Raw genomic sequence first — 57,671 nt, 5'->3', positions numbered from 1 at the left:
GAACATCGTGGAGTCAAGTTGAAAAACTAAGAACAGAAGATGATTTACGTAAGCGTGCAGCAGAAGCGTTCAATGATTGGGGTATTCCAACGAAGGATTGTATCGTTTCTGTTAGGTCCCATTTACCGGAAACACCAATCGTATCAAGTGGTGGGATGAAAACAGGAGTAGATGCAGCAAAAGCAATTGCAATCGGTGCCGATGTGATTGGTTATGCTCGTGCTCTATTGAAAGCAGCGACACAATCTGTTGAGAAAGTATTAGAAGTAATGGATCAAATTGAATTTGAATTAAAAATGACCATGTTTGGTATTGGTGTATCAACGATTGAGGAATTAAAAAATACAAAACGTATGAAGATAAATGGACAGTCATTATTAGATTGATTTGTACAACGTTTTGTTTGTTTGATGAGGTGGGAAAGTGAAAGTAGAAATATGGTCTGACTTTGTTTGTCCGTATTGCTATATTGGACAAAAGGCATTCCAACGAGCGTTAGAGAACTTTGAACATAGGGAATATGTGACGATTCAATACAGATGCTTTCAATTGGATCCAGATGCAGAAGTACATAATGAAAGATCAGTAATTGAATTGTTAATGGATAAATTACAACTTCCAAAAGAAAGAACATTATCAAAAATGGCTGCCATTGCTGAAATGGGTAGCAAGTATGATGTACAGATCCACTTGGACAAAATCAATCATACGAATACTTTTGAAGCACACCGACTTGTGAAATTAGCAGAAACATATGGGAAAGATTCGAAAGTAGTGGAACAATTATTTGAAACATATTTTTCTCAATTAGAAAATATCGGTTTGGAAGAAGTATTAATTAATATTGCAGAAGCATCTGCAATTGAGAATGAACATGTTGTTCGTTTATTGAATTGTCGTAAATATACGAATGCAGTAAAGGAAGACCAGTTAGTAGCGGAAGAGATGGGAGTGGAAGGTGTTCCATTCTTCGTCTTTAATGAAGTCCATGCTGTGGCAGGGGCACAAAGTGAAGAAGTGTTTCTTAAAGTCCTACAACAAATATGGGATGAAGAAAATGCCGAAAAAGTAAAACTTGATAAAAATGCTCCCGTATGTGCCACGACTTACTGTGATGGTGATACATGCTACGGGAAGGAATAGTAAAGGCGCTTGGGACATAACAAGTCTTTACTTACCAAAAAACGATCATGTTTATGATGGAAATATAAACTTGATCGTTTTTGTGCGTGTTTTTTTAGCTAACATGAAATGTATATATCGACAAAGAAACTGAATAGAATGCGGTGAAATATTAAATAGGGAAGATGAAATGAAAGAAGATACAGTTCTTTCTCAGTAACATTTATGTAATTTCAAACGAGCATGGCAAAATAAATATCACCCGATACATCAATGTTTAACAGCATTAGGGCCTGATGGATGGTGCATTTTATCACTGCCTTATAAAAAGACATGCGAAAAATGGTGATAATGTATTGCGCCACTTTTTTATTTGTGCTATACTTTATTCGACAACCTAATTGATAATGAATCTCATTCTTATTTAGAACAATACTTAAATTAGAATGATGATAAATAGAGAGAGATAAGATAAAAATGAAACTACGTTATTTAGTTATTCCATTGGTAATATTGTCATTTATATCGATTTTTATCGGTGTATCGGACGTCACACCATTAGATATTTTTAAATTAACAGAAGAACAAGCCGAAGTTTTACTCGTAAGCCGGTTGCCGAGACTTGTCAGTATTTTAATTGCAGGAGCAAGTATGAGTATTGCCGGTCTTATCATGCAACAACTAAGTAAAAATAAGTTTGTATCCCCGACAACGGCAGGTACAATGGATGCCGCTCGTTTCGGAGTACTCGTATCATTAATGTGGTTTACCGCAGCAAGTCCTTTACTAAAGATGTCTATATCTTTTGGATTTGCATTAATTGGTACGTTTGTTTTTATGAAAATTTTAGAGAAAATTAAATTTAAAGATCCCGTGTTTATTCCATTAGTCGGGCTCATGTTCGGTAGTATTATCGATTCAATGGCCACTTTCTTTGCATATAAAAATGATCTTATTCAAAATATGACCTCATGGATGCAAGGTGACTTCTCTATGATTATGAGTGGGAACTATGAACTTTTATATATTAGTATTCCGACACTCATTATCGCATATGTATATGCAAATAAGTTTACGATAGCTGGAATGGGAGAAGAGTTTTCCAAAAATTTAGGTTTAAATTATCGGCAAATTGTAAATATCGGTTTAATCATATCGGCATTTGTTACAGCATCTGTCGTGCTATCTGTTGGTGTTATCCCGTTTCTCGGGCTAATCGTGCCAAATATTGTGACGATTTACCAAGGAGACCATTTAAAAAACAACTTAATACATACGGCTTTGCTAGGGGCATTGTTTGTGCTCGTATGTGATATTATTGGTAGAGTGATTATTTATCCATATGAAGTTCCGATCAATTTAACAGTAGGTGTTATTGGAAGTGGTATTTTCATCTACCTACTATTAAGGAGAAGGAAATATGGGTTATAAAAAAAAGACAATCATTCTTGCTATTATTGCATTATCCCTAGCGCTACTATATATTTTTTATGACCTAACAGGTAATATAGATTACGTATTACCGAGAAGGGTTATGAAAGTTGTCGCCATCATTTTAACTGGTGGAGCAATCGCATTTTCGACAACTATTTTCATGACGATAACAAATAACAGAATTTTAACGCCTAGTATTATGGGAATTGATTCCCTATATTTACTAACGCAAACATTCATCATTTTTATTTTTGGCTCTCGTTCATTAGTCATGATGAACAGCCAACTGAATTATCTAATATCAATAGGTGTCATGGTGTTATTTTCTCTATTATTTTACCGATTATTATTTAAAGGAGAAAATGCAAATATATATTTTCTTTTATTAATCGGGATGATTTTAGGAACATTCTTTAGTAGTTTTACATCTTTCATGCAAGTGCTCATTGATCCAAATGAGTTCATGGTTGCGCAGGATAAGATGTTTGCAAGTATAAACAATGTAAATACGAGCCTCGTTTATCTATCTATTATCTTGATGATAGGGGTTGTCATTTACTTTAGTCGATACTATAAATACTTAGACGTATTAGCTTTAGGAAAGGACCACGCAACAAACTTAGGTGTTCCCTATGACTTTGTTGTAAAACGACTATTAATCGTCGTTGCGATTTTAATCTCTATTGCAACAGCTTTGATTGGTCCAATTACATTTTTAGGCTTACTCGTCGTAAACATTGCTTACGAGTTTATGAAGACTTACAGGCATTTATACATTATCTTAGGCTCTGTATTAATTAGCATTATCGCATTAATAGGTGGTCAATTTATTGTTGAAAAGATCTTTACGTTTGAAACGACATTAAGTGTTATTATAAATTTCGTTGGTGGAATTTACTTCATCTATTTAATTCTAAAGGAGAATAAATCATGGTAGATATAAAAAGTGTATTTAAAACGTATAACAACAAAAAAGTTATTGATGATGTGTCATTAACAATTCCAAAAGGGAAAATAACATCGTTTATTGGACCGAATGGAGCAGGTAAAAGTACGTTAATCTCTATGGTTAGTAGGCTCATTGCAAAAGACGAAGGGATCATCACGATTGATGGAGAAGATATAAGCAAGTCAAAAGATAGTGAACTTGCGCGTAAAATCTCAATTTTAAAACAATCGAACTCGATGAATGTAAAGTTAACTGTAAGAGAGCTTATTTCCTTTGGGCGTTTTCCATATTCAAAAGGAAACTTGAAGCGTGAGGATTGGAAAAAGGTAGATGAAGCAATTGCATACATGGAATTAGCAGATATTCAGCATAAATTTCTAGATGAATTAAGTGGTGGACAACGCCAGCGCGCATTTATCGCAATGGTACTTGCTCAAGATACAGAATATATTTTACTGGATGAACCATTAAATAACTTAGATATGCGACACGCCGTACAAATTATGAAGACATTACGTAGACTTTGTGATGAGTTAGGCAAAACAATTGTTATTGTCATCCATGATATTAACTTCGCTTCATGTTATTCAGATGAAATTGTCGCTTTAAAAGATGGAAGAATCGTTAAGCAAGGCCATACTTGTGATGTCATTGATTCATGTGTGTTAAAAGAAATTTATGATATGGATATTGAAATTAAAGAAATTGAAGACCAAAGAATTTGTGTCTATTTCTAAAAAATATGTGAGGTATATAATTCAATGAAAAAAATATATGTAAGTTTATTATTGGTAGTTGTCATGGTAATTGCAGCAGCTTGTGGTTCAAATAATAGTGGAAACAACGGAAATGATAATACGTCTAACAATAACGAAGCATCGGAAACGATGACAATCGAACACGAGTTAGGAACGTCTGAAATCGAAAAAAACCCAGAAAAAGTTGTAGTGTTTGATTTTGGTGTGTTAGATACATTCAAAAAATTAGGTTTAGAAGATAAAGTAGTTGGTGTTGCACAAGCAGGTGTGATTCCAAGTTATATTGATGAATTCGCATCAGAAGACTATGCAAATATTGGTTCATTAAAAGAGCCCGACTTTGAAAAAATCGCAGAACTTGATCCAGATTTAATCCTTATCTCTGGGCGTCAATCAGAAGTATATGATCAATTACAAGAAATTGCGGAGACTGTTTTCATAGGAGTAGATACGGAAAATTATATGGACTCATTTACTGAGAACGTAACTACTATTGGAGAAATGTTTGGAAAAGAATCAGAAGTTGAAGATGCATTAGCTGAAATTGATGATACCATTGCTTCTGTAAATGAAAAAGCAGAAGAGGCTGATAAAAACGCATTAATTATTTTAGCGAATGATGATAAGATTAGTGCATATGGCCCTAGCTCACGTTTCGGAATTATCCATGACGTATTCGGTGTACCAGCTGTAGATGAAGGAATTGAAGTATCTACACACGGAAGTAACGTATCATTTGAATACGTGACAGAACAAGACCCTGATTTATTATATGTAATCGATCGTGGTGCTGTTGTTGGTGGAGAATCTTCGGCGAAACAAGTAGTTGAAAATAAATTAATGGAACGTACAAAAGCATTCCAAAATGATGACATTTATTATTTAGATCCTGAATTCTGGTACTTATCAGGTGGAGGATTAATTTCGGTTCAAGAAATGGCGAACCAAATTGAAGAAAGTTTAGTAAAATAAGATAGCAGTTAAAATCGAAAAGGACTATGGTAAAGATTCATTTGCCATAGTCCTTTTTTGATGATAATTATAGAGATCATCGTGTAAAGGAATAACCGCATATACTATTTTCTGAATTTACATTCTCTTTACATTGCTTTCATATTCTCTTTACATTCACCCCTTATACTGAAAGTGAATCAAAAAACGAGGATGAAAAAGAGGAGAGAAGAATATGAGGAAGAATCACATGTGGAAAGCCATTTTATTAGGAGCTTTCGTGCTAATTTTAGTAGCATGCCAAGGAAAAGCAGAAGACAGTAATGCGAACAATGGTACAAACAGCGATGCAAATGGAAATAATGAAGGAACAGAACAATTAGAAGGTAGTGTAGTAATCGATGGATCTGGAACAGTTTATCCTCTAATGGCGAAGTTAGCGGAAGAATATATGGTGAATGAACAAGAAAATGTATCAGTAGAAGTAAGCCGTGCGGGTACGAGTGCAGGTTTTGAAAAGTTTTTAGTAGAAAATGGAACAGATTTTAATGACGCTTCACGTGAAATTAAAGAGGAAGAAGCAGCCAAAGCAGAAGAGTTAGGGATTGACGTACAAGAATTAAAAGTAGCATTAGACGGTTTAACATTCGTGGTCAATAAAGAGAATGATTGGGCAACAGAAATGACAGCAGAGGATCTAAAGAAAATTTTCTTAGCAGATGAAGACGTAACGAATTGGTCAGATATTAATCCAGATTGGCCGGATGAAAAAATAAATACGTACGGTCCAAACGAAAATCATGGAACATATGAATTCTTTTTTGAAAATGTTTTAGAAGAAAAAGATTTAGTAACAGATATTGATTTACAACAAGAATATTCAACGTTAGTAAATTTAATTGAAGATGACAAAAATGGTATTGCATTTTTCGGGTTTGGTTATTACGTAAACAACCAAGATAAATTACAAGCAGTATCTGTAGATTTCGGTGACGGTGCGGTAGAGCCTTCTCTAGATACGATTGCAGAAGATGGAGATTACGCAGACTTTACTCGACCAGTATTCACTTACTTAAATGTAAACAATGCAAAGGAAAAGCCACAAGTATTAGACTTTGCAGAGTATGTCTTAAACAATATGAACGAATTTGCAGGTGAAACAGGGTTCGCACCTATTCCAGATGAGGAAGTAAATGAAAACTTGTCTATCATCGATTCACTGAAGTAAGTAGTAGGAGGGAATCATCTTGTCAGATAAACAATGGAACGTTCGAGAATTGATGAAACAAGAAACGGCCATACAAAGGTGGAAAGTGAAGGGGGAAAAGATGATTCCTACACTTCTTTTCCTCTTTACTAGTATTTCAATTTTAACGACAATCGGGATTATTTATATACTCTTTTCTGAATCGGTACATTTCTTTCGAGAAGTACCGATTTGGGAGTTTTTTACTTCAACGAATTTAAAACCATTGAGTGAAAATCCATCATTTGGTGTTTTACCATTATTAGTCGGTACATTTACTGCGACGATCATTGCGCTAATTGTAGCCATTCCAATTGGTTTAATGTCTGCTATCTATTTAAGTGAATATGCACCTAAAAAATTACGGAAAGTGTTAAAGCCTGCATTAGAAATTTTAGCAGGTATTCCGACTATTGTGTATGGATTTTTTGCATTTACTTTTGTCACGCCAATGTTAAAGCATATTATTCCAGGATTGGAATCTACCAATATATTAAGTCCAGGAATTGTCATGGGTATTATGATTATACCAATGATTGCTTCTTTATCAGAAGATGCAATGAATGCTGTTCCGACAGCTGTAAAAGACGGAGCTCTTGCAATGGGCGCAACTAGACTAGAAGTTGTTACGAAAATTGTTATTCCTGGTGCCCTATCGGGAATTGTTGCTTCTATTGTTCTTGCGACTTCACGTGCGATTGGTGAGACGATGATCGTGACGATAGCAAGTGGTAGTACGAAAAATTTTACATTCGATATTACACAATCGATGCAGACGATGACGGCTTATATTGTAGAAGTGACGGGGGGAGATGCACCTGCCGGTTCTACAATTTATTACAGTTTATATGCAGTCGCATTAACATTATTCGTCTTTACATTATTGATGAACATTTTGGCGAATTATATTTCGAAAAAATGGAAAGCACAATATGAATAAGGTGTGTGAAAGATGAGACAATTAAATCCTGTTTTAGTAGAAAAAAGAACGAATAAAAAAATTATAATCAATCATATAGCGAAAGGTTTATTTTTAAGTGCGACATTATTTGCGTTAATTGTTTTAGCTATTTTATTGTATCGTGTATGTGCAGACGGTATCGCTTTTTTAAATATGGATTTTGTTACTGGGAAATTATCGACAGATCCAGAAAAAGCTGGAATTTTCGGAGCAATAATTGGAACACTTTGGTTAATGCTAGTCGTGGCACCAGTGACGATGATATTAGGGGTTGCGACAGCTATTTATTTAGAATTGTACGCGAAGCAAGGGAAAGTACGTGATTTTATTCAAATGAATATCGGCAACTTAGCTGGTGTCCCATCTATCGTATACGGAATTTTAGGAATGACGATTTTCGTCCGTACATTACAATTAGGAAATATCGTCTTAGCTGGTGGATTAACGATGGCATTATTAATTTTGCCAATTACGATTGTTGCAAGTCAAGAGGCTTTACGTACAGTGCCTAATTATATGACAGAAGGATCATATGGGCTTGGTGCGACCAAATGGCAAACCATTCAAAACGTTATTTTGCCAATTGCGTTACCTGGAATTTTAACTGGTGCTATTTTATCTTTATCTCGCGCAATAGGGGAAACAGCTCCGCTCGTTGTCATAGGAATTCCGGCATTACTTATACCGATTCCTGGAAGTATTTTCGATAAATTTACAGTGCTACCAGTCCAAATTTATTATTGGACATTAGATTCGACGATGGTGCGCGAATATGCGAATTTAGCAGCGGCAACGATTATCGTATTACTAATTGTCCTATTTCTACTAAACGCAACCGCTATTTTTATTCGAAATAAATTTGAAAAAACATTTGATTGAAAGACTGTTGCATTATATTTGTATGTTGTGAAGCATCATGCGAATGAAGAGAAAATAAATACGGATAGAAGTATATTTTATGATTACTAGGAGGAGATTGTATGTCTGTTGTAACAATGGAAAGACAGGAAACACGACCACATATTCAATTGTTAGAAAAAGAAGCAATCGAACGTGAAACAGTATATAAATCAGAAGGATTAAACTTATGGTATGGAGATACACATGCATTAAAAGATATTAATATGGCAATTCGTAACAAAGAAGTGACAGCAATTATCGGACCGTCTGGGTGTGGGAAATCAACATATTTAAAAACATTAAACCGTATGGTGGAACAAGCAACAAACGTAAAAGTGAAAGGAAAAGTTTGGTATCGTGACACGAATATTTTTGATCCAACTTTGAAAGTAGAACATTTGCGTACAGATGTAGGGATGGTCTTTCAAAAGGCGAATCCTTTTCCAAAATCAATCTATGAAAATATTGCATATGGACCTCGTATTCACGGGATCCGCAAAAAAGCCATTTTAGATGAAATTGTGGAAACGAGTTTGAGAAAAGCTTTTATTTGGGACGAAGTAAAGGATCGTTTACATGATAATGCATATCGCTTATCAGGTGGACAACAGCAACGGCTATGTATTGCAAGATGTTTAGCAATCGAACCAGAAGTGATCTTAATGGACGAACCGACATCTGCCTTAGATCCAAAATCAACATTGAAAATCGAAGAGCTTATTACAACGTTAAAAGATGATTATGCGATTATTATTGTGACACATAATATGCAACAAGCAGCGAGGATTTCAGATCAAACAGCCTTCTTTTATGAAGGTGAAATTGTCGAATATGGAGAAACAAAACAAATATTCGAAGACCCACAAGATAAGCGCACATATGCATATATTAATGGTCAATTTGGTTAACGTAGAAACTATCTATATTTATGGATAGTTTTTTCTTTTACGTCGATATAGGTATAAATATTCATTTAATTATGTAATGGAGTGAATATTAAGTCGCTAAACACAGGAAAATGTATAGGTAATATGATATGATTAGAGAAATTCCAGTTTTATCGGAAAAAAATGAGTCGAAAGAAGGAAGGTAAAGATGAAGTTTACACAGGCGATTAGTTTTAAATTGGTAGTTTTATTTGTTTCCTTATTGTTGATAGCGATTACAATTGTAGGAGTTGTTTCGTATCAAAAAACAAAGGCATTGGAGTATTCCATTATGCAAAAGAAGCATTTAGAAGAAATCTCCCCTAAATTTACTGAAATTTTTCAAATGTATGAGACGAAAGTACAAGAACTGTTAACAGAAGATGAAATGGCGTTTCAAACATATACATATACAAATTCACCGAAAGAGGTCTCCAATATGCCGAATGTCAATAACCCGGTGAAAACAGCGTTTTACGAAACATATTTAACAGAGGTAATGGAAGACTATACATATACATTAAACACATTTTTCGCTACGGACGAAGGTGAATTTTACTTAAGTAATCTACCGCCTGATGAAGTCAATTTAAATGAATACGATCCAAAAGAGACAGACTGGTATGATTTAGCGGTTAATAATCCGGCAGAAGTTGTTTGGACAGAACCTTATTTAGATACGGGATCAGGAAAGCCGACGATTACACTTGCACGTACAATCGAAGATGATCACGGAGAAGTAATAGGTGTATTTGGACTCGATTTTGATATGCACGGACTTGCTTTAATTTTACGAAAAGATGTATTGCAAACGACAGTGATTGTTTCTGCGGTGACACTTATTATCGGCATTGCTATCGTCTATTATTTTGCAAGAAGACTCCGAAAAGGGTTAGGGATTATCCGCCACCGACTAAGTGAGATTGCAGATGGAGAATTATTCCATGCACCAATCCATGTACAAACGAAAGATGAAATAAATGAATTAGCAATGACGATGAATATGATGCAAGCAAATTTACAATCGATTATGCAAGATGTGGGACGTGCTTCCACAGAACTATCAGAACATAGCAAAACATTATCGTTGTCAGCAGAAGATGTAAATAAAGGTGCTGACCAAGTCGCAATGACGATGCAAGAGTTAGCAACAGGTTCAGAAACACAGGCAGGAAGTGTGTACGATTTATCGACATCCATGGGACAGTTTACGGAGGACGTAATAGCAGTAAATGAATACGGAGAAAAAATTGGTGCCACGACTGAAAATGTTCGTCATTTAACGACAGAAGGGGTCACATTAATGGCTCAATCAAAAGAGCAAATGGAAGTTATAGACCGAATCGTCCAACATGCTGTCGAACAAGTACAGCAGTTAGATGAACAATCAAAAGAAATTACAGAATTAGTGGCGGTCATCCGTGCTATTTCGGAACAGACAAATTTACTTGCATTAAATGCAGCGATTGAAGCAGCAAGGGCAGGGGAGAGTGGAAAAGGATTTGCGGTAGTAGCAGATGAGGTACGAAAATTGTCAGAAGAAGTTGCGCATTCTGTCAGCAATATTACAAATATTGTGACGACCATCCAACGAGATACGAAAGAAGTAACTACCTCTCTTCAAGAAGGATATGAAGAAGTGAAACGTGGTACTGCTCAAATGGACGGAACGAACGATAAATTTGCAGGTATTAATGAGGCGATTAATAGCATGGTAAGTAGTGTAGAACATACTTCTTCGAGACTTGAAGGAATTATGGGTAATAGTACACAGATGAATGATATGATTCAAGATATTGCTGCTGTAGCTGAACAGTTTGCTGCAGGTGTAGAAGAAACGTCTGCAACATCTGAGGAAACGAATGCGGCAATGGAAGAGGTTGCAGAGAGTTCTAATGAGTTATCACAACTATCACAAAATTTACATGAAATTGTAAGCAAATTTAAATTATAATTAATTTTTCCTTTTTGTCATATTTAAAAGAAGAGCAACATGTAAAAATGTAGTATAATAAAGGATGGCATATAATAGTTGCGTTCATTCATTTTCATATGTTTGAATGGATGTAGACGTAAAATAAAGGAGTTTTTTCATGAAGAAAGGGTTAATAGTTTTCTTATCTGCCATTCTTGTATTTATTTTAGCTGCCTGTGGTGGGGATAAGAAGGAAAATGCAGAGGAGACGACACAGTTTGAAGTACCTGAAGAGGAACGTGTCGGAGAAGATGAGGTTGTTGCAGTTGTTAATGGAGAAGAAGTAAAAGGTGCAGTATATAATTTAGTATATACACAGTTAGCATTACACGCACATCAAATGCAAAAAGAAACAGAGAACGATGAATTAAAAGAAGCTGCATTAACATCTGTTATTGATCGCCAAATTGTTTTACAAGAGGCGAAAAAAGAAGATATTGAAGTGACAGATAAAGAAGCGGAAGAACATTTAAAGAAATTAAAAGATGAAAGTGGCGACGAATTAGAAACACTTTTACAACAATACCAAATTTCAGAAAGTGAATTCAAAGATCAGCTTATTTTTGAATTAACTTTAAATGATTATATGGTTAAAACGGTTGATGTAGATGTAACAGAAGATGAAATTAAAGAGTATTATGAAAAAGCGAAGGAAGGAACGGAAGATATTCCTCCTTATGAAGAAATAAAATTACAATTAGAAAAACAATTGTTGAATGATAAAACATTAGAGACGTTTCAAAGTCATATCGATTCTATAAAAGAAAAATCTGATATCGAAACAAAAATTTAAAGTAGTTTTGCCGTTTAGCAGTAGTAAGGTGTGGACAAAATGAATAAAAAATTAACCTTTACATCGCATTTGGCGATAGGGTTTATGTTATTTGCTTTATTTTTTGGAGCTGGGAATTTAATATTTCCAGCTCAATTAGGTCAAGAGGCTGGTTCTAATGTATGGCCAGCTGTCTTTGGCTTTTTAACGACGGGTGTAACCTTGCCGTTTATTGGAATTTTAGCCATCGGGTTTTCAGGTAGTAATAATTTACAAGAATTAGCTAGTAGAGTACATCCGATGTATGGAGTGCTTTTTACTGCCATTCTTTATTTATCCATTGGGCCTTTTTTTGCTGCGCCAAGAACTGCAACTGTAGCATATGAGGTCGGAATTACTCCATTTATTCAACATAGTAATGATCAAATTGGTTTATTCGTGTTTTCGATTATATTTTTCCTTATCGCTTTATATTTTTCCTTACGTCCTGGGAAAATTGTCGAAAGTATCGGGAAAATTTTAGCACCTTTATTAGTAACTTTACTCGTTATTTTACTCGTCATCGCATTTATTAATCCTATGGGTGCCTTTCAAGATGCTACTGGAAATTATGTGCATCAAGCATATGTGACAGGATTTCTGGAAGGGTATCATACGATGGACGCACTCGCATCATTAGTATTTGGAATTATTATAATTACGATTATTCGCTCACATGGTGTGACATCGAAGTGGAAAATATTTATTGAAGCAGGTAAGTCTGGAATTATTGCGACTTTTTTATTGGCGTTTATTTATGTCGGAATCGCCCTTTTAGGTGCGAGTAGTGTGGAATCCATCGGAATGCAAGAAACAGGTGGGGCTGTTCTTAGTGGTACTGCAAACCATTATTTCGGTATATTTGGAAACACGATGTTGGCCATTGTAATGATGCTAGCTTGTTTAACGACAGCGATCGGTTTAATCATCGCAAATGCGGAATATTTCCAAACATTATTTCCGAGATTTTCATACAAACAATTCGTATACTTTTTCACGATTTTAACATTCGGATTTGCGAATTTTGGTTTAGCGAACATTATTACTTATTCCGTTCCAGTGTTAATGGTGTTATATCCATTAGCAATCGGCATTATGATGTTAAGTTTTTTATCGCCACTATTTATGCATAAACAGTTCGTTTACATAGGTTCTGTCATACTTATATTTGCAGTTTCATTATTTGATGGATGTAAAGCACTGGCAGAGTCATTAGGCGTAGAATCATTCACATGGACAAAATCTTTCGTTTCATTTTATGAAAAAATATTGCCATTGTATGGAGAAGGATTAGGTTGGTTTGCACCAGCATTCTTGTTCATTCTACTAATGATTATCTTTTTCCAAATAAAACGGCTATTTGGCAAGCGTGTTTCAGCATCCTAATGAGGAATCGCTCTTGTACCTATTCTTTTTACGTTATAATATGTAGAAAGGATAGGTTTTTTTATTGGAGGGAATAGTATGCAACGTATCTTTATTATTGAAGATGATAAAAAAATAGCACAATATTTACAAGAAGAAGTACAAAAGTATGGATATGAGGTTCAAGTTGCGACAGATTTTACAAAGATAATGGACCAATTCAATACATTTGCACCTGATATCGTTTTGTTAGATATAAATTTACCGAGTTATGATGGATTTTATTGGTGTCGTCAAATCCGTCTCGTATCTACTTGTCCAGTCATTTTCATTTCTGCTCGTGTCGGGGATATGGATCAAGTGATGGCATTGGAAAATGGCGGAGATGATTTTATTACGAAACCATTCTCTCCTGAAATTGTATTAGCAAAAATTCGTAGTCATTTACGTCGCGCATACGGAGAGTATGCGGTGCAAACGAAAGAAAGAGTCGTCGAACAAGAGGGACTACAATTGTTTGTTGAGCGTTTAGAATTGCATTTTAACGGGGAAGTTGTGTCTTTGACGAAGAAAGAATCAGATATTATAGAAATGTTATTGGAACGTTTTCCGCGTGTGGCAGGAAGAGAAGCATTATTAGAAAAACTATGGGATGACCAAATGTTCGTGGATGAAAATACATTGAATGTGAATGTGACACGAGTCCGCAAAAAATTCCAAGAAGTAGGAATTGAAAATGCGGTCGAAACTGTACGTGGGGTAGGGTATCGTTTGCACATCACATGGTGAAGGAGCATGTGTTATGAAGTTATTTATTCGTGAACATCTTTTATTAATAATCGTCCAATGTATTCAAATGGGTGCATTTATGGGCATATTACTACTCGCACGGTTTGATGATATTGCTATTATCGCCTATTGTATTTTCATTAGTTTTTTTATTTTACTTTTGTATTTAATATATATGTATTGGACGAGAAAGCATTTTTATAAAAAGATGAGCAATTCGATTGCAACATTAGATATATCTTTAGAAAAACTTGATATGGCACCAATTTCAAAGCATTTACAAAAAGTATTGAAAACACAGTACAATGCGTATGAATCAAATCGGTTAGCTTTAGAAAAGAAGCAGGAACAATATTTTATGTTTTTAGATCGCTGGATTCATCAAATGAAAACACCTGTATCTGTACTTAATTTGATGGCAAAAGATTTGGATGAACCGGAAGCATCTAATTTTCAGGAGGAAATCGATCGGTTACAAAAAGGATTAAATATGGTGTTATATATGTCTAGAGTACGTACGATGGAACATGATTTTCGTATTCAACGATTAGATTTATTGCTTATGGTACAAGATGTAATGAAAGAACATAAACGATTGTTTATCCGCAATAAAGTGTATCCGAAAATACATATTGCAGAAAATATGATGATAGAAACAGATGAGAAGTGGTTTCATTTTATATGGACACAACTAGTCGAAAACGCTGTGAAATATTCAACTGGTAAGAGCAATCGAATTGATATTTTTTATACGGAAACAAATAAAAGGAAAGTGCTATCGATAGCAGATGAAGGAGTAGGAATTCCAGAAGAAGATATTCGACGTATTTTTGATCCGTTTTATACAGGAGCAAATGGACGGGTCTTTCGTGAGTCAACCGGTATAGGGCTCTATTTAGTACAAGAAGTATGCACATACTTAGGACATCATATTGAAGTGGAATCAACGGTCCATAAAGGCACCACGTTTCATCTTGTTTTTTAAATAAAGATGGCAGTTGTAAATGGTAGTTGGTGAATTACGAAGCATTGGATAGAAGAGTGTGAAACAAAGAAAGGTAGGACATACATGCATGATACTTTAGAAAGGACAATCTATTTCTGGGGTGATCATGTTCTTATTCATTGTCCGTATTTCTAACCTTTGTTTTTCACTCTTCATTTTTTAGAAGAAAATGAGAAAGTCTTAACCTTACACCAATGTAAGATAGGTGAAAGATAGTTCGATTTTTAAACATGTACATCTGTTATAAGCTATATATAGATTGAAAGAGAGGGGAATTCAAATGTTAGAAGTGAAAAACTTAAGTAAAGTGTATGAAGGGAAAGTACCTCACCGTGCTTTAACAGATATAAATTTGTCGATTGAAAAAGGGGAATTTGTTGGGATCATGGGACCTTCTGGAAGCGGGAAAACAACATTATTAAACATGATTGCAACGATTGACGAACCGACGACAGGAGAAATTTTAATTAATGGAAAAAATCCACATACATTAGGGAAAAATGATTTAGCGAAATTCCGTCGCCGTGAAATGGGTTTCGTTTTCCAAGATTTTAATTTATTAAACACATTAACATTAGAAGAAAACATCGTTTTACCACTAACATTAGATAATACAAAAGTGAAAGAAATGGAAGAAAAGGCATATGCGATTGCACAAAAGCTAGGTATCGCAGAAATATTAAATAAACGAACATTTGAAATTTCAGGTGGTCAAGCACAGCGAGTAGCCATTGCACGTGCGATGATTCACGAACCATCCCTTGTTTTAGCGGATGAACCGACAGGGAACTTAGATTCAAAGGCATCTAAAGATGTGATGGAAATGTTATCTCGTTTAAATAAAGAAGAAGAGGCAACAATGATGCTCGTGACACATGAAGCACAAGCAGCAAGCTATTGTGATCGTGTCATCTTTATACGAGATGGAAAGCAATATGCTGAAATTCATCGAGGAGATAGCCAAAAAGTATTCTTCCAGAAAATCATTGATACATTATCTTTGTTAGGAGGGAATGACAATGACTTTTCGGAAGTTCGCATTTAATAACGTTATCAGAAATAAGCGGTTGTATGCAGCATACTTCATTAGTAGTATGTTTACCGTAATGGTATTTTTCACGTTCTTAAATTTTGCATTTCACCCGCTATTTTCGGAATCAGATATCAATAAGGCTGTATTTACAGGAATGTCTGTTGCAGGTGGAATTATTTACGTGTTTTCGTTCTTTTTTATTTTATATTCGATGAGTTCATTTTTACAGTCACGTAAAAGAGAATTCGGAATTTTAATGATTCAAGGAATGTCGACACAACAAATTCGCAAAATGGTCTTTTTAGAAAACATGTTAATTGGATTTTTAGCAACGATGCTCGGAATTTTATTTGGTGTCGTCTTTTCAAAAGGAATTTTACTCATTGCAGAAAATCTCTTAGTAATGGATGAGGCATTGAATTTTTATTTTCCTACAAAGGCAATTATTGTAACGTTTATTTCGTTCATCTTATTGTTTTTATTTATTTCAATCTTCGTGACATTTATTTTAAATACGAATAAAGTCATTACGTTAATTAAAGGAGATAAAATCGGAAAAAGTGAGCCGAAAACGAATGTCTTTCTAACCTTGATAGCGGTAGCTTTATTAGGAGCAGGTTATTTTATTGCGGTAACTGTAAAGGGTGCATCTGTTGCAGTTGCATTGCTTCCAGTAGTGACCCTTGTCACAATTGGAACATATTTATTGTTTAGTCAATTAAATGTTTACGTTATTCGTATGTTGAAGAACCGTAAAGGGCTTTTTTGGAAAAAGACGAATATGTTATTGTTTTCTGATTTAGCTTTTCGGATGAAAGATAATGCGCGTGTATTTTTTATGGTCACCATTATTTCGACGGTCGCATTTAGTGCAATTGGTACATTGGTTGGCTTCAGTTCATTGATCACAGATGGAATGAAAGACGTGAATGAATTTACGTATTCCTATACACAAGACGAAAAGGATGAAGAGGAAATTGTGACCGTTAATCGTATTTTAGATGATTATGGTTTAGATTACGAGGAGCGTGAAATAGCAGCTTATTCCGCAATGATTGATGATCGTTATGTGACAATAGTTACGCCCGAAATGTACAATGAATTTGCTTCCTTAATTGATCAAGAACCAGTTACTCTTGCAAAGGATGAAGCAATCATTGTGGAGCCAGATAGTAAGCGAGAAATGATTCCTATGAATATGGTACCTTTACCAAGTGCGATTACGCTAAAGGATGGTTCGACGGTAGAAGCAGTAAAAACAGAAGAAAAAGTGAATCCGAATGTGTTGTTAACGATGGGAGCTTTTTATGTTGTCGGTGAAAGTATTTTTGAACAATTACCTGAGCCTGAAAACATAGAATATATGTATGCATGGGAAGTAACGAAAGGTTCTGAAGATGACATTATCAATGCCGGAAGAGATATTTCACAAGAAATATTAGGATTCACAGCGGTTGATTATGTCGTTTACGATATTAATAAAGTTTGGAGTCCTGTGTTATTTGTCGGTTTATTTATCGGTATTGTATTTTTCGTTTCCGCTGGTAGTTTCTTATACTTCCGATTGTATACGGATTTAGATAGCGATAGAGAAAAATTCGCCGCAATAAGTAAAATTGGTTTAACAGAAAAAGAGATGAACAAAGTGATTAGCAAGCAAATTGGCTTACTTTTCTTTATTCCAATGAGTGTGGCAGTCATTCATGGTGCAGTTGCATTAACAGCATTATCACATATGTTCGGCCATAATTTAGTGAGAGAATCTGTGATGGTTTTAGGTAGCTTTTTCATTATCCAAGTACTCTATTTTATCGTCGTACGCTATTTTTATACAAAACAAATTCGCCGTGCTATGTAATGGTGCACACAAAAAGGTTGGGAAAACGAGGAAGAAATCCTTGTCTTTCCCAACCTTTTTAAATAAGCGTGAAATTTATTGGTCGATGATTCGTTGTATTGCCTCTAATAGGGTCGTCATTTCCTCATCTGTTCCAATTGTGATACGTACATATTGTTGGATGAAAGTAGTTCCAAAATAACGGATTAAAATATTTTCCTCACGTAATGTTTCATAAAGTATTTTCGCATCGACATTTGGATGTGTTACAAACACAAAATTTGCACTAGACGGGAGTACATGAAACCCTAAAGATTGTAGCTCCTCCGTTGTTTTTTTACGTGTTGCAATAATTTGCTTCGTCGTTTGTTCAAAATATGCCTTATCCTCAATCGCCGCAATAGCCCCTGCCATTGCGAGGCGATCAACTGGATAGGAGTTAAATGAATCTTTCATACGAATTAAAGCTTCAATTAATTTTTCATGTCCGATAGCAAAGCCGACACGTAGTCCTGCAAGGGAACGTGATTTTGACATCGTTTGGATGACGAGTATATTATCATATTTTTTCGTTAAAGAAATAGCGGAAGCTTCCGCGAAATCTACATATGCTTCATCAACGATAACAACACTGTTTGGATTATGTTGCGCAATATTCTCTATTTGCTCTAATGGCAAATAAATACTTGTCGGTGCGTTCGGATTTGGAAAAATCACGCCACCGTCAGAATGGAAAAATTTTTCGACATCGATCGTAAAATCATCAAGCAATGGCACCTCTTCATAGTCAATATTATATATATTCGCATAAACAGGATAAAAGCTATACGAAATATTAGGGAAAAGAATCTTTTTACCAGGTTCAAAAAATGCCATGAAAGAAAATGCTAACACTTCATCTGAACCATTTCCGATAAAAACATTTTCCTTTTTAACGTCATAATACTGACCAAGGCTCTCTCGTAATGTATCCATCGTTGGAGAAGGGTATAGTCGTAAGTTGCTTCCAATTTCCGCTTTTATTGCTTCAATGACCTTTGGAGAGGGACCATATGGATTTTCGTTCGTATTTAATTTAATAATATTTGTTTTATTTATTTGTTCACCTGGAATATAAGGTTTGGCACGTTTCGCCATAGAACTCCAATATTTACTCATGTCACTCTTCCTTTTTTGCAAGATGTCTTTCATATAATACGTTTTTAATATCTGTTATGGTGACGTCCGTCATATTCATTAAAACGAGCGTATGGTAAACGAGATCAGCTATTTCCCACTTAATTTCTTCTTTATCATTATTTTTTGCGCCGATAATGACTTCTGCAGCTTCTTCGCCTACTTTCTTCAACACTTTATCGATACCTTCGTTAAATAAATATGTTGTATATGCACCTTCTACAGGCTGTTGTTTTCGCTGTTCAATCGTATCGACAATTGTATGGATGACTGCACGTGTAGAAGTGTCGCCGTCAACATGATGGAAAAAGCAAGTACATTCTCCCGTATGGCACGCAGGCCCGTTCGGGGTTACTTGAATGAGTAAACTATCTGAATCACAATCTAGTTTTATTTGCTCGACTTTTTGTGTGTTGCCAGATGTTTCCCCTTTATGCCACAATGCCTGCCGGGAACGACTATAAAACCACGTTTCTTTCGTCTCAATTGTTTTTTGTAAAGATGTCTCATTCATATATGCGAGCATGAGGACATCACCTGTTTTCGCATCTTGAATGATTGCTGGGATAAGGCCATTTTCATCAAATTTTATATTGTTTAACATATTTCTAGCTCCTCTTGGAAAATTAAGCATTATTTAAAAAGCTTTTTAAGTCTGGAATGGCAATTTCGCCGTAATGGAAAACAGAAGCGGCTAAAGCTGCTTGCACGTTTTCTTCCGCTAATACAGAAGAAAAGTCCTCCATCTTTCCAGCACCACCACTTGCAATAACTGGAATGTTAATAGCGTTTGCGACCGCCTTGTTTAACGGAAGGTCATATCCTTGTTTTACACCATCTGCATCAATAGAGTTTAATAAAATCTCGGAAGCACCGAGTGCCTCACCACGTTTTGCCCACGCAATCACATCTAATCCACTATCGACTCTTCCACCGCTCGTAAAAGCATGCCATTTGTTGTCGTTAATTTTTTTGGCATCGATAGATAAAATGATTTTATCGTTACCGAATGCATATGCAGACTGTTCGATTATTGCTGGATCTTCAATCGCCGCACTTGTGATAGACACTTTGGTTGCGCCAGCTTGTAATGCTTTTGCGACATCTTCGACAGAGCGAATTCCTCCACCGACATATAATGGAAAGGAAGTAGCTACTCGAATTTCACGAACAATTTGTAAAAATGTTCGGCGATCTTTTCCGTCAATATCTAATAAAAATAATGTATCGGCATGTTCTGATTCATATCGTTTTGCTAATTGAACAGGATCAGCAACATCTGCTACATTTTTAAATTTTTGTCCCTTTACTACACGGCCATTTCGAATATCTAAACAAGGTATTATTTTATTACGCATATTATCCCTCCAATAATTGTTTTAGTGTAATTTTTCCATCATATAAAGCTTTCCCTACAATGGCACCATACATAGTGAGTTGACGTAAATTTTGTACGTCTTCCTTTGTTGTTACGCCACCAGATGCGATAACATCCATCGTCGTTGCCTCATGAATAGTTTGTTGTTCTTCTAAGTTAGGTCCTTGGAGCATGCCGTCTTTTGCGATATCTGTATAGACGATCGTTTGTACGCCGATTTTTTCTAATTTTTTCACAAGATCAAGTGCTTTTACTTCACTCGTATCAGTCCAACCATCTGTTGCAACATAGCCATTGCGTGCATCAATCGATACTGCGATTTTATCTTGGAACTTTTCTACTGCTTCTAATAAAAACGCTGGATTAGATATTGCAGCCGTTCCAATAATGACGCGGGCTACACCTATTTCTACATACTGTTCAATTACATCGATAGAACGGATTCCACCACCGACTTGAATTGGAATAGTAACCGATTTTGCTATTTCTTCGATGATAGGCTTATTTACAGAATCTCCTGTTTTAGCACCATTTAAGTCTACGATGTGAATATATGATGCCCCTTGTTTTTCCCAACTTTTTGCCACTTCTACTGGTGAATCACTATATACACGTTCTTTATTATAATCACCTTGGATCAGTCGAACACATTTACCATCTAAAATATCGATTGCTGGAAATATAATCATCTCGCTACTCCTTTATCTCTTTTATAGAACCCCTTTAGTCGATGGGATTCCTTTTACTCGTGGGTTTAATAAACTAGCCTGATCTAATGCTCTTGCAAAAGCTTTAAAAATGGCCTCGATCATATGGTGTGTATTCGTACCATATTCCACAATAATATGTAATGTCACACCTGCATGGTTCGTAAATGCTTGAAAAAACTCCTGCACTAATTCCGTATCAAATGTACCGACTTTATCTTTTAACCCTTCGACACGATAAACGAAATGTGGTCTACCACTAATATCTAAGTGGACCGTTGCTAATGCTTCGTCCATTGGGATAGAGACAGAAGCATATCGAGTAATACCTTCCTTATTGCCAATCGCTTCACGGAATGCTTGCCCTAAAGCAATCCCAATATCTTCTGTCGTATGGTGGTCATCTACTTCGGTATCTCCATTGCAATATACATCTAAATCGAATAATCCGTGTCCTTTCAATAAAACGAGCATATGATCTAAAAAACCAACACCTGTTTCAATTTTTCCTTTACCATCACCATCTACATTTAAAGCTAACGAAATTTTCGTTTCTTCTGTATCTCTAGAAATTGCATGAGTTCTCAATGAAATATCCTCCCTCTATTTATTGCTTTCGAATCGAAATCGATGCCGCGTGTGCAGTTAATCCTTCTGTTTGTGCGATTGTTTCAATAAATGTCGCTTCTTTCATGAATGCTTCTTTTGAATAACGAATAATACTAGATTTCTTTTGGAAGTCATACACTCCTAATGGGGAAGCAAATGTTGCAGTCCCACTCGTCGGTAATGTATGGTTTGGTCCTGCCATATAATCTCCTAACGGTTCGGGAGAATAATCTCCGAGAAAAATGGCTCCGGCGTGTTTGACGTCTTGTATATAATCTGTCGCATTTTCAATCATTAATTGTAAATGTTCTGGTGCGATATCATTGACGATTGCAAATGCTTCGTTCATAGTTTGTGCGATAATTATTTTTCCATTTTGTTCGATTGATTGCTTTGCAATGTCATAACGGTCAAGTGTTTGTAATTGTTTTTCCACTTCGATTTTCACTTGTTCGGCAAATGCTTCACTTGTCGTCACACAAATGGATGTGGCAGCTTCGTCATGTTCTGCTTGTGATAGAAGATCGGCTGCAACATATGCTGCATTGGCATTCTCGTCCGCAACGACACAAATTTCGCTCGGGCCAGCAATCATGTCGATCGCCACATCACCATATACCCATTTTTTCGCACGGGCGACATAGTCATTACCAGGTCCGACAATTTTATCTACTTGTTTCACTGTTTCGGTTCCATAGGCAAAAGCTGCGACTGCTTGTGCACCGCCCATTTTATAAACCGTTTGAATACCAACGATATTCGCAGCGGCTAATACGTATCGATTAATAGATCCATCCTTTTGCGGTGGTGTCGCAATGGCGATATTGTCGACCCCTGCAATGGTTGCTGGAATAGCATTCATTAAAACAGTAGAAGGGTATGCAGCTTTTCCACCAGGGATGTAAATACCGACTCTATCTAAAGGTGTGACTTGTTGGCCGAGCATTACTCCTTCACGTTCATGTAAGAGCCAAGACTTTTCCTTTTGTGCTTCATGGAATGCTTGAATATTTTTTTTTGCAACCGTCATTGCTTCGATAAATGAGCCCTCAACTTCCTCTATAGCCGTTTGGATTTCTCCTTCAGAAACAGTTAATTGATCTAAGTTTGCTCTGTCAAATTGTGCTGCATAATCAAGTAAGGCGGCATCCCCTTTTTGACGAACGGTTTGAATAATTTGTAAAACAGCTTCATCAATTTTTTCATTTCGTTCGACTTCAGTCCGCTTTTCTTCACCAAAATAATTTGCGGCATGTATCATTTTCATATTTATCACTCCACTACAACTTTTAGTTTCTCAATGAATCGTTGAATTTCATCTGTTTTTGTTGCAAAGCTTGCTTTATTGACGACAACTCTTGTACTTATATGTTCTATATCTTCGATGATTGTTAAGCCGTTTTCGCGTATTGTACTTCCGGTTTCAACGATATCAACAATACAATCTGACATGCCAATTAATGGTGCAAGCTCTACAGATCCATTTAATTTAATAGCTTCAATAGTCATTCCTTTTTTGGCGAAAAATTGTTTTGCGATATTTGGATATTTTGTCGCAACTTTTATTGTTTTTCCTTTTTGTAATGCTATATCGTGTAAGCTCGCTACAGAAAAACGACATTGCCCAATTTTTAAATCGAGAAATTCATATAAATCAGCTTCTTGTTCCAATATATTGTCACGACCAACGATACCGATATGTGCGGCACCTTGTTCTACATATGTTGTTACATCGACAGACTTAACGTATAACATTTTAATCGTTTTATCTGCACTGTAAAAAATTAGTTTGCGTGAATCCCCATTAAAATCAGGGAATGTAATGTTCGCTTTTTCGAGAAGTTTGATCGCATCTTTTGCTGTGCGACCTTTTCCGATTGCTAAAGTTATTTGTTCCAATTATGTTCGCTCCTTTAGACGATGGATAATACCCTGAACGGTTTGAAATGGGATTTTATCCCCGTCTAACAAAATATAATTTTTCTCTTTTTCTATGAAAATTTGAACGGCATGTTCGCGTATTCGTTGCAAATCAATTCCTTTATCATATGTGACCGTCTTGATCTGTTTCTCTCTTAATTGTTTTGCTAACTGTAACGCTTGTTTTATTTCCGATGCTTCATATAAAACTACGATATTTACTTCCTCTTTTTCTTTCGTGTCGATACCATCGAGGAGTAATTCGACATTTGCCGCAAATCCGATTGCCGGAATGTTTGCCTGGAAATAGTTTCCTAATGTATTGTAACGCCCACCCATTAGTACGGGGCGACCGATATTTGGTATAAACCCTTGGAAAATAACGCCTGAATAGTAATCCATCTGGTTGATTAAGCTAAAATCAATCGTTAAATATCGTTCTAATTCATATGCACATAAAATTTCATAAGTTGCTTCCAATCTTTCTATTAACGTTCGTAAACAATCGTTTAATGGTAAAGTTTTCGCCTTTTTTAATACGATATCAGGTTTGCCATATAAAAATGGTAGAGCAACCATTACTTCTTTCATCTTTTCATCGATAGCTAAATCACGTAATAATAATTCAATTTCTGCAACATTTTTCGATTGAATAAGATGTATAAGTTCTGCTAAGTCCTCTTGTGGTACATCGATTTTTTCAATCAATTTTTGAAAAAAACCTGCATGGCCGATTTCTATTTTAAAATCTTCGATGTGTAAATCTTGTAATAGATGTGCAGCGATCGCAATAACTTCTGCATCAGCTTCTGGTGCATCATAACCGAAATATTCAATACCAGCCTGCGTGTTTTCCACATATTCATTCGTAAGTTCTGCTTGACGAAACACATCTAACATATAAAAGTAACGCAAATCTTTTGTTAATGTTTCGTTGTTCATTGCTAATTGTTGTGTAATCGGAATCGTAATGTCTGGTCGTAAAACGAGGACATTTCCGCTATTATCAATTGTTTTAATCATTTCCCGTCGATTTACAGAACCATTCATTTTTGCATATAAGTCATAATGCTCAAATGTAGAAGTGTAAATTTCGTCATAACCATTCGTCATGAAACGGTCCTTTATTTGTTCGATCATCATTGCTCTACGTTTTATTTTTTCTGTGTCGATAACTAAGTCATTTTCTATGTTATGATGTAAATACATGTAACACATAACTCCTTCCACTTGAACAATTTATTGTTAACTGTGTATCTTGTTATGTTTGTATTGCATGAACAAGATGTACACGAAATGTAAAATCACTTTGTTACTTTATCACTTTACTAGACTAAAGTGAACAAATATAATTGTATGCGTAATATTCGAAAAAGTCAAAGGAAAACGAGGGGGAATTTTTTATGTACGATTTTCATATGCATAGTAATTACTCAGCAGATTGCGAGACACCAATGGAACAGACTATTCAATCAGCAATTCAAAAAGGTTTAAAAGAAATTTGTTTTACAGAACATGTTGATTATGATTATCCAGATCCGACTATTCAATTTGATTTGGATGTGGCACGTTACACAGAGGAAATTATGAGTTTACAAAAAAAGTATCGCGACCAAATTACGATTCGTAAAGGAGTCGAAATTGGTGTGCAACCACATGTACTAAAAGATTGTGAAAAGCTAGTAGATGAAAATTACTTTGATTTTATCATTTGTTCCTTACATGCTTCTGACAGAAAAAATTTACATCATGGGGATTTTTTTGAAGGACGTACAGCAGAAGAAGCGTATCAATTTTATTATGAAGAATTGTTACAATGTGTGAGAACTTATGAACATTATTCGATTTTAGGGCATATAGATTTAGTAAAGCGATATAAAACGTTAGACGTAGAGCGCAATTTCCATGACATTTTGGAAGAAATTTTTCGTGTCATTATTCCTAAAGGAAAAGGGATTGAAGTAAATACTTCTGGCTTTGCTTATGGATTAGGTTCTGCGATGCCGAGTAAAGATATTTTACAATTGTATAAAGATTGTGGAGGAGAAATTATAACGATCGGTTCAGATGCACATAAAGCAGAACATGTAGCACATGAGTTTCCAAAAACTTTACAATTGTTGCAAGAAATTGGCTTTGAATATATTGCTACATTCGAAGCACAAAAGCCAATATTTCATTCGATTGACAATATCGTTACAAGATAGCATAATCAAAGGACAAAACTTGAATAATTGATTATAATAGAGAGTAAATTTGATTGATTTGAGGAATGATTTTAGTGAATATAGAAAAACGTTTAAAAACATTATTAGGCGACGCCAATGTGGAAGTTAATAAACCTTTAAAAAACCATACGTATACTCGCTTAGGTGGGAATGCGGATTATTTTGTTACTCCGAAAACAGCTGAACAAGTACAAGAGGTTGTTCGTTTAGCAAATGAATGTGACATACCGTTTATGCTTTTAGGAAATGGCTCGAATTTAATTATTAAAGATGGTGGCATTCGTGGTATCGTTATGTACTTAGGAGAATTTAATGAAATTGAAGTCGTCGATACGACTGTCCGTGCACAAAGTGGTGCATTAATTGCAGATGTGTCAAAAGAGGCATTGCACTATCATTTAACAGGGTTAGAATTTGCTTGTGGAATCCCTGGTTCTGTCGGTGGTGCATTGTTTATGAATGCCGGGGCATATGGTGGGGAGATAAAAGACGTATTAAAAGAAGCAATCGTCATTACACCAGATGGTGAATTATTAACGATTCAGGCTGAAGACCTCCACTTATCATACCGTACGAGTAGTATTCAAACGAACGGATATATTGTGTTGGAAGCTTTATTTGAATTAGAAGTTGGTAAGTATGGAGAAATTAAATCGATGATGGATGTATTAACATATAAACGTGAATCGAAACAACCGCTAGAATATCCAACATGTGGAAGTGTGTTCAAGCGACCACCAGGAAATTTTGCTGGAAAATTAATTCAAGATAGCGGATTACAAGGGGTTCAAATCGGTGGAGCGGAAGTATCGAAAAAACATGCTGGCTTTATTATTAATAAAGATGAGGCGACAGCATCTGAGTATATTGCTTTAATTAAACATGTGCAAAAAGTGGTTAAAGAAAATTTTGATGTCGAATTAGAGCGAGAAGTACGTATTATCGGAGAAGATAAGTAGAAATAGTGATGTAGACTGCATATAATAGATGGATAAACGCCAAACAAATGTTGCAACAATTTTTGCTACTATGTAACAGGTAAGTTTGTTCTTTCTATAATGCAGTCTTTTTTTGTATAGTGATTCCGTATGAGATGTAGTAAAATAGTGGAAAGGAGGCGAAGTGCTTGTACATCATTATTATTATTTTATTAGGCTATTTATTTGGATGTTTAAATGGCTCCCAAATGATTGGCAAATTAAAAAATATTAATATAAAACAAAATGGCATGAAAAATGCCGGTGCAACTAATACGACTGTTTTGCTCGGTTGGAAATTCGGATTTATCGTCGCATTTATTGATATTATAAAAGCAGTTATTTCATTAATGGTTGCAACTGTCTTTTTAAACAAAGTTGGCGTGGCAATTGAATGGCATGTTTTATTGTTATATGTGAATGCATTATTCGTTATCGTTGGGCATAATTATCCAATTCAGATGAGTTTTAATGGTGGAAAAGGTACGGCATCTTTATTCGGTGTTCTATTATTTATCGATTGGAAGTTTGCAGTGTTAGGACTATTTATTTTATTATTATTCGCAATCGTGACAAACTACTTTGTAACTGGAACATTGATGCTATATTTATCTTTCATCGGGTACTCGTTTTATTATTTTGGACGTGGTCCCGCAACGATTGCCTTTTTATTTACGATGTTATTCGTTGTGAAACACGTTGAAAATGCGAAACGGATTGTAAATAAAGAAGAAGTAAAAGTGACGAGCCTGTTCAGAAGGGAAGTAAGTTAAGTTGATCTACTTATACTGGACATTAATCATTATATTGTTTATCCTTAGCTTTATAGGTGTGTTTGTACCAATTATTCCTGCTGTACTTTTATTGTGGGGCGGCTTTTTACTATACCATTTTATGATCGATACAGAATCGTTATCGGTCATTTTTTGGGTCACTTCACTTGTCTTGACAGGTGTGTTGTTCATCGCTGACTTTTGGACTAATCGCTATTATGTTAAAAAATATGGTGGATCTAAAAAAAGCGAATGGGGTGCCATTGTAGGTATTATTATCGGAACATTTCTGTTTCCACCATTCAGTATTATTATTTTGCCATTGCTGTTCGTGTTTTTAGTGGAATTAACAGAAAGAAAAACAGTGAAAGAGGCTACATTGGCAATGTATGGGGCGTTTTTAGGGTTTTTAAGTGGCGTTTTTGCTAAAGTTTTCATCCAACTTATGATGATTATTTTCTTTATTATTCAAATTATATTTTGATGGAAATTGTCGATTTTGCATCATTTCCCGGGAAATATAGTGGAAATTGCCGAACATTTCCTCTAAAATGAGTTTGATAAAGTAATTAATTTTAGCGGAGAGAAGGATTAGACATGGAAAAACCAGCAAGAGCATTGACAATTGCCGGTTCAGCAGCCGGTGGAAGTGCAGGGATTCAAGCGGATTTAAAAACGTTTCAAGAATTAGATGTATACGGAATGAGTACGGTTACAGCGATTGTTGGCCGTCATCCTGAAACAGATAAAAATGTTCACCCACAGACAATTGAAGCGATAGAAGCACAGTTTGATACAGCGAATAAGCAAGTTGCTTTTGATGCAATAAAGACAGGAATGCTATTTTCAAAAGAAGTGATTGAGACTGTTTCGGCATTAATCGAATCAGTTGATGTAGAGCATATCGTCGTCGATCCGGTAATGGTTGGGAAATTAGATTCCAAATTATTAAAGGAAGACGCGATTGTTGCATTGAAGGAAAAACTAATTCCATTAGCTACCGTTATTACACCAAATATGACAGAGGCATCTATTTTATTAAATGATCGTCCATTGAAAACAGTGGATGATTTAAAACAAGCAGCGATTGATCTACATGAATTAGGACCTGAATTCGTCTTAGTAAAGGGCGGAAGATTAGATGGACCTGCCGTAGATGTGTTGTATGAAGGAACGAAGCTTACGACATTAGAAGCGCCTAGAATTGATACGGTAAATACGAGTGGGGCAGGATGCACGTATTCTGCTGCTATCGCTGCATACTTAGCAAAAGGAAAAAACATTCATGATGCTGTAGCACTAGCAAAAAGTTTTATTACGACAGCGATTGAACATAGTTTTTCTTACAATGATATGGTCGGGCCGACATACCATGCAGCAGAACGAAAATTTGGCGAAGCACATCACATTCAAATCAATACCGAAAAAATATAATTTATTGTGGAGGTATTTCTGTGAAGAAAGCATTAATCAATATTGATTATACGTATGATTTTGTGGCGGAAGATGGAAAGTTAACTTGTGGAGCACCGGGACAAGCATTGGAAGATAGTATCGTACATCTTACAAAGGAATTCATTGAAAATGGTGATTTTGTCGCATTTGGCATTGATGCACATGAAGAGGGAGACGAGTATCATCCAGAATCGGCATTGTTCCCACCACATAATATTGTTGGAACAAGTGGCATGGAATTATATGGGGCTTTAAAAACATTATACGAAAAACATAAAACAGACGAGAATGTTTATTACTTTGAAAAAACAAGGTATAGTGCATTTGCCGGAACTAGTTTAGAAATAAAATTACGTGAACGTCAAATTGAAGAAGTGCATTTAGTTGGTGTATGTACGGATATTTGTATTTTGCATACAGCGGTTGATGCATATAATAAAGGCTTTAAAATCGTTGTCCATGAAAATGGGGTAGCGAGTTTTAATCAAAAAGGACATGAATGGGCATTAGAACATTTTGTACATACGTTAGGTGCAACGGTTGTGAAGTAAGTTTTTTGAATTTGAATTACAAATTTATTGACAATTGTAAAGATTTTGCTATGATAAATATGAAAACTAAATGAAACAATTATGACGAGAAAGACATGTTTGTTAATTTGGTAGCAAAAGAGAGCTAGTGGTTGGTGAAAACTAGTGCATCGAATTAATGAATAGCCCTTTTGAATAGACGGACAGAATGAAGTATGTTCGTACGTACAGTGTGCGTTAAACACGAAGCCAATGAAGACTATATGAATACATATAGTGAAAAAGGGTGGTACCGCGTAAATATAACTTTTCGCCCCTTATTTTATAAGGGGTGGAAGGTTTTTTATTTTTATAAAAAGGAAAGAAGGGTTGTCCAACAAAAGAAGAGCGCTAGCAAGATACGGTTAGAAGAATTGAGCGAATTATACGAAATTTTACTTAATATGAGGAGGACTACGGTCGTGTTCAAAATTTTAATTAGTGATCCTTTAAGTGAGGATGGAATTTATCCATTAAGACAGGCAGATAATTTAGAAGTTGTGATCGAAACAGATTTAACAGAGGAACAGTTATTGCAAAGAATTCCAGAGTTTGATGGTTTATTAGTACGAAGCCAAACACAAGTAACTCGTGAAGTAATTGAAAAAGGGCATAACTTAAAAGTAATTGGTCGTGCTGGTGTTGGTGTCGATAACATTGATTTAGATGCTGCGACAGAAAATGGTATTATCGTTGTGAATGCACCAGATGGAAATACAAACTCAGCTGCAGAACATACGATGGCTATGCTAATGTCTTTAGCGAGAAACATTCCACAAGCTTACTTATCTATTAAAGAGAAAAAGTGGGATCGCAAATCATATGTTGGGGTAGAATTACGTGATAAAGTTCTAGGAATTGTTGGCTTAGGTCGTATCGGAGCAGAAGTTGCACGACGTGCGAAAGGACAACGTATGAAAGTAATCGCATATGATCCGTTCTTTTCTGAAGAAAAGGCTGAAGCGATGGGCATTGGGTTTGCAACATTTGATCAAGTGCTAGAGGAAGCTGATTTTATTACGGTACATACACCGTTAATGAAAGAAACACGTCATATTATTAATGAGGACGCATTTGCAAAAATGAAAGATGGCGTTCGTATTATTAACTGTGCTCGTGGAGGAATTATTCAAGAGGATCATTTATATGATGCTGTTGTTAGTGGCAAAGTTGCTGGTGCAGCGCTTGACGTTTTTGAAGAGGAGCCAGCAGTAGACCATAAAGTATTAACATTACCACAAGTTATTGCGACACCGCATTTAGGTGCAAGTACAATAGAGGCACAAGAGAATGTTGCTATTGATGTTAGTGAAGATGTTGTACGTATTTTATCTGGTGGTTTAGCAAGAAACCCAGTAAACATTCCATCTGTACCACGTGAAATTATGCGTAAAATTGAACCATATTTCTATTTATCTGAAAAACTTGGTAAATTTTTAGCGCAATTAGATGCAGGTGCGATTGAAGAAATTAATATTAATTATGCGGGGGATTTAACTGCTTTAGAAATTGCTCCATTAACGCAAAACACATTAAAAGGTTTACTAAGCAAGTATGTAGGTGCACGTGTAAACAACGTAAACGCAAGTTACCTAGCAGAACGCCGCGGCATTACAGTGCATGAAAATAAAACGTCAGCAGCTCGTGGATTTACAAACCTAATGACAGTTGAAATTGTAACGAAGGACGCAACACGTCGTGTGTCTGGTACTTTATTAAATGGTTTAGGATCACGGATCGTAAAAGTAGATGACTATAGCATGGATGTGATTCCAGAAGGTCATTTAGTATTAATCCATCACCAAGACCAGCCTGGTGCGATCGGTCGCGTTGGAAACTTACTTGCTGCAAATGATGTAAACATCGCAACGATGCAAGTGGGTCGCTTAAAAGTTGGCGGAAATGCCATTATGATGTTAACAATCGATCGTCCGTTAACAGATGATGAAGTCAATCAGATCCGTGAGATGGAAGGATTTGAAAAAGTTACAAAAGTAGATTTATAATTTGCATAAGAAAAACCGAAGAGGCTAATAGCTTCTTCGGTTTTTTGTTTTTTGTAGTAGTTGTGTCTATTGTATTCTTCATCGCATCTACCACACGCCGAGTTGCATCTGAATTTTATTTATTGCATCTGTTTTTGTAGTAGTCGCATCTGAATTACCTTTATTGCATCTGTTTTTGCTGTAGTTGCATCTGAATTTTATTTATTGCATCTATTTTTGCTGTAGTTGCATCTAAAATTCCTTTATTGCATCTGTTTTTGTAGTAGTTGCATCTGAATTACCTTTATTGCATCTGTTTTTGCTGTAGTTGCATCTGAATTTCATTTATCGCATCTGTTTTTGCTGTAGTTGCATCTGAATTTCATTTATCGCATCTGTTTTTGCTGTAGTTGCATCTGAATTACCTTTATTGCATCTGTTTATGTTGTTGTTGCATCTGAATTACCTTTATTGCATCTAAGATTCCTTTATTGCATCTATTTTTGCGGTAGTTGCATCTAAAATTCCTTTATCGCATCTGTTTTTTTCCGTAGTCGCATCTACAATTTCATTATCGCATCCTTTCAATCCAGAGTCGCACCTACTACACTCGCCATCGCATCTACCAGTGACACTAGTTACCCTAAACGTGCATGCTTGACAATCGCATATAGTATGTATATATTTAACAGTATATAAGAAAGAAACGTTGATGTGGAATAGTATAGTTTCTACCTCTTTTTACAGAAAGGGAATGGCGATGAGAATTTCCGAAAGAGCGAACTAGAACCTACCAGCTGAGTTTGTGTTATCTCCTCTATAACATGGGGATAACGCACGGTACATGCCGTTATAATGTAAGAGTGTATATACGAGAAGCAAGCCATCAATCATTCGTATGTAAACAAGGGTGGTACCACCAAATCCTCGGTCCCTTATTGGATTTCGGGGGTATTTTTATGTTTTTTTGATTGAAAATAATACAAGTGTGAGGGAATAATAATGAGTAAAAAGAAACAATTTGTGGAACAAATTACGTCGATGGAAGAAGACTTTGCACAATGGTATACAGACGTTGTCAAGGAAGCTGAATTAGTTGATTATGGTCCGGTTCGTGGGACGATGATCATTGAACCATATGGTTTTGCGTTATGGGAGAACATTCGTGATGAACTCGACCGTCAAATTAAAGAAACGGGACATGAGAACGTACAATTCCCACTATTTATTCCTGAAAGTTTATTACAAAAAGAGAAAGATCATGTAGAAGGTTTCGCACCTGAAGTTGCATGGGTAACACATGGGGGAGATGCCGAATTAGGAGAACGTATTTGTGTTCGTCCAACATCTGAAGTGCTTTTCTGTGATTATTATGCAAACAAAATTCATTCTTACCGTGATCTACCGAAATTATATAACCAATGGGCAAACGTAGTTCGTTGGGAAAAAACGACACGCCCATTTTTACGTTCGTTAGAATTTTTATGGCAGGAAGGACATACGGCACATGCGACACGTGAAGAAGCTGCAGAAGAAACAGACCGTATGTTAGAAGTATATGCAGATGTAGTAGAAAATTACTTAGCGATTCCTGTGTTAAAAGGTCGAAAAACAGAATCAGAAAAATTCGCTGGTGCAGAATATACATTAACGATCGAAACATTAATGCATGACGGTAAAGCACTACAAGCCGGCACGTCACATTTATTTGGTGATGGATTTGCACGTGCATTTGATATTACGTATTTAGATAAAGAAGGGAAACAACAATACGTACACCAAACTTCATGGGGGATTACAACTCGTTTAATTGGAGCCCTTATTATGGTACATGGTGATAATCGTGGATTAGTAATTCCGCCAAAAATTGCACCGAAACAAGTAATGATTGTACCGATCGCACAACATAAAGAAGGTGTCTTGGATCGTGCATATGACTTACGTGATCAATTAGCAAAAATTGCACGAGTGGATATTGATGCGAGCGATAAAATGCCTGGATGGAAGTTTAATGAATGTGAAATGAAAGGTTATCCAATTCGTGTAGAAATTGGTCCGAAAGATATCGAGAAAAATCAAGCAGTACTTGTTCGTCGTGATACAGGCGAAAAGGAATTTATAGCATTAGATGAGATTGAAGCACGCGTTCCAGCTTTATTAGAAGAAATTCAACAAAACTTATTTGATCGAGCATTCGAACATCGTAACAAGAAAACAACTGCTGTGAAGAGCATCGAAGAAATGGAAAAAGCATTAGAAGAAAATGCTGGATTTATGAAAGCAATGTGGTGTGGAGAAGAGGCTTGTGAAGAGGAAGTAAAAGAAGCATTACAAGTTACATCAAGATGTATCCCAAGAGAACAAGAGAAAATTGCTGACACATGTTTCTGCTGTGGAAAAGAAGCGGATAAAATGGTGTATTGGGCAAGAGCATATTAATATAGATAACACCTTTAACTAGTGAACCATCTTCTAGTTAAAGGTGTTTTGTATGAAATATATTAAATAGGTGGTTGGGAAAAACTAAAAAACAATATTTTTAGACATTATAGCGGTTTTACATGAATTAAAAGACTTTTTTTCGTAGAGCGTATTTTACTTTGTTTTTCATGTAATAGTTGTCTATCTATATTATAATAAAAACTAAACAGTAATATGAAGGAGAAAGAATATGGAAGGAAATAGACCAGTCATCATTGGGGTAGCAGGAGGAAGTGGTAGTGGGAAGACTTCTGTTACACGTGCGATATGTGAGCGTTTTGGGGAAGAAAAAATATTAGTTATTGAACAAGACTATTATTATAAAGACCAAAGTCATTTAACTTTTGAAGAAAGATTGGAAACAAATTATGATCATCCGCTCGCATTTGATAATGAATTATTAGTGGAACATGTAAAAACATTATTAAACAATAAACCGATTGAAAAACCGGTATATGATTATAAATTGCATACGCGTTCCCAAGAAGTGATCCATGTAGAGCCAAAGCAAGTCATCATCGTTGAGGGAATACTCATTTTAGAACATTTACCTTTAGTCGACTTAATGGATATTAAAGTATTTGTCGATACAGATGCGGACGTACGAATTATTCGCCGTTTATTACGAGATATTAAAGAACGTGGTCGCTCATTAGATTCAGTTATTCAGCAGTACATAGAATCAGTAAGACCGATGCATTTACAATTTGTTGAACCCGCGAAAAGATATGCAGATATTATTATTCCTGAAGGTGGAGAAAACCATGTTGCAATTGATTTACTCGCAACAAAAGTAAAGCATATATTAGATGATGTCCAATCATAATTAAATTAAAAAACGTTTTTTAATTTCTGGAGTGATAATCATACATGTGTTATCCGTACGAACTATTTTATGGCGGTGTTTCGCAAAGAGGCGGTAGGCGGTGTTTCGGATAACCGGTGGAATGATCACAAATGTATAAAAAACTTTCCAATGTGCCGGTAAATATTTGCAAATGTGTAATACGGCGGAAGAGGCAGTATACGCTCTATTTTCATCGATGAAAACAAGACTATCGATGTCGTGTCGTAAATGATTTAGCGCAAGTAATTCTTGACCGATATCACTCTTTAGGGATGCGAAATGGAATAAAGCGTCCGGGTCTCTTCGAATGATAAACTGTACACTTTTATTGCAAACATTACACTCGCCATCAAATAAAATAATTTTCATTTTCCTACCCTCCTTATGTGTAAAAAAACGGTTTGGATCATTGTCATTGCAATCCAAACCGTTTTATATTATACAAGTTCTTTTTCTAATGCAGCTAAACGCTCAGCAACTTCTTCTTCCGTTAAACCTTGTTCTTTCACATATAAATTTCTTTCGCTACGACGGCATGCATCTGTACATCCGCGTAAATATTTATGTTCATTTTCTTCAGAACATAAAATTTGTTTGTTACAAACTGGGTCTGCACAGTTTACATATCGCTCACATGGTTCACCGTCAAAATGGTCACGTCCAATGATAACATGTTCTTTATGGTTAACAGGTACAGTTAATCTGTTATCGAAAACATAGCACATACCGTCCCATAGTTCTCCTTGAACTTTCGGATCTTTTCCATATGTGACGATACCACCTTCTAATTGAGCAACATTGTCAAAACCTTCACGTTTCATCCAACCTGTGAAAATTTCACAACGAATGCCACCCGTACAATATGTTAAGATTTTTTTCTTTCCTTCAAAAAGGTCTTTATTTTCTTGAACCCATTCAGGCAATTCACGGAAGCTATCGATGTCAGGGCGAATCGCTCCACGGAAATGTCCTACATCATATTCATATTCGTTTCTTGTATCTAAAATAATGGTATCTTCATCTTGCATCGCTTCGAACCATTCTTCCGGAGATAAGTATTCTCCCGTAATTTCGTTCGGATCAACTTCTTCATCTAAACGTAATGTGACGAGTTCTTCTCGTGGACGAACATGCATCTTTTTGAATGCATGGCCATCATGTTCATCAATTTTAAAGAATGTGTCTTTAAAACGTTCATCAGCATGCATATGTTCCATATATTTTTCCGTTTGTTCCACTGTTCCAGAGACCGTACCATTAATTCCATTATGATTTACTAAAATACGTCCCTTTAAGCCTAATTCATTACAAAAATCTAAATGATCTTTTGCAAATTGTTCATGATCCTCGATCGGCACGAACTTGTAATACAGTAATACTTGATACTTTTCCTTTTCCATTTTACTTACCACCTATAATAATATTTACAAGATATTTTATCGGTAGCATAACGATTTTTATTACCTTGCAATTTATTATTATAACATTTTTCATGCTATTATGTAATAAATGCAAACATTTATACGAAGTTTATTTACTCTTTTGTCATAATTTTGTATAGTGATATAAATAGACTAAATATTGCATAAATTTATATTGTAAGGGGGAATGAAAGTGGAAGAACAACGTGATCAATGGACATCCAAAATTGGATTCATATTATCGTCTGCTGGTGCAGCGATTGGTCTTGGTGCAATTTGGAAATTACCATATGTGACAGGAATGAGCGGAGGAGGAGCATTTTTTCTTATTTTCGTTATTTTTACATTGTTAATTGGACTGCCAATGCTAATTTCTGAATACATTATCGGTCGTGGTGCAGGGAAAGAGGCGATAAGTGCTTATAAAAAACTTGCCCCCGATAGTTTTTGGGTATGGGTTGGCCGTATCGGTGTACTCGGTTGTTTTTTATTATTAACATTTTATAGTGTAGTTGGTGGTTGGGTACTAATTTATACGTTCAAAAGTTTGATTGGGCAAGTGATACAAACTGGGGCAGATTACGAAGGGTTATTCGTCTCTGTTATTACGAGCCCGACAGTGACATTAGGCGGCCTTTTATTATTTACATTATGTAATGTAGTCGTTATTTCCTTTGGGATAAAAAATGGAATCGAACGTGCGAATAAATATATGATGCCATTGCTATTCATTTTTTTCTTAATTATTGTCGTACGTGCGTTAACATTAGAAGGAGCGATGGAAGGGGTAAAATTCTTTTTAGCGCCTGATTTTTCTAGCATTACAGGAGAAGCTGTTTTATATGCATTAGGGCAATCCTTCTTCTCTTTAGCAGTCGGATTTTCTTGTATGGTGACATATAGTTCCTATTTGAAAAAGGATGTTAACTTAACGAGTTCAGCAGGATCTGTCGTCGGGATGAATATTTTCGTTTCGTTATTAGCAGGGCTTGCGGTGTTTCCAGTCGTTTTCGCTTTAGGAATGGAACCAACGGAAGGACCTGGATTACTATTCATGGTTTTACCAGCAGCTTTTGGGGAAATTCCATTCGGTGCATTTTTCTTAAGTTTATTTTTAATTTTATTTTTATTTGCGACATTAACATCTTCTTTCAGTTTATACGAAATTATCGTATCAGCATTTACAGCAGATGGAAAACGTTCACGCACAACTGTTACGATGATGCTAGGGGCGGTATTGTTTATCGTTGCAATTCCAGCAGCATTATCGGATAGCTTACTGTCAGATGTATCGATAGCAGGAAAGAGCATTTTTGATGCAACAGATTATTTAGTAAGTAATATTATGTTACCTCTCGGAAGTTTATTAATCGCATTATTTATTGCATACAAAATGGATAAAACATTAGTAAAGGAACAATATCATATCGGTTCAACGAGCAATTCGAGTTTATATGGATTATGGAGAGTATTAATGTCTATCGTTGTTCCATTGACTATTATCGTCGTTTATTTAAATATGTTAGGAATTGTTGGAGGAACAATGTAAGTAAGTTGGAAATTTTTAAATAATTTAGCAATTCGCTTGCAATTTTGTTCCATAAGGAGTAAAGTAGTATGTAGCAAAAGGCAATTGAGTAATAAAATACTTTACGATCTCTTTTATCAAGTAGGTGTAAAGGTATTGATTCAATTACTTTGCACGATATTTGTATAAGGAGGTCATTCATAATGATGACTGGTAAAGTTAAATGGTTTAACGCTGAAAAAGGATTTGGATTCATCGAGCGTGAAGACGGAGACGACGTATTCGTACACTTCTCAGCTATTCAATCTGAAGGATTCAAAACTTTAGAAGAAGGTCAAGACGTTGAATTCGAAATCGTCGAAGGAGAGCGTGGACCACAAGCAGCTAACGTTTCTGCACTATAATTGGTAAACGTAAAAGGACTTTTCAATGTGAAAAGTCCTTTTTTTGATTGGATAGAAGCATTAAATTTTTTATTACATACATTTAAAAAAGTTCATGGGAGGGGTGCAAGGATGGATACTTTCAAACAAGAATGGTTTGGGAATGTTCGGGCAGATATTTTAGCGGGTATCGTTGTTGGACTAGCTTTAATTCCTGAAGCATTGGCATTCGCGTTTATTGTCGGTGTAGATCCACGAGTAGCGTTGTATGCTTCTTTTACGATAGCAGTTATTATCTCATTTGTCGGTGGACGGCCTGGATTAATATCTGCAGCAACAGGTGCGATGGCTTTAGTCCTTGTTACTTTAATGGCAAATCACGGATTGGAATATGTGCTGGCAGCAACTATTTTAACGGGCATTATCCAATTCTTTCTAGGTTTATTTGGAGTAGCCAAGTTGATGCGTTTTATTCCAAACTCCGTTATGTTAGGATTTGTGAATGCATTAGGTATTATGATTTTTATGACACAGATGCCTTATTTAATTGGTTTTAATACGATGACTTATCTTTTTGCCATTATTACGTTAATTTTAGTATATGTAATTCCACGTTTTTTAAAGATTATTCCAGCCCCGCTCGTTGCTATCGTTGTAATGACAACTATCGCTTTGTTAGCGGATATTAATCTTCAAACAATTGGAGATCTCGGAACGATGCCAAATACATTGCCAACATTTTTTATACCAAATATACCAATGACATTTGAGACATTGAAAATAATTTTACCTTACGCTTTAGCTCTATCCATTGTAGGTTTACTTGAATCGTTATTAACGTCACAAGTGTTAGACGATATGACAGACACTGAAAGTGATAAAAATAAAGAAGCTCGCGGACAAGGGATTGCTAATTTTGTAAATGGATTTTTTGGTGGAATGGCTGGTTGTGCATTGATTGGACAATCAGTTATTAATGTAAAGTCAGGTGGTCGTGGGAGACTATCTACGTTTACGGCTGGAATCTTTTTAATGTTTTTAATTATTGTGTTAGGAGATATCGTTGCAAAAATACCGATGCCAGTTCTCGTAGGGGTTATGATTATGGTAAGTATGACGACCTTTAATTGGGGTTCATTTAAATTTTTAAAACAAGCCCCAAAATCAGAGTCAATTGTGATGATTACAACCGTTATCATTATTTTATATACACAAAATTTAGCAATCGGGGTTGTCATTGGCGTTATCTTAAGCTCCCTTATGTTTGTCGGGAAAATTTCGCAAGTAACAGTAATAAAGCAAAATGCGGAATATAAAGTGCAAGGTCCTTTATTCTTTGCTTCGACAACGAAATTTATTCAATATTTTCGTCACATAGAAGAAGGTAGTATCGTCATTAATTTTATCGATAGTCACTTATGGGATGAATCAGCTGTAGGAGCCATCCTAAAAGTAAAACATAAACTAGAAGAAAAGGGTGTGCAAGTTCGTATCGTTGGTTTAAATTCAATGAGTGAACAAATATATGAACAATTAAAGTAAGGAGTGGTTTTATGAGGATTGCAGTGGCGATTGACGGTTCTGAAAATGCATTGCGTGCCGCTAAACATAGTGTTTATTTGGTAAAACATCTACCAGAGGCGGTGCTAGAACTTATTTTTGTCGTCGATTTTGATAAGGTGAAAGATGATTATTTATTGACGCAAAACAAAGATAGTTTACTGTTAGAACGCGAGAAAAAAATAAAACCAGTCATACTAGAAGCTGAAAAAAATGATATTGCGACAACTGTTACCATTTTAAAAGGCAACCCAAGTCAAGAAATTATTCGTTATGTAAACAGTGAGCCGATTGATCAACTTATTCTCGGAAGCCGCGGACTAAATTTATTCCAAGAGATGATACTTGGAAGTGTCAGTCATAAAGTAATGAAACATGTGCAATGTCCTGTGACGATTGTAAAATAGCAAAATATATCATTTGTTTTTAGTGAGAGCCGTACGAAAAATATATACGAATGGGCAGCTAGTGTCGTTATTTTCACTAGCTGCCCACTCTAAACATGATAAAGGAAAGATTATTTATGAATAGTGGATGGTTTTCATATAAAAACCACTATATTACATCTCTATTTCTTCTGCGTTTTCAATGACATCATCTGGTACGACGATTTCATCCACCTCGTTGTAATTTGAATATGTCATTTTCATATCTTGGTTTAAATTCATTTCTTGTTCTTCAATTTTCATATCCATATCCATCGTCATATTTAATGCTTGTACATAATAATTATCTTTATCGATCTTCATTTCATAGTTCAGAGAATTAAATGTCGTATTCTCAAAAATCTCTTCTCCCATCATTTGCATTTCATCTGGAAGAGATGCTTGAACCATTTCCATGAGTGAATCATCTAATGTTTCATCATCCGATTTAAAAATTAATAAATAATGATCATCTTTTTCTTCCACTGTGAAGTCCTTCATAAGTGGCTTCATTTGTTCTAATTGTTGTTCAACATTTGCTTGTGCCTCAGCCTGAGCTAGTAGTTGTCCTGATAATTCATCAGGTAATTTCATCCAAGTATCAGACTCAGGATCTAACATATAATAGCCGTCTTCCGTAAAGTATGCCTCTGTTTCTTGTTTTCCAGCATCAGGAATATCTGTAACAATCGTCTGTTTCATCGTCATTGGGTCCATGATGATGTCCATCGATGTAGTAGAGTTAATATTCATTTCTTCTCCGTCCATCACCATTAATTGTTTCATATCAGCTTCTGCCGAAAAACTTTCTAAACTATTATTCGCTTCTGTCGCTTTTTGGAGAAGTTCTTCTGCATCGCTATTTCCATCTGCATCGTCCGTTTCTTCTTTCGCCTCTTCTCCGTTATTGTTTGCTTCATTGTTTTCGACGTTTTCTGTCTTTGACTCATTGTTTGTATTGTTGTTTGTAGCATTTGTATCGTTTGAATTATTGCCACATGCACTTAATACAATAAGTAACAATGCTGAAAAAATAGTTAGTAAAACTTTCTTCATCTGTATTCCTCCTCAAACTTATTCTTTATTCTGTACCACCTTTTATATGAGATAAAACATCATTTTGCAAAGACCATTCTTTTCGCTCATATTAATAGAAGAATAATAAGAAAAAAGTAGTGTGAATATGTGGTGGGAAAGCATTATAACATTTGTTATTCTGTTTTATTTGGCATTTTTTCATCTATTGTATATGATTTTGACATAGGAATAATTTTTCATATATATAAAATGATCTATTGAGAAATGGAATGTAAAAGGGTGATGAGGATGAAACGTAGTGAACGTGATCAGTTTATTATTGATCAATATAAAAATGATGAAAAGATGATGGTGTTAATTTTTACTCAGTGGTGTGTGAATCATGGCCTTGACCCTTATGTTGTATATGAAGAGGCATATCCGCATGAACGCAAAAATAATGCAATTACAGAAGCGTTAGAACAGACAGTGTCCAAAAAAGAGTCGGAAGAAATTAGTGTGGAAATTGTGCAACACGTATTACAGTTGTTTGGAAATGATGACTTAGCATTTGTCGTTCAACAATATGCAGATGCAAAAAGTAAATAATCTAATGAAAAAGTGGAACAGTGAAAGACAGCGTTCGTCTTCATATTTGTTCCACTTTTTTAATCATTCCTCATAATATTTTAATAATGCATGAATGCCGTTTTCGCCTTCTCCTTTTTCTGCTAGCTTTTCGTACATCGCTAAAGCAAGCTCTAACCCAGGCGTTTGCATATTCATTTCTTGTGCAGATTCGAGTGCAATTTTCATATCTTTAATATAATGTTTGATTGCAAATCCAGGGTCAAAATTGCCGTCAATCATTCTCGGCGCATAATTGTCCATAGACCAACTTCCTGCAGCACCTGTAGAAATGGAAGCAAGTACTTCTTTCGGATCAAGTCCAGCGTTTTTAGCGTACATTAATGCTTCACAAAGTCCGACCATTGCTGGTGCAATCGATATTTGATTCACAGCCTTCGTATGTTGCCCACTTCCGGCAGGACCTTGCAGGCGAATATTTTCTCCCATTATTTGAAATATTGGTAACATCTCATTGAAAACATTTTCTTCGCCACCGACCATAATAGCTAATTTTGCATTTTTTGCACCGACATCTCCACCAGAAACAGGCGCATCAAGAGCGTGTAAATCTTTTTCCTTTGCTTTTTCATAAATTTCTTTCGCTAAGGAAGGTTTGGATGTCGTCATATCGATTAAATATGTACCTTGTTTTGCATGGGCAATGAGACCAGCACTGTTAAAGTATACATCTTCTACATCTTTTGGTGTACCAATCATCGTAATAATGATGTCTGATTTTTTGGCGATGTTTGTAACAGAGTCTTCCCAAATTGCGCCTTCTTCCATTAATGTATGGGCTTTTGCTTTCGTACGAGTAAAAATATGTACTGGATAGCCGGCATTCATTAAATGTCGTGCCATGCTTTCACCCATTACTCCAGTTCCTATAAAACCAATCGTTGCTTTTTCGGTCATATACTATTTCCTCCCTATTAATTTTTAGAGAATTAAGAAAATGATGCATATGCATATTTTAACATAAAATTGTTTTGAAATTAAAGAATCAAAAATATGTGTTGATGCATAGTATACAAAGGACGTTTTATTTAGGAGGGATTCGATGTTAACGAATAGAAGGAAAGAAAAATTAAAGGAGATGTTGCTTGAGCGTCAAACAGAAATGATTGAAAAAGTCGGATCAGAGGAGATTAGTGAAGAGATGACAGGAGAGTTATCGAATTATGATAACCATCCGGGTGATCAAGCGACAGAATTATATGATAAAGAAAGGTCAGCAACCTTTCAACGACATGCGGAAGAGGAATTGGAAAATATTAACGAGGCATTACATGCGATGGAAGATGGAACATATGGGATTTGTCGCGTTTGTAGTGAACCGATTTCATATGAAAGATTGCTTGCGATCCCTGCAGCAGATACATGTGTGGAACATAGTGAAAATAAAATAGATGTACCAATACAGGAGGAACGGGAACCTTTTGGGGAGATGGATATTTTCACTTTTGTCGAACGATATGGTACATCGAGCAGTTCACCGATAGATCGAAATTAAGCGGAAATTATATTTTTATCCTAATTTTTAGTTAAAAATACATGACAAGACGCATAGCATCATGTATACTAAGTACGCTTTAAGATACTTAATATAGGGAGCGTACATGAATGAATTTAAGAGAAGATATTCGAAATATCGCAATTATTGCTCACGTTGACCATGGAAAAACGACATTAGTCGATCAGTTATTACAATACTCAGGGATTTTTCAAGAACATGAACAAGTTGAATCAAGAGCGATGGACTCTGATGATATAGAAAAAGAACGTGGTATTACAATTTTATCTAAAAATACAGCGGTTCGTCATGGTGAAACGACGATTAATATTTTAGATACACCGGGACACGCGGACTTCGGGGGAGAAGTTGAGCGAATTTTAAAAATGGTAGATGGAGTTATTTTAGTCGTAGACGCTTACGAAGGAACAATGCCACAAACGCGTTTCGTTTTAAAGAAAGCATTAGAAGCAAAAATTAAACCAATTGTCGTGTTAAATAAAATTGATCGTCCGAACGCACGACCAGAACATGTCGTCGATGAAGTGCTCGATTTATTTATTGATCTTGGTGCAGATGATGATCAATTGGAGTTTCCTGTGTTATATGCATCTGCATTAAACGGAACTTCCGGAAGAGAGCCTGAAGATCAACAGCAGACGATGGATCCAATTTTTGAAACGATTATTGAATATATTCCAGCACCTGTTGATAATGTAGAAGAACCATTACAATTACAAGTGACATTACTAGATTATAACGATTATGTAGGCCGTATCGGTATTGGGCGTGTCCACCGTGGTACGATTAAAGTAGGGGACCGTGTCGTGTTAATAAAACAGGATGGAACAGAAAAAAGTTTCCGTGTAACCAAATTATTCGGTTTCTTCGGCTTAGATCGTTTAGAAATTAAAGAAGCGAAAGCTGGAGACATTGTTGCGGTTTCTGGTATGGAAAATATTAATATCGGTGAAACGATTTGCCCGGCAGATCATCTAGAGGCTTTACCATTATTGCATATTGATGAACCGACATTACAAATGACGTTTTTAGTAAATAACAGTCCGTTTGCAGGAAAAGAAGGTAAATATATTACATCTGCAAAAATTGAAGAACGTTTATTAACACAACTGGAAACAGATGTAAGTTTACGTGTTACACCGACAGAATCACCAGATGCGTGGATTGTTTCTGGACGTGGTGAACTCCACTTATCTATTTTAATTGAAAATATGCGTCGTGAAGGATTTGAATTACAAATTTCCAAGCCGCAAGTTATTACGAAGGAAATAGATGGGAAAGTTTGTGAACCGATGGAGCGCGTACAAATTGATGTGCCAGAAGAATATACTGGTGGTGTAATGGAATCAATCGGGGAACGTAAAGGAGAAATGCTCGACATGATTAACGATGGAAACGGGCAAGTTCGTCTTATTTTCACGGTTCCATCGCGTGGATTACTCGGTTATATGACAGAATTCATGTCGCAAACACGTGGCTACGGTATTTTAAACCATAGTTTCAGTGGGTATGCTCCAGTTGTAAAAGGTTATGTTGGTGGCCGCCGCCAAGGTGTACTCGTCGCACTAGAAAATGGTAAGGCGACAGCATACGGAATTTTACATTTAGAAGATCGTGGAACAATCTTTGTAGGACCAGGAACAGAGGTTTATGCGGGGATGATTGTCGGAGAACATAACCGCGAAAATGATTTAACGGTGAATATTACGCGTGAAAAACATTTAACGAATATTCGTTCCGCGCATAAAGACCAAACTTCCATTATTCGTAAAACACGCTCCATGTCGTTGGAGGAAGCAATTCAATATTTAAGTGACGATGAATATTGTGAAGTGACACCTGAATCAATTCGTTTACGTAAAAAATATTTAGATAAAAACAAACGCGATAAAATGTCGAAAAATAAATAAATACAACAAAGGACCAACACATTTTTATGAAGTGTTGGTCCTTTATTGATGATTGTGATGTGTTGCATCCGATTTGTCTGGTGTTGCATCTGCATTTCGCGTTATTGCATCCGTTTTGCCTGGTGTTGCATCTGCATTTCACGTCATTGCATCCGATTTGCTTGGTGTTGCATCTGCATTTCGCGTTATTGCATCCGTTTTGCTAAGTGTCGCATCTGCATCTCGCGTTATTGCATCTGTTTTGCCTGGTGTTGCATCTGCATTTCGCGTTATTGCATCTGGTTTGCTTGGTGTTGCATCTACATCTCGCGTTATTGCATCTGTTTTGCCTGGTGTTGCATCTGCATTTCGCGTTATTGCATCTGCTTTGCCTGGTGTTGCATCCGCTTCCCCCATCATTGCATCCGTTTTGCTAAGTGTCGCATCTGCATCTCGCGTTATTGCATCTGTTTTGCTAAGTGTCGCATCTGCATTTCGCGTTATTGCATCTGTTTTGCCTGGTGTTGCATCTGCATCTCGCGTTATTGCATCCGTTTTGCTTGGTGTTGCATCTGCATTTCGCGTTATTGCATCTGTTTTGCTAAGTGTCGCATCTGCATCTCGCGTTATTGCATCCGTTTTGCTTAGTGTTGCATCTGTATCCCGCGTTATTGCATCCGTTTTGCCTGAGGTTGCATCTGTTGGAGGTCGCATCCGCCATCCCTCGCAGAACTACACCCATTCAATCCACTCAAACAGGCAAGACTCTAGCTTTTACGTACGAATTCGTGATCCGTCTGCATATCCCACTCATGAATAGAATAATCTCTTGCACCAAGTGTGATGTAAGGATCTTCCTTCACCCAAGCTTCTACTTCTTCTCGTGTCTCAGCTTCATAAATGACGAGACCTCCACTTCCATCTGGAAAACGGCCGAAAAGTAATACTCGGTTTAATTTTCTCATTTCATCTAAAAAATCTAAATGAGCTTGACGGTGTGTTGCGCTTTTTTCTTCATCTTTCATGGATAAAACTACTGCGAATTTTTTCATGTTGGTCACTCACTTTCTATAAAATTACGTTCCTGCTCTTCATTGTTTTTTTTATTCGGAATGTATTTCGTGAAATAGGCAGCAAACATTAGTAACAAAAAGGCAATTGCCCATGTAGCGATGCCAGCCCATCTTACTTCAGATTTCATGCCGATAAAGACAACAATCATACTAGCAATAACGAAAATCGTCGTTAAATATCGTTTCACGACAAACCCCTCCGTATGCATTTCATTCTAGCATTATCATACCATATCACATATAATAATTCAGAAAATTACGTCTGATTTGCCATAAGCATTACATGAAATGAAAATTAATAGTACAATGTAATTAATGAATGTATGTGGGGTGAGAATATGCGTGAAGTGGTGATTATTGAAGGATGTCGAACGGCAGTAGGGAAAAGAAAAGGAGCCTTAGCTAATTATCGTTCAGATGAATTGCTTGCAGATGTGTTAGAAGCGTTAGTCCAACGAGCGTCAATTGAAAAGGATATGGTGGAAGATGTCATTATTGGTTCTATCACACAAATAGGAGAACAAGCGATGAATGTCGCACGGACAGCTTCTTTAATGGCTGGTTTTCCGACGACCGTTCCTGGTGTAACAATCGATCGTCAATGTGGATCAAGTCAACAAGCAGTTCATTTTGCTGCGCAAGCAATTATGGCAGGGGATATGGATGTCGTTATTGCAGGTGGGGTAGAGAGTATGACGCGTGCACCGATGTTTCAAAATATTGGTGAGACAAAGCATAGTGAAAGACTACTAGAAAAACATCGTATTGTAAATCAAGGTATATCCGCAGAACTCATCGCAGAAAAATGGAAACTATCACGAGAACAATTAGACACATTTTCTGTAAAAAGCCATGAAAAAGCATTACATGCAATAAAGGGAAGAAAGTTTTCCGACGAAATCATACCGATTGAACTGGAGGATGGCACTATTTTTAAAATGGACGAAGGACCTCGAGAAAATAGTTCAGTAGAAGCGTTAGCAAATTTACAAGCCGTTTTCCAGGAAGATGGGAAAGTAACAGCAGGAAATGCGAGCCAAATGAGTGATGGAGCAAGTGCTGTATTATTAATGTCCCGTGAAAAAGCGGAACAACTCGGACTTCGCCCACGCGCAAAAATTGTGGCAAGGACTGTCGTAGGTTCAGATCCGACGTTGATGTTAACGGGGCCGATTGCTGCGACAAAAGACGTGCTTGAAAGATCCAACTTAACGATGGATGAAATCGACTTATATGAAGTAAACGAAGCGTTTGCCTCCGTTCCTTTGGCATGGCTTCAAGAAATAGATGATGCAAAAGAAGAAAAATTGAATGTAAATGGTGGAGCAATTGCATTAGGACATCCATTAGGAGCGACCGGGACGAAATTGCTCGTTACTTTATTACATGAATTAGAACGACGCGAAGGTAAGTATGGATTACTCGCGATTTGTGAAGGAATGGGAATGGCGAATGCGACCATTATAGAAAGACTTGATTATTGATAACGAGTTATAAAATTATCATGTACAATTTTAGAAATAGTTCTTTATTTGGATGTAGAAAGGATTTGCACCATGAAGATGAAAAGAATAATTTTCCTATACATCATGCCCCTTGTCCTATTAGCGGCATGTGGACCGAAAGAGATTTCTTTGGAGTATACGATCGTACAGCATGAACAGGAAGACGAAACAGAAATGAATAATGTAGAAAAAGAAACAATGACAAATAATGTAGCAAATGAATCGGAAGAAGCACCGGTTATAAATGAAGAACAACGAGCAGACGAGCAAGCACCTGAAAAAGACGAAGCGGAAATAACGATTGCCGCTATTGGAGATATATTGCTTCATGACACCGTGTATAAAGATGCTAAAACAGATGAAGGCTATGATTTTATGCCGATGTTAGAACTCGTTAAACCGTATTTTAAAGAAAGTACGATTACATTCGCAAATCAGGAGACGATGATTGGCGGGGAAGAAATCGGTTTGTCTTCTTATCCACAATTTAATAGCCCGACTGAAATTGGCGACGCATTGAAAGAGAGTGGTGTAGACATTGTTTCACTGGCAAACAACCATACATTAGACCGTGGAGAAGAAGCGATTCAAAACGCACTCGCACATTGGGATAAAATAAATATGCCATATGTCGGTGCATATAAAGATAAACAAGATGCGAAAAAATTACGTGTCATTGAAACAGATGAAGGAATCGATGTCGCATTTCTTGCATATACGTACGGAACGAATGGTATACCAGTACCAGAAGGGAAAGATTATTTAGTTAATTTAATTGATAAAGATAAAATTGCTATAGATATGAAACAGGCAAAATCAGAAGCGGATGTTACAATCATTAGTTTGCATTTTGGTGATGAATATATTCGATTGCCGAACGATGCACAAAAAGACCTCGTGCAATTCGTTGCTGATTTGGAAGTAGACGCTGTTTTAGGTCATCATCCGCATGTTTTGCAACCGGCTGAATGGGTGGAAGGGAAAAATGGTAATGAAACACTTGTCATTTACTCCTTAGGTAATTTTTTATCTGGACAAGATGAACTGCATCGTTTAATTGGTGGGATGTTTCGTTTTACAGTGAAGAAGACAGTAGAGGGAGGCGATGTTAATATCGAACTCCATACACCACAATTTTTGCCGACATATAACTTTTATCAAAACTGGCGTAATTTTAAAGTGATTCCGATGCATGAATTAACAGATAAACAATTAAAAGATGCACAAAAACATTATAAGGAAATAAAAGAACATATGTCACAATGGATGCCTGAATTAGAAATTATTCAATAAAAAAGTTGGGGCGCTACTAGTTAGAAAAAATCGTTTTAAAAACGGCTTTACCTACTAATGCCCCAACCTTTATTTCTTTTTATCTAAATGAACGACAACACCACGCACATAACGAATGTTTTCATCATCGATCGTTCCTTCTCTATCTTCCTCTATTTTTCCCCACTTAAATAATATAACTAATAACGCGACAGCATAACTCGCTAATTGGATAATTTTCAAAATGCCTCCTGCAGCCTGCTGGTCATAGACAGCTGTAAAAGCAGGAATAAACGTACCGGCTGTTTCAACATACATCGGAAAAAACTCATTTTGAATTATGACGTAGAAAAATCCGATTGGAAACAGGGCGACAGAAGCTAAGAAAATATATAAAGCACGCATTAAATGTCCGAATCCTTTTATTTCTGGGACTGGATGAATAATTACCCACCACATAAATATGGCGCTGAAAAAAATAACGACCTGTACAATATAAACTACGACCACATTCATATGAACTAAGTTAAAAATAGAAGGAATTAAATATAAAGTAAGTAATCCATTAAATGTAACGAGTGTTAACCACGGATGTGCTAAAATATTTAATGCAAACTTAGTTCGATGTCCCCAAATATACTTTCGTAAAAAGTTTACAGGCAAAGATAAAATGAGTAGTGGAATAATAACAAAATATGCAAAAGCCATTTGGAAAACATGTACACTAAAGAAATAATGACTTCCTAATACATCAAGTGGTGTACACTTTATAAGGAAGCCTAAAAATACTGCTGTAAAAAAATATGTTTTTTGCCATGCAGTCACATTATATAATGGTGATTGAATGACATTTTTTACATAAAAATAAACGATGGCCAATATAAGGATGAGCCAATGAAGTTTAAACAAGGCATACAGTGAATGTTCATGCAGTAATATTTCAAACAATGATTGACACCACCATTTCTCCTCCATATCAATTTCACATGTTCTCTCTTTATTTTAACAGAACGGTATCGGTAAGAACAGACTAAAAGTACTTCCCGATAAGCCCGAAAACAACTAGCACAATTAAAATAATCCAAAAAATATTTTTTCGTAATGCAGATGGCCGGCGACGTTTTTTCTTCCATCGGTTTGGATCAAACCCAATATCATCATCGTCACGTCGCTTTACACGAACTCTCGCAATAAAAAATGGGACAGCATTTTTTAAAATAATTGGTCCTGTTGCAAAGCCAGCGATAAATCCGAATATATGTGCAGCGATATTGATGTTCGGCTGAATAAATGTCATAACAAGCCCAATCACGAAAACGACCGTTACAATATTTGCACTACCTTTATCCATTAAATCTTTCCGCATCCATACCATGTAAATATAAAGACCGAATAACCCATAAATTGCCCCTGAAGCACCTAAGTGTGGTACGGATGAAGTCGGATCAATAATGTATGTACCAAGATTTCCGGCAATTCCCGTAAATAAATAAACGAAAATAAACTTTGGAATACCTAACATTCTTTCGAGTGCAGGACCAAAAATGACAAGGGCAAATGAGTTAAAAATTAGATGGCCGAGTTGTATGTGTAAAAACACCGGGGTAAGGAGTCGCCAATATTCTCCATGGAATACTGAAAAATTATGACCGATTCCTAAATCAAAAATCGTTGCCCCGATCGGAAGGCGAAATAAAGAAAAGCTCGCCCATAAAACGAAATGGATTATAACGATGATTGAAACGACAGGATATAGTTCAAAAAATTCCTTAATGCTACGCTCTGTTCGGATGAACATATGACTTCCCTCCAAATAATAGGAATATTACATATTAATGATATGATAGAATGGACTAAAAATGAAGGAAAGGTAACTTATATGGTAAAAGGAATAGGAATTGATATCGTAGAAATAACAAGAATAAAAAGAGCAATGGATAAAAACAGCCGTATTGTGAAACGAATTTTAACCGAAAATGAATATATCCACTATACGACATTGCCGACGGAACGAAGAAAGCTCGAGTATGTTGCGGGACGTTTTGCAGCGAAAGAAGCATATGCAAAAGCAGCAGGAACAGGGCTTGGGAAATTGAGCTTACAACATATTGAAATTTTATCTAATGAATGTGGTGCACCGGAAATGTTCGTGCAAGACGCTTCATACGATATTTTCTTATCTATTTCACATAGTGAACATTATGCAGTTGCACAAGTTGTTTTAACATAAAAGCATAAGTACATTTTTTCTCTCATATATATGTTGTACGAACTATAGAGGAAGGGGAGAAAAAATGTGAAAAGGATATTAGCAACATTTTTGGCGATGTTCGCAATTATTTTGCTAGCAGCTTGTTCTAACACTTCGAAGGAATCAATCGTAAAAAAGTTATCATCTGAGCTCGAAGATATGACGAGCTATAAGATGGAAGCGAAGATGACAATGCATACAGGAAAAGAAGCGCGCACATATGATGTAGAAGTTTTATATAAAAAAGAGGATAACGATCATTTCAAAGTAACCTTAATGAATGAAGAAGAAAAAACAGGGCAAATTATTTTGAAAAATAATGAAGGGGTGTTTGTATTAACGCCCGATATAAAAAAGACCTTTAAGTTTCAATCGGAATGGCCTGAAAACAGTAGTCAACCATATTTATATCAATCCGTCATTCGCGATATAATGGAAGATAAAGAAGCGACATTTACGGAAATGGATGATTATTATTTGTTTGAGGCAAAAACAAATTATGAACATCAATCTAATTTACCTTCAGAAGAAATTTATATTAATAAGAAGACATTGCTCCCACAAGCGGTACACGTATTAGACGAGGAAAAAAATACATTAATCGAAGTAATTTTCTCCAATGCAGAAACAGATGTTGCATTTGATGAGGAGACATTTCATAAAGACAAAGTGCTAGAGAGCCTACACGCAAGTGTTGATGTGGAAGTTGATTCGAATGTTTTGGAAGTACAGTATCCACTTGAAACATTTGGTGCGACATTAGTAGAGGAAAAAGAAATACAAACAGAAAATGGCAAGAGAATTATTATGACATTTGAAGGGGAAGATTCATTTACACTCATTCAAGAAAACGAAGCAGTAAAAGATGAAACCTATACAGAAGAAGTGTATGGAGAAATGGTGGAAATGAAAGATTCCGTTGCCGCTATATCAAATGGGACGATAGAATGGACAAAAAACGGCATCAAATATTATGTCGCTAGTGAAACGATGTCTACAGAGCAATTAACAGAAGTAGCAAATTCATTAGAAGGAAAAGGAATTAAATAAGCGAATGTATACTGGAATGTGACAGACAATTACATACATCATTTAGAACGATTCATCCTTCGTTATTTTTGAATGATGGAAATAGGTGAATAACATTAACTATTTATCTTTATATAACGATAAATATAATTGAAATATCCCTAATCATAAAGTAAAATTTAATCATATTTACATATAACAAAATATTCGAAAGAAATGAACATACAGATGTAGAAAGGGGTATTTTATGTATCGTCGTACAAAAGCAGTCATAAATTTACAATCGATTGGACATAATATACGTCAGTTACAAAGTTTATTAGACGATGAAAACCATGTAATGGGCGTTGTAAAAGCTGATGGATACGGTCACGGAAGTGTAGAAGTAGCAAATGTGCTACTTAATGCAGGGGTAGACTTTTTAATGGTAGCTTTATTAGAAGAGGCAATTCATTTAAGAAAGCACGGAATTGTCGCGCCAATTTTAGTAGTCGGTCGTGTCCATCCAGAAGATGCCCATGTAGCAGCATCACATCATATAACGATAAACGTCTATGAACACGCATGGATAGAAGCGGTAAAAGAGCTGCAATTTGAATCCCCTTTACACATACATGTGGAATTTGAAACAGGGATGAATCGTACAGGAATTTGTACAGAAGAAGAATTACGAAAAATCGTTACAGCAATCCATAAAAATCCGCAACTAAAATTAACTGGTGCATTTACTCATTTTGCTACAGCAGATGATATTGATAGTGCCCATTTCCATGCACAATATGAAAATTACGAAAAGATGTTGCACATTTTAGCGAGTATACATGACGAACCAATTATGACACATGTCGGTAATAGTGCGGCAGGAATTCAGTATCCTGAAAAAATGAAACGATATACGAGATTTGGTGTTTCTTTATATGGTTTATATCCATCGGCGGAGATCAGACAATTAAATAATGTTACATTGGAACAGGCTTATTCCTTATATAGTGAACTGATCCAAGTGAAAAAGATTAAAGCAGGAGACTTTGTTGGCTATGGCGCAAACTTTGTCGCTGAAACAGATATGTGGATTGGAACGATACCAATTGGATATGCAGATGGCTGGACGAGAAAATTACAAGGTTTTGAAGTGCTAATCGCTGGAAAAAGAATGCCGATTGTCGGTAGAATCTGTATGGATTCAATGATGGTGCGCTTAGATGGGCCATATGAAGTTGGGGAACAAGTTACATTATTAGGTGGAGAAGATGATGCATTTATTGACATGGATGAAGCGGCGAATTATTTAGAAACAATCAATTACGAAATTCCTTGTATGATAACGAGTCGAGTACCTCGACAATATTGCTGAAAAAAAGACAAATTTACTGAATTCTTTTTGCATAAGCATAGATAACATGCTATTATAAAAGAAATATGTTTAGGAACTTCACGGATTAATGGAGGTGTTGGGTGTTGCCAAATCGATTTGAAGAGTTACGCATTTCACTACCTAAAAAACTATTTGCGGAAGTAGACATTTTGGCGAAGCACGAGAATAAAGACATTAATGAATTAATTTATCATGCAACGAAAAGTTATATTGAGTATAAACATGAAGTACGAGAGTTGCATGAGACGATGCAAAAAGGCTATGTGGAGATGGCAAAAATTAATTTACATCTTTGTTCAGAAGCATTTTTAGCTGAAGAGGAGGCCGAAAACACCTATGACCGCTTAGTGATCGGGGTGTAGCGTGTTGATCGTACAACGCGGCGATATATATTTCGCAGACCTATCACCAGTTGTCGGATCTGAACAAGGTGGGGTAAGACCAGTGTTGGTCATCCAAAATGATATCGGTAATCGTTTTAGCCCGACGATCGTAGTCGCTGCTATAACTGCGAAAATTCAAAAGGGAAAATTACCTACCCATGTTGAGATAGAAGCCAAAGAACATGGACTAGAAAGAGACTCCGTTATTTTATTAGAGCAAATACGGACGTTAGATAAGCAAAGATTGACAGATAAAATTACGAGATTAGATAAGAAAACGATGAAGCAAGTTGATCACGCGTTAGAAATTAGTTTAGGGCTAGGCTTTAAATCCTTTTATGAAGAAGAACATCAAGAAGACGAACGATAAATGTGGGAAAATAGCAATCATTCTTTATTTATACCTTCCCATTTATGTTCGTCTTTTTTGTTTATAGGTAGACGAAGGTTCTATAGTAAAAAACATCCTAGCTTCATCGTAAGCGATAGGATGTTTTTTTATTAAAGGTTTTCTTATCATTTCTTTTTAAAACTTCTCCATACAAAGGCAAGTACACCAATAGTACTAGCGGTTAAAAGTATCGGTTTCTTTTTTAACTTATTATTTTCATATAGTTGATTTTTAATAATAAGTTCCATATTCCTTGGTCGTTCTGCTAATCTTCTCATGAAATATCCGAACCAATCTTCTCCATATGGTAAATAAACCGTGAATCGATACCCTTCATTTTTAAGTTTTTCTTGAAGCTCTTCTCTAAAACCATATAACATTTGAAACTCTATTTTATTTTTATCGATGTTTTCTTCTTCAATATATTGAAGTAAAGCATGAATCATATAATGGTCATGTGTAGCGAAAGAGGTGAATGTCCCTTCCTTTAAACGTTTTTTTGATAAGTGCAGGAATTTTGCATCAATCTCGTCTTTTTGTTGGTAAGCGACTTCTGCACTTTCTTTATATGCGCCTTTTACGATTCTTAATCGAACATCCTTTAATTGTTCCATTAAAGCCTCTGCATGGTAATAATAACTTTGAATAACCGTCCCAACATAATTATAGTCCAATAATAACTCATTCAAAATACGAAATGTAGCATGATAATGTGCATAATCCTCAGTGTCAATATTAATGAAAATTTGATACTTACTTGCGACATCTAATATTTCCTTCATTAAATGTAAACAAAATTCTTCAGAAATATCTAAGCCGAGTTGTGTAAGCTTTAAAGAAATATGACAATCGAGTTGTTCCTCATTTATACAGTGCATAAATTGAATGATCTTTTCCTTCGCTTGAATAGATACCTCTTTTTCCGTAACGAATTCTCCTAAATGGTCAACCGTACAACTAAACCCTTTTGCATTTAATGTTCGAACGGTCTCCAAGGCATCTTCTAAATTTGTTCCAGCAATGAATTGATCGGCGACAATTCGGTATCCCCATTTTTGTGCCATTGTTTGAAGTGTCTTATTGTTGGACATACCGATAAAAAGGTTTTTCATGAAATATTGCATCGTAAAACACCTTCTTTCGATATAAGTTTATGTATATTATATCATTACATAGTAAAAGAAAGGAGGGAACAACCGGAAGAAATATGATAAGACAAAGGTTTTTTTAATGTAGGTAAAATGTAAAGACAATTCAAAAGAAATAATCAATTTGTAGCGAGCATCAAAATGATTGCATATAAAATAAAAACGATGTAATATAATTTCTAGCGTCAAACGAGGCGGTTAAAAAACCGTTGAAAGCTTTAGTATATTAATTGACGAAATAGCACAAAACATGATAAGTTAATTTAAGACAAACGGAATTAAAAACTTTTTAAAAAAGAATTTAAAACTGTTGACATTGAAAACTAATTCATGTATAGTAGTTCTTGCTGTTACAAAAAAAGTGTTATGAAAGTTCGGGTGGAACTTACTATATAACACGTGGTAGGACAACAAGCGCAAGCGAGAAGGCGAAAATGCAAATATCAAAAAACTTGCATTTCTGAGTACAATTAAATATAGTAATAAAGTAGCATTTGTTATTTGTTTGTACATAATCATCAGTAGCTATTCAAAACATATGTGAAGCGGAAGCGAGCACATTGTATAGAAGTTACAGATTTACCAAATGGATACAAGCAATTATATTACATAGTAGTTCAATGGTAGAGAAACGGAATGTAAGTAAAGTTTACAAGGAGTGCATGGTGCACGACGAGGCCATTAGGAAGCTACACCCTAGAGAATAGGGTATAAGTAAATTATTATGATTCCACAGTAGCTCAGTGGTAGAGCAATCGGCTGTTAACCGATCGGTCGTAGGTTCGAACCCTACCTGTGGAGCCATTATGGAGAAGTACTCAAGAGGCTGAAGAGGTACCCCTGCTAAGGGTATAGGTCGCTATCGCGGCGCGAGGGTTCAAATCCCTCCTTCTCCGCCATTAGAATTCATGGCCCCTTGGTCAAGTGGTTAAGACACCGCCCTTTCACGGCGGTAACACGGGTTCGAATCCCGTAGGGGTCACTTTATTTTAACCGAATCATTAAGTAATGATTGGGCTATCGCCAAGCGGTAAGGCAACGGATTTTGGTTCCGTCACCCTAGGTTCGAATCCTAGTAGCCCAGCCATTTCTTTTCAAATGAGTTTAAAGTATTTCAAACTTGATGCTCTGTTAGTTAATGAGTTGCCTAGTTTTGATGCTTGATCATGCGAAACATAAATAGGAGCCATTAGCTCAGGTGGTAGAGCATCTGACTTTTAATCAGAGGGTCACAGGTTCGAATCCTGTATGGCTCACCTTAATAAAGAGATAACTGAGTAAGTGAAGTAATGTCATAAACGCATATTACTTGAAAGCATATATACTTTCTGCGGTCGTGGCGGAATGGCAGACGCGCTAGGTTGAGGGCCTAGTCGGGTTTACTCGGTGGAGGTTCAAGTCCTCTCGACCGCACCAAAAATAAATAATCAAATTTGTTGCAATCATGTTCTGAATGTGTTAAGATAGAACTTGTCGCAAAAAACTTTTACTTTTACATGCGGGTGTAGTTTAGTGGTAAAACTCCAGCCTTCCAAGCTGATGTCGGGGGTTCGATTCCCCCTACCCGCTCCATTATAACTAATATGATGGGCCTGTAGCTCAGCTGGTTAGAGCGCACGCCTGATAAGCGTGAGGTCGGTGGTTCGAGTCCACTCAGGCCCATATCGTTCAAAAATGAACGATTGATTT

Annotated in this window: 58 protein-coding genes, 8 tRNA genes and 2 other annotated features (1 of these 68 running past the window's edge); of the genes, 48 read left to right on the top strand and 18 right to left on the bottom strand. The window is 36.0% G+C overall.

The features are described 5' to 3' along the window. The 17 genes from fni to SPD45_RS04175 all read left to right on the top strand — a co-directional run. Positions 1 to 386 carry the final stretch of a type 2 isopentenyl-diphosphate Delta-isomerase gene (gene fni, locus SPD45_RS04255; RefSeq protein WP_336266463.1) on the top strand. It extends 661 nt beyond the left edge of the window, so 386 of the gene's 1,047 nt are visible here — the last part of the coding sequence; the start codon falls outside the window, past its left edge; the stop codon is at positions 384 to 386. Positions 387 to 423: 37 nt separating this feature from the next. Beyond that, positions 424 to 1,143, top strand: a complete 720-nt coding sequence (locus SPD45_RS04250) for a DsbA family oxidoreductase (protein WP_336266462.1) — start codon at positions 424 to 426, stop codon at positions 1,141 to 1,143. Between the two features lie 456 nt (positions 1,144 to 1,599). Then, the gene (locus SPD45_RS04245) at positions 1,600 to 2,553 is read left to right on the top strand and encodes an ABC transporter permease (protein WP_336266461.1); all 954 of its coding nucleotides are present in this window, start codon (positions 1,600 to 1,602) and stop codon (positions 2,551 to 2,553) included. Next, positions 2,543 to 3,493 carry an iron chelate uptake ABC transporter family permease subunit gene (locus SPD45_RS04240; RefSeq protein WP_336266460.1) on the top strand — a complete coding sequence of 317 codons (951 nt, stop codon included), beginning with the start codon at positions 2,543 to 2,545 and terminating at the stop codon, positions 3,491 to 3,493. Before SPD45_RS04245 ends, SPD45_RS04240 begins: the two co-directional genes overlap by 11 nt. Beyond that, positions 3,487 to 4,242, top strand: a complete 756-nt coding sequence (locus SPD45_RS04235) for an iron ABC transporter ATP-binding protein (protein ID WP_336266459.1) — start codon at positions 3,487 to 3,489, stop codon at positions 4,240 to 4,242. The genes SPD45_RS04240 and SPD45_RS04235 overlap by 7 nt, the downstream gene beginning before the upstream one ends. 24 nt (positions 4,243 to 4,266) lie before the next feature. Continuing rightward, positions 4,267 to 5,235, top strand: coding sequence for a siderophore ABC transporter substrate-binding protein (locus tag SPD45_RS04230; RefSeq protein WP_336266458.1), 969 nt, complete (start codon positions 4,267 to 4,269; stop codon positions 5,233 to 5,235). Between the two features lie 214 nt (positions 5,236 to 5,449). Continuing rightward, positions 5,450 to 6,442 (top strand): PstS family phosphate ABC transporter substrate-binding protein, encoded by a 993-nt coding sequence (locus tag SPD45_RS04225; RefSeq protein WP_336266457.1) that lies wholly within the window; start codon positions 5,450 to 5,452, stop codon positions 6,440 to 6,442. 52 nt (positions 6,443 to 6,494) lie between these two features. Further along, positions 6,495 to 7,400: a phosphate ABC transporter permease subunit PstC gene (gene pstC, locus SPD45_RS04220; RefSeq protein WP_336266619.1), complete on the top strand. Its 906-nt coding sequence runs from the start codon at positions 6,495 to 6,497 to the stop codon at positions 7,398 to 7,400. Between the two features lie 12 nt (positions 7,401 to 7,412). After that, the gene (pstA, locus tag SPD45_RS04215; RefSeq protein WP_336266456.1) at positions 7,413 to 8,300 is read left to right on the top strand and encodes a phosphate ABC transporter permease PstA; all 888 of its coding nucleotides are present in this window, start codon (positions 7,413 to 7,415) and stop codon (positions 8,298 to 8,300) included. Positions 8,301 to 8,401: 101 nt separating this feature from the next. After that, the gene (gene pstB / locus SPD45_RS04210) at positions 8,402 to 9,229 is read left to right on the top strand and encodes a phosphate ABC transporter ATP-binding protein PstB (RefSeq protein WP_336266455.1); all 828 of its coding nucleotides are present in this window, start codon (positions 8,402 to 8,404) and stop codon (positions 9,227 to 9,229) included. A 187-nt stretch (positions 9,230 to 9,416) separates the two neighbouring features. Beyond that, positions 9,417 to 11,201, top strand: coding sequence for a methyl-accepting chemotaxis protein (locus SPD45_RS04205; protein WP_336266453.1), 1,785 nt, complete (start codon positions 9,417 to 9,419; stop codon positions 11,199 to 11,201). A gap of 139 nt (positions 11,202 to 11,340) precedes the next feature. Then, positions 11,341 to 12,015 carry a SurA N-terminal domain-containing protein gene (locus tag SPD45_RS04200; RefSeq protein WP_336266452.1) on the top strand — a complete coding sequence of 225 codons (675 nt, stop codon included), beginning with the start codon at positions 11,341 to 11,343 and terminating at the stop codon, positions 12,013 to 12,015. A gap of 39 nt (positions 12,016 to 12,054) precedes the next feature. Then, complete coding sequence (brnQ, locus tag SPD45_RS04195) at positions 12,055 to 13,419, top strand: branched-chain amino acid transport system II carrier protein (protein WP_336266451.1); 1,365 nt, start codon at positions 12,055 to 12,057, stop codon at positions 13,417 to 13,419. A gap of 78 nt (positions 13,420 to 13,497) precedes the next feature. Continuing rightward, on the top strand, positions 13,498 to 14,187 hold the full coding sequence (locus SPD45_RS04190) for a response regulator transcription factor (protein ID WP_336266450.1): 690 nt from the start codon (positions 13,498 to 13,500) through the stop codon (positions 14,185 to 14,187). Between the two features lie 13 nt (positions 14,188 to 14,200). Continuing rightward, complete coding sequence (locus tag SPD45_RS04185) at positions 14,201 to 15,172, top strand: sensor histidine kinase (RefSeq protein ID WP_336266449.1); 972 nt, start codon at positions 14,201 to 14,203, stop codon at positions 15,170 to 15,172. 301 nt (positions 15,173 to 15,473) lie between these two features. Beyond that, the gene (locus SPD45_RS04180; protein WP_336266448.1) at positions 15,474 to 16,238 is read left to right on the top strand and encodes an ABC transporter ATP-binding protein; all 765 of its coding nucleotides are present in this window, start codon (positions 15,474 to 15,476) and stop codon (positions 16,236 to 16,238) included. Then, the gene (locus tag SPD45_RS04175) at positions 16,213 to 18,084 is read left to right on the top strand and encodes an ABC transporter permease (protein WP_336266447.1); all 1,872 of its coding nucleotides are present in this window, start codon (positions 16,213 to 16,215) and stop codon (positions 18,082 to 18,084) included. The genes SPD45_RS04180 and SPD45_RS04175 overlap by 26 nt, the downstream gene beginning before the upstream one ends. A gap of 75 nt (positions 18,085 to 18,159) precedes the next feature. Here SPD45_RS04175 and hisC read toward each other — a convergent pair whose 3' ends face one another. Genes hisC through hisZ form a run of 8 tightly spaced genes read right to left on the bottom strand, consistent with a single transcriptional unit; the run spans position 18,160 to position 25,062 of the window. Then, a complete protein-coding gene (hisC, locus tag SPD45_RS04170; RefSeq protein WP_336266446.1) occupies positions 18,160 to 19,221 on the bottom strand; it encodes a histidinol-phosphate transaminase in 1,062 nt (353 codons plus the stop codon). A 1-nt stretch (position 19,222) separates the two neighbouring features. Continuing rightward, positions 19,223 to 19,843 (bottom strand): bifunctional phosphoribosyl-AMP cyclohydrolase/phosphoribosyl-ATP diphosphatase HisIE, encoded by a 621-nt coding sequence (hisIE, locus tag SPD45_RS04165; RefSeq protein WP_336266445.1) that lies wholly within the window; start codon positions 19,841 to 19,843, stop codon positions 19,223 to 19,225. Positions 19,844 to 19,865: 22 nt separating this feature from the next. Beyond that, positions 19,866 to 20,597, bottom strand: coding sequence for an imidazole glycerol phosphate synthase subunit HisF (gene hisF, locus SPD45_RS04160; protein ID WP_336266444.1), 732 nt, complete (start codon positions 20,595 to 20,597; stop codon positions 19,866 to 19,868). A 1-nt stretch (position 20,598) separates the two neighbouring features. After that, positions 20,599 to 21,306 carry a 1-(5-phosphoribosyl)-5-[(5-phosphoribosylamino)methylideneamino]imidazole-4-carboxamide isomerase gene (hisA, locus tag SPD45_RS04155; protein ID WP_336266442.1) on the bottom strand — a complete coding sequence of 236 codons (708 nt, stop codon included), beginning with the start codon at positions 21,304 to 21,306 and terminating at the stop codon, positions 20,599 to 20,601. Between the two features lie 21 nt (positions 21,307 to 21,327). Then, positions 21,328 to 21,912, bottom strand: coding sequence for an imidazoleglycerol-phosphate dehydratase HisB (gene hisB / locus SPD45_RS04150; RefSeq protein WP_336266441.1), 585 nt, complete (start codon positions 21,910 to 21,912; stop codon positions 21,328 to 21,330). Positions 21,913 to 21,931: 19 nt separating this feature from the next. Beyond that, on the bottom strand, positions 21,932 to 23,200 hold the full coding sequence (hisD, locus tag SPD45_RS04145; RefSeq protein WP_336266440.1) for a histidinol dehydrogenase: 1,269 nt from the start codon (positions 23,198 to 23,200) through the stop codon (positions 21,932 to 21,934). Between the two features lie 5 nt (positions 23,201 to 23,205). Continuing rightward, a complete protein-coding gene (gene hisG, locus SPD45_RS04140) occupies positions 23,206 to 23,832 on the bottom strand; it encodes an ATP phosphoribosyltransferase (RefSeq protein ID WP_336266439.1) in 627 nt (208 codons plus the stop codon). Next, positions 23,833 to 25,062, bottom strand: coding sequence for an ATP phosphoribosyltransferase regulatory subunit (gene hisZ / locus SPD45_RS04135; RefSeq protein ID WP_336266437.1), 1,230 nt, complete (start codon positions 25,060 to 25,062; stop codon positions 23,833 to 23,835). Positions 25,063 to 25,256: 194 nt separating this feature from the next. Between hisZ and SPD45_RS04130 the strand changes: the two genes are divergently transcribed. The 9 genes from SPD45_RS04130 (at position 25,257) to udk (ending at position 35,147) form a co-directional block, all read left to right on the top strand. After that, positions 25,257 to 26,060: a histidinol-phosphatase HisJ family protein gene (locus SPD45_RS04130; RefSeq protein ID WP_336266436.1), complete on the top strand. Its 804-nt coding sequence runs from the start codon at positions 25,257 to 25,259 to the stop codon at positions 26,058 to 26,060. Positions 26,061 to 26,134: 74 nt separating this feature from the next. Then, positions 26,135 to 27,040 (top strand): UDP-N-acetylmuramate dehydrogenase, encoded by a 906-nt coding sequence (gene murB / locus SPD45_RS04125; protein WP_336266435.1) that lies wholly within the window; start codon positions 26,135 to 26,137, stop codon positions 27,038 to 27,040. Positions 27,041 to 27,207: 167 nt separating this feature from the next. Continuing rightward, positions 27,208 to 27,831 (top strand): glycerol-3-phosphate acyltransferase, encoded by a 624-nt coding sequence (locus SPD45_RS04120; protein ID WP_336266433.1) that lies wholly within the window; start codon positions 27,208 to 27,210, stop codon positions 27,829 to 27,831. 1 nt (position 27,832) lies between these two features. Further along, entirely contained in the window at positions 27,833 to 28,315 is a 483-nt protein-coding gene (locus tag SPD45_RS04115) for a DUF456 domain-containing protein (protein ID WP_336266432.1), read from the top strand. 113 nt (positions 28,316 to 28,428) lie between these two features. Then, entirely contained in the window at positions 28,429 to 29,265 is an 837-nt protein-coding gene (thiD, locus tag SPD45_RS04110) for a bifunctional hydroxymethylpyrimidine kinase/phosphomethylpyrimidine kinase (protein WP_336266431.1), read from the top strand. A gap of 20 nt (positions 29,266 to 29,285) precedes the next feature. Then, positions 29,286 to 29,837 (top strand): cysteine hydrolase family protein, encoded by a 552-nt coding sequence (locus SPD45_RS04105; RefSeq protein WP_336266430.1) that lies wholly within the window; start codon positions 29,286 to 29,288, stop codon positions 29,835 to 29,837. 75 nt (positions 29,838 to 29,912) lie between these two features. Next, positions 29,913 to 30,137 (top strand) — a binding site (T-box leader). A 122-nt stretch (positions 30,138 to 30,259) separates the two neighbouring features. Beyond that, positions 30,260 to 31,861: a phosphoglycerate dehydrogenase gene (gene serA, locus SPD45_RS04100; RefSeq protein WP_336266618.1), complete on the top strand. Its 1,602-nt coding sequence runs from the start codon at positions 30,260 to 30,262 to the stop codon at positions 31,859 to 31,861. Positions 31,862 to 32,540: 679 nt separating this feature from the next. Next, positions 32,541 to 32,779, top strand: a binding site (T-box leader). Positions 32,780 to 32,842: 63 nt separating this feature from the next. Continuing rightward, positions 32,843 to 34,279, top strand: a complete 1,437-nt coding sequence (proS, locus tag SPD45_RS04095) for a proline--tRNA ligase (RefSeq protein ID WP_336266428.1) — start codon at positions 32,843 to 32,845, stop codon at positions 34,277 to 34,279. A 232-nt stretch (positions 34,280 to 34,511) separates the two neighbouring features. Next, positions 34,512 to 35,147 carry a uridine kinase gene (udk, locus tag SPD45_RS04090; protein WP_336266427.1) on the top strand — a complete coding sequence of 212 codons (636 nt, stop codon included), beginning with the start codon at positions 34,512 to 34,514 and terminating at the stop codon, positions 35,145 to 35,147. On the opposite strand, the gene SPD45_RS04085 is transcribed toward udk, so the two are convergent. After that, a complete protein-coding gene (locus SPD45_RS04085; protein WP_336266426.1) occupies positions 35,148 to 35,537 on the bottom strand; it encodes a thiol-disulfide oxidoreductase DCC family protein in 390 nt (129 codons plus the stop codon). Between the two features lie 68 nt (positions 35,538 to 35,605). Continuing rightward, a complete protein-coding gene (gene trhO / locus SPD45_RS04080; protein ID WP_336266425.1) occupies positions 35,606 to 36,568 on the bottom strand; it encodes an oxygen-dependent tRNA uridine(34) hydroxylase TrhO in 963 nt (320 codons plus the stop codon). 214 nt (positions 36,569 to 36,782) lie between these two features. On the opposite strand from trhO, the gene SPD45_RS04075 reads away from it, so the two are divergent. The 4 genes from SPD45_RS04075 (at position 36,783) to SPD45_RS04060 (ending at position 40,467) form a co-directional block, all read left to right on the top strand. After that, positions 36,783 to 38,138 carry a sodium-dependent transporter gene (locus tag SPD45_RS04075; protein ID WP_336266424.1) on the top strand — a complete coding sequence of 452 codons (1,356 nt, stop codon included), beginning with the start codon at positions 36,783 to 36,785 and terminating at the stop codon, positions 38,136 to 38,138. 182 nt (positions 38,139 to 38,320) lie between these two features. Beyond that, a complete protein-coding gene (locus SPD45_RS04070) occupies positions 38,321 to 38,521 on the top strand; it encodes a cold shock domain-containing protein (RefSeq protein WP_336266422.1) in 201 nt (66 codons plus the stop codon). Between the two features lie 111 nt (positions 38,522 to 38,632). Beyond that, the gene (locus SPD45_RS04065; RefSeq protein ID WP_336266421.1) at positions 38,633 to 40,042 is read left to right on the top strand and encodes a SulP family inorganic anion transporter; all 1,410 of its coding nucleotides are present in this window, start codon (positions 38,633 to 38,635) and stop codon (positions 40,040 to 40,042) included. A gap of 11 nt (positions 40,043 to 40,053) precedes the next feature. After that, complete coding sequence (locus tag SPD45_RS04060; protein WP_336266420.1) at positions 40,054 to 40,467, top strand: universal stress protein; 414 nt, start codon at positions 40,054 to 40,056, stop codon at positions 40,465 to 40,467. 153 nt (positions 40,468 to 40,620) lie between these two features. Here SPD45_RS04060 and SPD45_RS04055 read toward each other — a convergent pair whose 3' ends face one another. Further along, the gene (locus tag SPD45_RS04055; protein WP_336266419.1) at positions 40,621 to 41,541 is read right to left on the bottom strand and encodes a DUF6612 family protein; all 921 of its coding nucleotides are present in this window, start codon (positions 41,539 to 41,541) and stop codon (positions 40,621 to 40,623) included. Between the two features lie 270 nt (positions 41,542 to 41,811). Here SPD45_RS04055 and SPD45_RS04050 point away from each other — a divergent pair, with 270 nt between their 5' ends. Then, a complete protein-coding gene (locus SPD45_RS04050; RefSeq protein WP_336266417.1) occupies positions 41,812 to 42,111 on the top strand; it encodes a hypothetical protein in 300 nt (99 codons plus the stop codon). Between the two features lie 63 nt (positions 42,112 to 42,174). On the opposite strand, the gene SPD45_RS04045 is transcribed toward SPD45_RS04050, so the two are convergent. Then, the gene (locus SPD45_RS04045; protein ID WP_336266415.1) at positions 42,175 to 43,047 is read right to left on the bottom strand and encodes an NAD(P)-dependent oxidoreductase; all 873 of its coding nucleotides are present in this window, start codon (positions 43,045 to 43,047) and stop codon (positions 42,175 to 42,177) included. A gap of 145 nt (positions 43,048 to 43,192) precedes the next feature. On the opposite strand from SPD45_RS04045, the gene SPD45_RS04040 reads away from it, so the two are divergent. Then, positions 43,193 to 43,645 (top strand): TraR/DksA C4-type zinc finger protein, encoded by a 453-nt coding sequence (locus tag SPD45_RS04040; RefSeq protein WP_336266413.1) that lies wholly within the window; start codon positions 43,193 to 43,195, stop codon positions 43,643 to 43,645. A gap of 110 nt (positions 43,646 to 43,755) precedes the next feature. Beyond that, on the top strand, positions 43,756 to 45,576 hold the full coding sequence (gene typA / locus SPD45_RS04035) for a translational GTPase TypA (protein WP_336266412.1): 1,821 nt from the start codon (positions 43,756 to 43,758) through the stop codon (positions 45,574 to 45,576). Between the two features lie 138 nt (positions 45,577 to 45,714). On the opposite strand, the gene SPD45_RS04030 is transcribed toward typA, so the two are convergent. The 3 genes from SPD45_RS04030 to SPD45_RS04020 are packed head-to-tail and all read right to left on the bottom strand — an operon-like array spanning position 45,715 to position 46,816. Continuing rightward, positions 45,715 to 46,269, bottom strand: coding sequence for a hypothetical protein (locus tag SPD45_RS04030; RefSeq protein ID WP_336266409.1), 555 nt, complete (start codon positions 46,267 to 46,269; stop codon positions 45,715 to 45,717). A gap of 53 nt (positions 46,270 to 46,322) precedes the next feature. Beyond that, positions 46,323 to 46,607 carry a YciI family protein gene (locus tag SPD45_RS04025; protein ID WP_336266408.1) on the bottom strand — a complete coding sequence of 95 codons (285 nt, stop codon included), beginning with the start codon at positions 46,605 to 46,607 and terminating at the stop codon, positions 46,323 to 46,325. A gap of 5 nt (positions 46,608 to 46,612) precedes the next feature. Then, a complete protein-coding gene (locus SPD45_RS04020) occupies positions 46,613 to 46,816 on the bottom strand; it encodes a hypothetical protein (RefSeq protein ID WP_336266407.1) in 204 nt (67 codons plus the stop codon). 150 nt (positions 46,817 to 46,966) lie between these two features. On the opposite strand from SPD45_RS04020, the gene SPD45_RS04015 reads away from it, so the two are divergent. Then, a complete protein-coding gene (locus tag SPD45_RS04015) occupies positions 46,967 to 48,112 on the top strand; it encodes a thiolase family protein (RefSeq protein WP_336266406.1) in 1,146 nt (381 codons plus the stop codon). A gap of 78 nt (positions 48,113 to 48,190) precedes the next feature. Further along, the gene (locus tag SPD45_RS04010; protein WP_336266405.1) at positions 48,191 to 49,426 is read left to right on the top strand and encodes a CapA family protein; all 1,236 of its coding nucleotides are present in this window, start codon (positions 48,191 to 48,193) and stop codon (positions 49,424 to 49,426) included. A 69-nt stretch (positions 49,427 to 49,495) separates the two neighbouring features. On the opposite strand, the gene SPD45_RS04005 is transcribed toward SPD45_RS04010, so the two are convergent. Continuing rightward, positions 49,496 to 50,353, bottom strand: a complete 858-nt coding sequence (locus tag SPD45_RS04005; RefSeq protein ID WP_336266404.1) for a cytochrome c oxidase assembly protein — start codon at positions 50,351 to 50,353, stop codon at positions 49,496 to 49,498. A gap of 82 nt (positions 50,354 to 50,435) precedes the next feature. Continuing rightward, positions 50,436 to 51,203: a rhomboid family intramembrane serine protease gene (locus SPD45_RS04000; protein WP_336266403.1), complete on the bottom strand. Its 768-nt coding sequence runs from the start codon at positions 51,201 to 51,203 to the stop codon at positions 50,436 to 50,438. 81 nt (positions 51,204 to 51,284) lie between these two features. Between SPD45_RS04000 and acpS the strand changes: the two genes are divergently transcribed. The 5 genes from acpS to SPD45_RS03975 all read left to right on the top strand — a co-directional run bounded on the left by acpS (position 51,285) and on the right by SPD45_RS03975 (position 54,813). Further along, positions 51,285 to 51,635, top strand: a complete 351-nt coding sequence (acpS, locus tag SPD45_RS03995; protein ID WP_336266401.1) for a holo-ACP synthase — start codon at positions 51,285 to 51,287, stop codon at positions 51,633 to 51,635. 66 nt (positions 51,636 to 51,701) lie between these two features. Then, positions 51,702 to 52,706 (top strand): LolA family protein, encoded by a 1,005-nt coding sequence (locus SPD45_RS03990; protein ID WP_336266400.1) that lies wholly within the window; start codon positions 51,702 to 51,704, stop codon positions 52,704 to 52,706. A 226-nt stretch (positions 52,707 to 52,932) separates the two neighbouring features. Then, positions 52,933 to 54,039 (top strand): alanine racemase, encoded by a 1,107-nt coding sequence (alr, locus tag SPD45_RS03985; protein WP_336266398.1) that lies wholly within the window; start codon positions 52,933 to 52,935, stop codon positions 54,037 to 54,039. Between the two features lie 104 nt (positions 54,040 to 54,143). Beyond that, entirely contained in the window at positions 54,144 to 54,422 is a 279-nt protein-coding gene (locus SPD45_RS03980) for an antitoxin (RefSeq protein ID WP_336266397.1), read from the top strand. A 4-nt stretch (positions 54,423 to 54,426) separates the two neighbouring features. Next, positions 54,427 to 54,813: a type II toxin-antitoxin system PemK/MazF family toxin gene (locus tag SPD45_RS03975; RefSeq protein ID WP_336266395.1), complete on the top strand. Its 387-nt coding sequence runs from the start codon at positions 54,427 to 54,429 to the stop codon at positions 54,811 to 54,813. A gap of 146 nt (positions 54,814 to 54,959) precedes the next feature. Here SPD45_RS03975 and SPD45_RS03970 read toward each other — a convergent pair whose 3' ends face one another. Further along, positions 54,960 to 55,958 carry a proline dehydrogenase family protein gene (locus SPD45_RS03970; protein WP_336266394.1) on the bottom strand — a complete coding sequence of 333 codons (999 nt, stop codon included), beginning with the start codon at positions 55,956 to 55,958 and terminating at the stop codon, positions 54,960 to 54,962. Between the two features lie 753 nt (positions 55,959 to 56,711). Between SPD45_RS03970 and SPD45_RS03965 the strand changes: the two genes are divergently transcribed. The 8 genes from SPD45_RS03965 (at position 56,712) to SPD45_RS03930 (ending at position 57,644) form a co-directional block, all read left to right on the top strand. Continuing rightward, positions 56,712 to 56,786 (top strand) — tRNA-Asn (locus SPD45_RS03965). A gap of 4 nt (positions 56,787 to 56,790) precedes the next feature. Beyond that, a tRNA-Ser gene (locus tag SPD45_RS03960) sits at positions 56,791 to 56,881 on the top strand. Between the two features lie 11 nt (positions 56,882 to 56,892). Beyond that, positions 56,893 to 56,964 (top strand) — tRNA-Glu (locus SPD45_RS03955). Positions 56,965 to 56,995: 31 nt separating this feature from the next. Beyond that, positions 56,996 to 57,069, top strand: a tRNA-Gln gene (locus tag SPD45_RS03950). A 96-nt stretch (positions 57,070 to 57,165) separates the two neighbouring features. After that, positions 57,166 to 57,238, top strand: a tRNA-Lys gene (locus SPD45_RS03945). 74 nt (positions 57,239 to 57,312) lie between these two features. Then, positions 57,313 to 57,398, top strand: a tRNA-Leu gene (locus SPD45_RS03940). An 82-nt stretch (positions 57,399 to 57,480) separates the two neighbouring features. Further along, a tRNA-Gly gene (locus SPD45_RS03935) sits at positions 57,481 to 57,554 on the top strand. Between the two features lie 16 nt (positions 57,555 to 57,570). After that, positions 57,571 to 57,644: transfer RNA gene (locus tag SPD45_RS03930), tRNA-Ile, on the top strand. Positions 57,645 to 57,671 lie beyond the last annotated feature (27 nt).

Source organism: Pseudogracilibacillus sp. SO10305, assembly GCF_037072005.1.
Taxonomy (GTDB): Bacteria; Bacillota; Bacilli; order Bacillales; family Amphibacillaceae; genus Pseudogracilibacillus; species Pseudogracilibacillus intestinigallinarum.
Note: the sequence above shows the minus strand (reverse complement) of the source record. Positions and strands in the feature narration are given on the sequence as shown.

Coding starts and splice junctions, on each gene's coding strand:
- thiD (WP_336266431.1), top strand. CDS start 28,429: ATGGAAAAACCAGCAAGAGCATTGACAATTGCCGGTTCAGCAGCCGGT.
- SPD45_RS04040 (WP_336266413.1), top strand. CDS start 43,193: ATGTTAACGAATAGAAGGAAAGAAAAATTAAAGGAGATGTTGCTTGAG.
- pstB (WP_336266455.1), top strand. CDS start 8,402: ATGTCTGTTGTAACAATGGAAAGACAGGAAACACGACCACATATTCAA.
- SPD45_RS04000 (WP_336266403.1), bottom strand. CDS start 51,203: ATGTTCATCCGAACAGAGCGTAGCATTAAGGAATTTTTTGAACTATAT.
- SPD45_RS04245 (WP_336266461.1), top strand. CDS start 1,600: ATGAAACTACGTTATTTAGTTATTCCATTGGTAATATTGTCATTTATA.
- SPD45_RS04200 (WP_336266452.1), top strand. CDS start 11,341: ATGAAGAAAGGGTTAATAGTTTTCTTATCTGCCATTCTTGTATTTATT.
- alr (WP_336266398.1), top strand. CDS start 52,933: ATGTATCGTCGTACAAAAGCAGTCATAAATTTACAATCGATTGGACAT.
- hisA (WP_336266442.1), bottom strand. CDS start 21,306: ATGATTATATTTCCAGCAATCGATATTTTAGATGGTAAATGTGTTCGA.
- SPD45_RS04050 (WP_336266417.1), top strand. CDS start 41,812: ATGAAACGTAGTGAACGTGATCAGTTTATTATTGATCAATATAAAAAT.
- SPD45_RS03970 (WP_336266394.1), bottom strand. CDS start 55,958: ATGCAATATTTCATGAAAAACCTTTTTATCGGTATGTCCAACAATAAG.
- SPD45_RS04070 (WP_336266422.1), top strand. CDS start 38,321: ATGATGACTGGTAAAGTTAAATGGTTTAACGCTGAAAAAGGATTTGGA.
- SPD45_RS04085 (WP_336266426.1), bottom strand. CDS start 35,537: ATGAAAATTATTTTATTTGATGGCGAGTGTAATGTTTGCAATAAAAGT.
- SPD45_RS04030 (WP_336266409.1), bottom strand. CDS start 46,269: ATGCGACCTCCAACAGATGCAACCTCAGGCAAAACGGATGCAATAACG.
- SPD45_RS04060 (WP_336266420.1), top strand. CDS start 40,054: ATGAGGATTGCAGTGGCGATTGACGGTTCTGAAAATGCATTGCGTGCC.
- hisC (WP_336266446.1), bottom strand. CDS start 19,221: ATGAGTAAATATTGGAGTTCTATGGCGAAACGTGCCAAACCTTATATT.
- hisZ (WP_336266437.1), bottom strand. CDS start 25,062: ATGTATTTACATCATAACATAGAAAATGACTTAGTTATCGACACAGAA.
- SPD45_RS04175 (WP_336266447.1), top strand. CDS start 16,213: ATGACTTTTCGGAAGTTCGCATTTAATAACGTTATCAGAAATAAGCGG.
- pstA (WP_336266456.1), top strand. CDS start 7,413: ATGAGACAATTAAATCCTGTTTTAGTAGAAAAAAGAACGAATAAAAAA.
- hisD (WP_336266440.1), bottom strand. CDS start 23,200: ATGAAAATGATACATGCCGCAAATTATTTTGGTGAAGAAAAGCGGACT.
- SPD45_RS04015 (WP_336266406.1), top strand. CDS start 46,967: ATGCGTGAAGTGGTGATTATTGAAGGATGTCGAACGGCAGTAGGGAAA.
- SPD45_RS04010 (WP_336266405.1), top strand. CDS start 48,191: ATGAAAAGAATAATTTTCCTATACATCATGCCCCTTGTCCTATTAGCG.
- SPD45_RS04190 (WP_336266450.1), top strand. CDS start 13,498: ATGCAACGTATCTTTATTATTGAAGATGATAAAAAAATAGCACAATAT.
- SPD45_RS04235 (WP_336266459.1), top strand. CDS start 3,487: ATGGTAGATATAAAAAGTGTATTTAAAACGTATAACAACAAAAAAGTT.
- SPD45_RS04225 (WP_336266457.1), top strand. CDS start 5,450: ATGAGGAAGAATCACATGTGGAAAGCCATTTTATTAGGAGCTTTCGTG.
- SPD45_RS04055 (WP_336266419.1), bottom strand. CDS start 41,541: ATGAAGAAAGTTTTACTAACTATTTTTTCAGCATTGTTACTTATTGTA.
- SPD45_RS04045 (WP_336266415.1), bottom strand. CDS start 43,047: ATGACCGAAAAAGCAACGATTGGTTTTATAGGAACTGGAGTAATGGGT.
- SPD45_RS04240 (WP_336266460.1), top strand. CDS start 2,543: ATGGGTTATAAAAAAAAGACAATCATTCTTGCTATTATTGCATTATCC.
- SPD45_RS04205 (WP_336266453.1), top strand. CDS start 9,417: ATGAAGTTTACACAGGCGATTAGTTTTAAATTGGTAGTTTTATTTGTT.
- SPD45_RS04230 (WP_336266458.1), top strand. CDS start 4,267: ATGAAAAAAATATATGTAAGTTTATTATTGGTAGTTGTCATGGTAATT.
- proS (WP_336266428.1), top strand. CDS start 32,843: ATGAGTAAAAAGAAACAATTTGTGGAACAAATTACGTCGATGGAAGAA.
- SPD45_RS04065 (WP_336266421.1), top strand. CDS start 38,633: ATGGATACTTTCAAACAAGAATGGTTTGGGAATGTTCGGGCAGATATT.
- acpS (WP_336266401.1), top strand. CDS start 51,285: ATGGTAAAAGGAATAGGAATTGATATCGTAGAAATAACAAGAATAAAA.
- brnQ (WP_336266451.1), top strand. CDS start 12,055: ATGAATAAAAAATTAACCTTTACATCGCATTTGGCGATAGGGTTTATG.
- SPD45_RS04180 (WP_336266448.1), top strand. CDS start 15,474: ATGTTAGAAGTGAAAAACTTAAGTAAAGTGTATGAAGGGAAAGTACCT.
- serA (WP_336266618.1), top strand. CDS start 30,260: ATGAGGAGGACTACGGTCGTGTTCAAAATTTTAATTAGTGATCCTTTA.
- SPD45_RS04025 (WP_336266408.1), bottom strand. CDS start 46,607: ATGAAAAAATTCGCAGTAGTTTTATCCATGAAAGATGAAGAAAAAAGC.
- udk (WP_336266427.1), top strand. CDS start 34,512: ATGGAAGGAAATAGACCAGTCATCATTGGGGTAGCAGGAGGAAGTGGT.
- trhO (WP_336266425.1), bottom strand. CDS start 36,568: ATGGAAAAGGAAAAGTATCAAGTATTACTGTATTACAAGTTCGTGCCG.
- SPD45_RS04185 (WP_336266449.1), top strand. CDS start 14,201: ATGAAGTTATTTATTCGTGAACATCTTTTATTAATAATCGTCCAATGT.
- hisF (WP_336266444.1), bottom strand. CDS start 20,597: ATGCGTAATAAAATAATACCTTGTTTAGATATTCGAAATGGCCGTGTA.
- SPD45_RS04130 (WP_336266436.1), top strand. CDS start 25,257: ATGTACGATTTTCATATGCATAGTAATTACTCAGCAGATTGCGAGACA.
- pstC (WP_336266619.1), top strand. CDS start 6,495: ATGAAACAAGAAACGGCCATACAAAGGTGGAAAGTGAAGGGGGAAAAG.
- hisIE (WP_336266445.1), bottom strand. CDS start 19,843: ATGTTAAACAATATAAAATTTGATGAAAATGGCCTTATCCCAGCAATC.
- typA (WP_336266412.1), top strand. CDS start 43,756: ATGAATTTAAGAGAAGATATTCGAAATATCGCAATTATTGCTCACGTT.